Origin of the sequence: Paracraurococcus ruber (assembly GCF_004353985.1) — a bacterium.
GTDB lineage: Bacteria > Pseudomonadota > Alphaproteobacteria > Acetobacterales > Acetobacteraceae > Paracraurococcus > Paracraurococcus ruber.
In genome coordinates this window covers 1-55,192 of sequence record NZ_SMOA01000015.1, presented here as the reverse complement: position 1 = coordinate 55,192, position 55,192 = coordinate 1, and the positions used below count along the sequence as shown (strand labels likewise).

General features: G+C 72.6%; 47 protein-coding genes and 2 pseudogenes. 28 read left to right on the top strand and 21 right to left on the bottom strand.

The genetic code is table 11. The annotated features are described in order from the left end of the window. From E2C05_RS05565 to E2C05_RS05525, 10 genes and pseudogenes are all read left to right on the top strand, one after another. Positions 1-768: pseudogene (locus E2C05_RS05565) on the top strand (DNA mismatch repair endonuclease MutL); the annotation flags it as partial. Positions 769-833: 65 nt separating this feature from the next. Then, complete coding sequence (locus E2C05_RS35110; protein WP_274607246.1) at positions 834-965, top strand: hypothetical protein; 132 nt, start codon at positions 834-836, stop codon at positions 963-965. After that, positions 962-2,311 (top strand): transcriptional regulator PpsR, encoded by a 1,350-nt coding sequence (gene ppsR / locus E2C05_RS05560; RefSeq protein WP_200305303.1) that lies wholly within the window; start codon positions 962-964, stop codon positions 2,309-2,311. The genes E2C05_RS35110 and ppsR overlap by 4 nt, the downstream gene beginning before the upstream one ends. Then, a complete protein-coding gene (locus E2C05_RS05555) occupies positions 2,308-4,515 on the top strand; it encodes a GAF domain-containing protein (protein WP_133218612.1) in 2,208 nt (735 codons plus the stop codon). The genes ppsR and E2C05_RS05555 overlap by 4 nt, the downstream gene beginning before the upstream one ends. Continuing rightward, complete coding sequence (locus E2C05_RS05550; protein WP_133218611.1) at positions 4,512-5,102, top strand: biliverdin-producing heme oxygenase; 591 nt, start codon at positions 4,512-4,514, stop codon at positions 5,100-5,102. Before E2C05_RS05555 ends, E2C05_RS05550 begins: the two co-directional genes overlap by 4 nt. Positions 5,103-5,855: 753 nt before the next feature. Further along, on the top strand, positions 5,856-7,190 hold the full coding sequence (locus E2C05_RS05545; RefSeq protein ID WP_133218610.1) for a peptidylprolyl isomerase: 1,335 nt from the start codon (positions 5,856-5,858) through the stop codon (positions 7,188-7,190). After that, complete coding sequence (gene rsmA / locus E2C05_RS05540) at positions 7,187-8,017, top strand: 16S rRNA (adenine(1518)-N(6)/adenine(1519)-N(6))-dimethyltransferase RsmA (RefSeq protein ID WP_133218609.1); 831 nt, start codon at positions 7,187-7,189, stop codon at positions 8,015-8,017. The genes E2C05_RS05545 and rsmA overlap by 4 nt, the downstream gene beginning before the upstream one ends. Before the next feature lie 112 nt (positions 8,018-8,129). Continuing rightward, positions 8,130-10,361, top strand: a complete 2,232-nt coding sequence (locus E2C05_RS35105) for an FG-GAP-like repeat-containing protein (protein ID WP_158291965.1) — start codon at positions 8,130-8,132, stop codon at positions 10,359-10,361. Positions 10,362-10,735: 374 nt separating this feature from the next. After that, the gene (locus tag E2C05_RS05530) at positions 10,736-11,893 is read left to right on the top strand and encodes a DegT/DnrJ/EryC1/StrS family aminotransferase (protein ID WP_133218607.1); all 1,158 of its coding nucleotides are present in this window, start codon (positions 10,736-10,738) and stop codon (positions 11,891-11,893) included. Positions 11,894-12,339: 446 nt separating this feature from the next. Further along, positions 12,340-12,993: a DUF1194 domain-containing protein gene (locus E2C05_RS05525; RefSeq protein WP_240046594.1), complete on the top strand. Its 654-nt coding sequence runs from the start codon at positions 12,340-12,342 to the stop codon at positions 12,991-12,993. Positions 12,994-13,415: 422 nt separating this feature from the next. Here E2C05_RS05525 and E2C05_RS05520 read toward each other — a convergent pair whose 3' ends face one another. The 5 genes from E2C05_RS05520 to E2C05_RS05500 all read right to left on the bottom strand — a co-directional run bounded on the left by E2C05_RS05520 (position 13,416) and on the right by E2C05_RS05500 (position 19,601). Beyond that, positions 13,416-13,841 carry a DUF3775 domain-containing protein gene (locus E2C05_RS05520; protein WP_133218605.1) on the bottom strand — a complete coding sequence of 142 codons (426 nt, stop codon included), beginning with the start codon at positions 13,839-13,841 and terminating at the stop codon, positions 13,416-13,418. Between the two features lie 636 nt (positions 13,842-14,477). Beyond that, on the bottom strand, positions 14,478-15,512 hold the full coding sequence (locus tag E2C05_RS05515) for a WD40 repeat domain-containing protein (RefSeq protein ID WP_133218604.1): 1,035 nt from the start codon (positions 15,510-15,512) through the stop codon (positions 14,478-14,480). Positions 15,513-16,438: 926 nt separating this feature from the next. Next, positions 16,439-17,413 carry a CobW family GTP-binding protein gene (locus E2C05_RS05510; protein WP_133218603.1) on the bottom strand — a complete coding sequence of 325 codons (975 nt, stop codon included), beginning with the start codon at positions 17,411-17,413 and terminating at the stop codon, positions 16,439-16,441. 102 nt (positions 17,414-17,515) lie between these two features. After that, positions 17,516-18,259, bottom strand: coding sequence for a hypothetical protein (locus E2C05_RS05505; RefSeq protein ID WP_133218602.1), 744 nt, complete (start codon positions 18,257-18,259; stop codon positions 17,516-17,518). A 10-nt stretch (positions 18,260-18,269) separates the two neighbouring features. Further along, on the bottom strand, positions 18,270-19,601 hold the full coding sequence (locus E2C05_RS05500) for an aspartate aminotransferase family protein (protein ID WP_133218601.1): 1,332 nt from the start codon (positions 19,599-19,601) through the stop codon (positions 18,270-18,272). 265 nt (positions 19,602-19,866) lie between these two features. Between E2C05_RS05500 and E2C05_RS05495 the strand changes: the two genes are divergently transcribed. Next, positions 19,867-20,538, top strand: coding sequence for a glutathione S-transferase family protein (locus E2C05_RS05495; protein WP_133218600.1), 672 nt, complete (start codon positions 19,867-19,869; stop codon positions 20,536-20,538). A gap of 4 nt (positions 20,539-20,542) precedes the next feature. Continuing rightward, positions 20,543-21,298 (top strand): FkbM family methyltransferase, encoded by a 756-nt coding sequence (locus E2C05_RS05490; RefSeq protein WP_133218599.1) that lies wholly within the window; start codon positions 20,543-20,545, stop codon positions 21,296-21,298. On the opposite strand, the gene E2C05_RS05485 is transcribed toward E2C05_RS05490, so the two are convergent. The 5 genes from E2C05_RS05485 to E2C05_RS05465 form a co-directional block, all read right to left on the bottom strand. After that, the gene (locus E2C05_RS05485) at positions 21,288-22,385 is read right to left on the bottom strand and encodes a calcium:proton antiporter (protein ID WP_133218598.1); all 1,098 of its coding nucleotides are present in this window, start codon (positions 22,383-22,385) and stop codon (positions 21,288-21,290) included. The genes E2C05_RS05490 and E2C05_RS05485 overlap by 11 nt on opposite strands. A gap of 71 nt (positions 22,386-22,456) precedes the next feature. Next, positions 22,457-23,182, bottom strand: coding sequence for an aspartate/glutamate racemase family protein (locus E2C05_RS05480; RefSeq protein ID WP_133218597.1), 726 nt, complete (start codon positions 23,180-23,182; stop codon positions 22,457-22,459). A gap of 216 nt (positions 23,183-23,398) precedes the next feature. Next, positions 23,399-23,746 (bottom strand): hypothetical protein, encoded by a 348-nt coding sequence (locus E2C05_RS05475; RefSeq protein ID WP_133218596.1) that lies wholly within the window; start codon positions 23,744-23,746, stop codon positions 23,399-23,401. 201 nt (positions 23,747-23,947) lie between these two features. After that, a complete protein-coding gene (locus tag E2C05_RS05470; RefSeq protein WP_133218595.1) occupies positions 23,948-25,126 on the bottom strand; it encodes an enolase C-terminal domain-like protein in 1,179 nt (392 codons plus the stop codon). Next, positions 25,126-25,716, bottom strand: a complete 591-nt coding sequence (locus tag E2C05_RS05465) for a Uma2 family endonuclease (protein WP_133218594.1) — start codon at positions 25,714-25,716, stop codon at positions 25,126-25,128. The genes E2C05_RS05470 and E2C05_RS05465 overlap by 1 nt, the downstream gene beginning before the upstream one ends. Positions 25,717-25,808: 92 nt before the next feature. On the opposite strand from E2C05_RS05465, the gene E2C05_RS05460 reads away from it, so the two are divergent. Further along, on the top strand, positions 25,809-26,357 hold the full coding sequence (locus E2C05_RS05460) for a chlorite dismutase family protein (RefSeq protein WP_133218593.1): 549 nt from the start codon (positions 25,809-25,811) through the stop codon (positions 26,355-26,357). Positions 26,358-26,475: 118 nt separating this feature from the next. Here the strand turns inward: E2C05_RS05460 and E2C05_RS05455 are convergent, their stop codons facing one another. Then, a complete protein-coding gene (locus E2C05_RS05455) occupies positions 26,476-27,648 on the bottom strand; it encodes a CaiB/BaiF CoA transferase family protein (protein ID WP_133218592.1) in 1,173 nt (390 codons plus the stop codon). A 114-nt stretch (positions 27,649-27,762) separates the two neighbouring features. Between E2C05_RS05455 and E2C05_RS05450 the strand changes: the two genes are divergently transcribed. Further along, positions 27,763-28,539, top strand: a complete 777-nt coding sequence (locus E2C05_RS05450) for an enoyl-CoA hydratase (protein WP_133218591.1) — start codon at positions 27,763-27,765, stop codon at positions 28,537-28,539. Positions 28,540-28,797: 258 nt separating this feature from the next. After that, positions 28,798-29,691 (top strand): oxygenase MpaB family protein, encoded by an 894-nt coding sequence (locus E2C05_RS05445; RefSeq protein WP_133218590.1) that lies wholly within the window; start codon positions 28,798-28,800, stop codon positions 29,689-29,691. Positions 29,692-29,694: 3 nt separating this feature from the next. Here E2C05_RS05445 and E2C05_RS05440 read toward each other — a convergent pair whose 3' ends face one another. Next, the gene (locus E2C05_RS05440) at positions 29,695-30,501 is read right to left on the bottom strand and encodes a glucose 1-dehydrogenase (protein ID WP_133218589.1); all 807 of its coding nucleotides are present in this window, start codon (positions 30,499-30,501) and stop codon (positions 29,695-29,697) included. Positions 30,502-30,718: 217 nt separating this feature from the next. On the opposite strand from E2C05_RS05440, the gene E2C05_RS05435 reads away from it, so the two are divergent. Beyond that, entirely contained in the window at positions 30,719-31,759 is a 1,041-nt protein-coding gene (locus E2C05_RS05435; protein ID WP_133218588.1) for a HoxN/HupN/NixA family nickel/cobalt transporter, read from the top strand. A gap of 107 nt (positions 31,760-31,866) precedes the next feature. On the opposite strand, the gene E2C05_RS05430 is transcribed toward E2C05_RS05435, so the two are convergent. The 6 genes from E2C05_RS05430 to E2C05_RS05405 form a co-directional block, all read right to left on the bottom strand. Beyond that, entirely contained in the window at positions 31,867-32,769 is a 903-nt protein-coding gene (locus E2C05_RS05430) for a helix-turn-helix transcriptional regulator (RefSeq protein ID WP_133218587.1), read from the bottom strand. After that, positions 32,762-33,625, bottom strand: coding sequence for a helix-turn-helix domain-containing protein (locus E2C05_RS05425; protein ID WP_133218586.1), 864 nt, complete (start codon positions 33,623-33,625; stop codon positions 32,762-32,764). Before E2C05_RS05425 ends, E2C05_RS05430 begins: the two co-directional genes overlap by 8 nt. 116 nt (positions 33,626-33,741) lie before the next feature. Next, complete coding sequence (locus E2C05_RS05420) at positions 33,742-35,478, bottom strand: ABC transporter ATP-binding protein (protein WP_133218585.1); 1,737 nt, start codon at positions 35,476-35,478, stop codon at positions 33,742-33,744. Between the two features lie 79 nt (positions 35,479-35,557). After that, positions 35,558-38,008, bottom strand: a complete 2,451-nt coding sequence (gyrB, locus tag E2C05_RS05415; RefSeq protein ID WP_133218584.1) for a DNA topoisomerase (ATP-hydrolyzing) subunit B — start codon at positions 38,006-38,008, stop codon at positions 35,558-35,560. A 66-nt stretch (positions 38,009-38,074) separates the two neighbouring features. Further along, positions 38,075-39,250, bottom strand: a complete 1,176-nt coding sequence (gene recF / locus E2C05_RS05410; protein WP_133218583.1) for a DNA replication/repair protein RecF — start codon at positions 39,248-39,250, stop codon at positions 38,075-38,077. Between the two features lie 22 nt (positions 39,251-39,272). After that, on the bottom strand, positions 39,273-39,599 hold the full coding sequence (locus tag E2C05_RS05405; protein WP_133218582.1) for a TIGR02300 family protein: 327 nt from the start codon (positions 39,597-39,599) through the stop codon (positions 39,273-39,275). Between the two features lie 145 nt (positions 39,600-39,744). On the opposite strand from E2C05_RS05405, the gene aroA reads away from it, so the two are divergent. From aroA to E2C05_RS05365, 8 genes are all read left to right on the top strand, one after another. Then, complete coding sequence (aroA, locus tag E2C05_RS05400; RefSeq protein ID WP_133218581.1) at positions 39,745-41,094, top strand: 3-phosphoshikimate 1-carboxyvinyltransferase; 1,350 nt, start codon at positions 39,745-39,747, stop codon at positions 41,092-41,094. After that, a complete protein-coding gene (gene cmk, locus E2C05_RS05395) occupies positions 41,091-41,738 on the top strand; it encodes a (d)CMP kinase (protein ID WP_240046592.1) in 648 nt (215 codons plus the stop codon). The genes aroA and cmk overlap by 4 nt, the downstream gene beginning before the upstream one ends. Positions 41,739-42,139: 401 nt before the next feature. Next, entirely contained in the window at positions 42,140-43,858 is a 1,719-nt protein-coding gene (rpsA, locus tag E2C05_RS05390; protein ID WP_133218580.1) for a 30S ribosomal protein S1, read from the top strand. Between the two features lie 224 nt (positions 43,859-44,082). Then, positions 44,083-44,994: a signal peptide peptidase SppA gene (gene sppA / locus E2C05_RS05385; RefSeq protein ID WP_133218579.1), complete on the top strand. Its 912-nt coding sequence runs from the start codon at positions 44,083-44,085 to the stop codon at positions 44,992-44,994. A 308-nt stretch (positions 44,995-45,302) separates the two neighbouring features. Next, on the top strand, positions 45,303-45,629 hold the full coding sequence (gene ihfB, locus E2C05_RS05380; RefSeq protein ID WP_133218578.1) for an integration host factor subunit beta: 327 nt from the start codon (positions 45,303-45,305) through the stop codon (positions 45,627-45,629). 278 nt (positions 45,630-45,907) lie between these two features. After that, complete coding sequence (locus E2C05_RS05375) at positions 45,908-46,255, top strand: LapA family protein (protein ID WP_133218577.1); 348 nt, start codon at positions 45,908-45,910, stop codon at positions 46,253-46,255. Positions 46,256-46,259: 4 nt separating this feature from the next. After that, positions 46,260-46,973 carry an orotidine-5'-phosphate decarboxylase gene (pyrF, locus tag E2C05_RS05370; protein WP_192912419.1) on the top strand — a complete coding sequence of 238 codons (714 nt, stop codon included), beginning with the start codon at positions 46,260-46,262 and terminating at the stop codon, positions 46,971-46,973. After that, entirely contained in the window at positions 46,970-47,665 is a 696-nt protein-coding gene (locus tag E2C05_RS05365) for a phosphoribosylanthranilate isomerase (RefSeq protein ID WP_133218576.1), read from the top strand. The genes pyrF and E2C05_RS05365 overlap by 4 nt, the downstream gene beginning before the upstream one ends. A 673-nt stretch (positions 47,666-48,338) precedes the next feature. On the opposite strand, the gene ubiM is transcribed toward E2C05_RS05365, so the two are convergent. Beyond that, positions 48,339-49,532: a 5-demethoxyubiquinol-8 5-hydroxylase UbiM gene (gene ubiM, locus E2C05_RS05355; protein ID WP_133218574.1), complete on the bottom strand. Its 1,194-nt coding sequence runs from the start codon at positions 49,530-49,532 to the stop codon at positions 48,339-48,341. Between the two features lie 187 nt (positions 49,533-49,719). On the opposite strand from ubiM, the gene trpB reads away from it, so the two are divergent. The 4 genes from trpB (at position 49,720) to E2C05_RS05335 (ending at position 54,101) form a co-directional block, all read left to right on the top strand. Beyond that, positions 49,720-50,970, top strand: coding sequence for a tryptophan synthase subunit beta (trpB, locus tag E2C05_RS05350; RefSeq protein ID WP_207191706.1), 1,251 nt, complete (start codon positions 49,720-49,722; stop codon positions 50,968-50,970). Next, complete coding sequence (trpA, locus tag E2C05_RS05345; protein WP_133218573.1) at positions 50,967-51,785, top strand: tryptophan synthase subunit alpha; 819 nt, start codon at positions 50,967-50,969, stop codon at positions 51,783-51,785. The genes trpB and trpA overlap by 4 nt, the downstream gene beginning before the upstream one ends. A gap of 97 nt (positions 51,786-51,882) precedes the next feature. Continuing rightward, positions 51,883-52,815, top strand: a complete 933-nt coding sequence (gene accD / locus E2C05_RS05340; protein WP_133218572.1) for an acetyl-CoA carboxylase, carboxyltransferase subunit beta — start codon at positions 51,883-51,885, stop codon at positions 52,813-52,815. Continuing rightward, the gene (locus E2C05_RS05335) at positions 52,812-54,101 is read left to right on the top strand and encodes a bifunctional folylpolyglutamate synthase/dihydrofolate synthase (protein ID WP_133218571.1); all 1,290 of its coding nucleotides are present in this window, start codon (positions 52,812-52,814) and stop codon (positions 54,099-54,101) included. The genes accD and E2C05_RS05335 overlap by 4 nt, the downstream gene beginning before the upstream one ends. A 500-nt stretch (positions 54,102-54,601) precedes the next feature. Here E2C05_RS05335 and E2C05_RS34540 read toward each other — a convergent pair whose 3' ends face one another. Both E2C05_RS34540 and E2C05_RS35380 read right to left on the bottom strand, forming a co-directional pair. After that, positions 54,602-54,823: a hypothetical protein gene (locus E2C05_RS34540; protein ID WP_240046591.1), complete on the bottom strand. Its 222-nt coding sequence runs from the start codon at positions 54,821-54,823 to the stop codon at positions 54,602-54,604. Between the two features lie 90 nt (positions 54,824-54,913). Further along, positions 54,914-55,009, bottom strand: a pseudogene (locus E2C05_RS35380) (zinc-ribbon domain-containing protein); the annotation flags it as partial. Positions 55,010-55,192 lie beyond the last annotated feature (183 nt).

The following is a 55,192-nucleotide window of genomic DNA, read 5'->3' as shown; positions in this document are numbered from 1 at the left end:
GGCCTGGCCGAGGCGCAGCTTGCCCTCGCCCCGCCGCCGGCCGCGGCGCCGCCCCCGGCCACCCTGCCGCTCGGCTTCGCCCCGCCACGGCCGGCGCCCGACCTGTTCGGCGAGGCCGACGCCGATCCGCCGCTGGACCCGGCCGCGGTGGCCGGCCCGGCGCCGGAGGACGGGCGAGAGGAGGACTTTCCGCTCGGCCGGCCGCTTGCCCAGCTGCTCGACACCTATGTGCTGGCCGAGGCGCCGGATGGCGCGCTCATCCTGGTGGACCAGCACGCGGCGCATGAGCGCCTGACGCATGAGGCGCTGCGCGCCCAGCTGGTCGAGGGCGGGGTGCGCAGCCAGCCCCTGCTGCTGCCGGCGGTGGTGGACCTGCCGCCGGCCGATGCGGCGCGGCTGCTCGGCCTGGCGCCCGACCTGGCCCGGCTCGGGCTCGAGCTTGAGGGGTTCGGCCCCGGCGCGGTGCTGGTCCGCGCCATGCCGGCCCTGCTCGGCCCGGCCGATCCGGCGCCGCTGCTGCGCGACCTGGCGGAGGAGGCGGCCGCCTTCGACGAGACCCTGGCGCTCGACCGGCGGCTCGACGCCGCCATCGCCCGCCTGGCTTGCCATGGCTCGGTGCGCGCCGGGCGGCGTCTGACGGGGCCCGAGATGGCGGCGCTGTTGCGGCAGATGGAAGCGACGCCCCGCGCCGCGACCTGCAGCCATGGCCGGCCGACCGTGCTGCGGCTGGGGGTGGCGGAGCTGGAGCGGCTTTTCGGTCGGCGTTGACAGCCTGCGTCAGAGATTCTCACCATCTCGTTGGCTTGGTGTAAGCTTGGCTTGACCACCCCGGCGTGATCATCCAGATCGGTGGGGCGATGCCGGTGGCCGTCCTGCCATGCCGGTCCGATCAGAAGGTGTCGGGTCCCATGGATGCAGCCATGGTCGCCATCCGGATGAGCGCCGAGGGCGGAGGCTGCCTGTGACGCGGCTGACCATCGCCCAGCCCGACGTCACCCTGACGCTCGACATGAACGGCGTGATCCGCGGCGTGTCGCTCGCCGAGAGCATCGGCGGCGAATCCGTGCAGCAATGGCTGGGCCGCCATTGGGCTGAGACGGTGTGCAGCGTCGGCACGGGCCGGGTGCGCAGCATGGTGGAGGATGCGCGGGCGGCCGGCGTCTCGGCCTTCCAGCAATTCACCCAGCGTTTCCCCTCCGGCCTCGAGATGCCGATGGAGTACACGACCATCCGCCTGGGCGAGGATGCCGGGCTGGTCGCGGTGGGCAAGAACCTCCAGGCGGTGGCGGAGCTGCAATCGCGCCTGCTCGCGGCCCAGCAGGCGCGCGAGCAGGATTACTGGAAGCTGCGGGAGATCGAGACCCGCTCCCGCCTCATCTTCGATGCCTCCTCCGAGGCCGTGCTGCTGGTCCGCGCCGACACGCTGCGGGTGATCGAAGCCAATCCCGCCGCCATCCGCAGCCTGGGCATCGTCCCGGGATGGGAGGTGCTGCGCGAGGTCGCCGGCCGCGACCAGGATGGTTTCCAGGCCATGCTGGCGCGCACCCGTCGGCATGGCCGCGTGCCGGGCATGATCATCCGGCTCGGCGCCGACCAGGCGCCCTGGACGGTGAAGGCGACGCTCATGGCGTCCGACCCGGCCCCGGTCTTCCTGCTGCAGCTCTCGCCCACCGGGGCGGCGCCGGTGCCCGCCCCGGCCGATGCCCTGCAGTTGGAAGCCATGATCGAGCAGCTGCCGGACGCCTTCATCCTGATGGACCGGGACGGGGTGATCCGCCGCGCCAACCGCGCCTTCCTCGACCTGGTCGAGGTCGGCAGCGCGTCCCGCGTGGTGGGGGAGCGGCTGGACCGCTGGCTCTCCCGCCCCGGCGCGACGCTGGCCAACCTGCTGGCGCAGCTGGAGCGGCATGGCAAGGTCAGGCTGTTCGCCACGCATCTGACCGGGGAGCTGGGCGCGGAGGCGGATGTCGAGCTGACCGCCGTGCTCGGCAGCGGCCCGGCGGCCGAGAGCGTCGCGGTGGTGCTGCGCGACGTCAGCCGCCGCCTGCCGGAGAACGCCGCCGGCGATCCGCTGCGTCGCGGCCTGGCGGAGATCACCGGCCAGATCGGCCGGACGCCCCTGCCCACCCTGGTGCGCGACACCGCCGCGGTGATCGAGCGGCACTGCATCGAGGCGGCGCTGCAACTGGCGAATGGCCGTCGTACCGCGGCGGCGGAGCTGCTCGGGCTCTCGCGCCAGAGCCTCTACATGAAGCTGAACCGCTACGGCATGGATGCGGATGCCGACCCGGTGCAGGAGGGCACCGGATGACGGCCGCCCCGCCGATCGCCCGGCGGTCCCTGCCGGACCTGGGCCAGCCCGACCTGTCGAGCTGCGAGCGGGAGCCGATCCACCTCGTCGGCGCCATCCAGCCGCATGGCGTGCTGCTGCTGCTGCGCGAGACCGACCTGACGGTCGTGCAGGCCAGCGCCAATGCGCCGGCCCTGCTGGGGCAGGAGGTGCTGGGACGCGATCTCGCCGCCCTGGGCGGCGATGCGGCGGAGAGGATCGCGCCGCTGCTCGATCAGCCGCTGGATGCGCTGCCGGTGCCCCTGCGCTGCAGCCTCGGCCGCCGCGGGCCGGTCTTCGACGGGCTGCTGCACCGTCCGCCGGGCGGCGGCCTGGTGCTGGAGCTGGAGCGGCCGGGCGAGGCGCCCGACCTCACGGCGCTGGTGGAGCGCGCGCTTGCGGCCATCCTCGGCACCTACACCCTGCGCATGCTGTGCGAGGAGACGGCGCGGATCCTGCGCGACCTCCTCGGCTATGACCGCGTCATGGTCTACCGCTTCGACGAGGACGGCCATGGCGAGGTTGTGGCGGAGCAGCGCCGCGCCGACCTCGAACCCTATCTCGGCAACCGCTATCCGGCCGCCGACATCCCGCAGGTCGCCCGCCGGCTCTATCTCCGCAACCGGCTCCGCATGCTGGTGGACGTCCAGTATGCGCCGGTGCCGCTGGTGCCCCGCCTGTCGCCGCTGACCGGCGAGGATCTCGACCTCTCGCTCAGCGTGCTGCGCAGCGTCTCGCCGATGCATGTGCAGTACATGAAGAACATGGGCGTCACCGCGACGCTGGTGATCTCCCTGCTGGTCGGCGGCCGCCTCTGGGGCCTCATTGCCTGCCATCACGCCGCGCCGCGCACCGTGCCCTATCCGCTGCGCGCTGCCTGCGAGCTGCTGGCCGAGGCGGTCGGCACGCGGCTCGCCGCGCTCGAAAGCTTCACCCAGGCGCAGGCGGAATTGTCGGTGCGCCGGCTGGAGCAGCGCATGATCGAGGCGGTCGGGCGGGAGGGCGACTGGCGCGGCGCGCTGTTCGACCAGCCCCAGACCTTGCTGCAGCCGCTGAACGCCAACGGCGCCGCGCTGCTGTTCGAAGGCCGGGTGCTGAGCACGGGGGAGGTGCCAGGCACCGGCGCGCTGCGCGAGATCGGCGCCTGGCTGGACACGCAGCGCGGCGCGCCGGTGATCGCCCAGGCCGCGCTGGGGCTGGAGGAGCCGCGCTTCGCCGGCCTTGCCCCAGCCGCGGCCGGGCTGCTGGCGACGCCGGTCTCCGAAAGCCCGGGCGAATGGCTCGTCTGGTTCCGGCCGGAGCAGACCCAGACCGTGATCTGGGGCGGCGACCCGTTCAAGCCGGTGGTGATCGGCGACGATCCGACGCAGGTCTCGCCGCGGCGCAGCTTCGCTCAGTGGTGCCAGATCGTCGAAGGCCGCGCCGAGACCTGGACGCCCACGGACATGGCGACGGCGCGGCTGATCGGCGACACCGTCACCGATGTCGTGCTGCAATTCCGCGCCGTGCGCATGCTGATCGCCCTCGACCAGCTCGACCAGGTGCGGCGCCAGGTCGGCGCGGCCGGGCAGGCGGCGGTGGTCGCCGATGCCGAGGGGCGCATCCTGCTGGCGAATGCCGCCTTCACCCGCCTGCTGCCGGCGCTGGCGACCGGGCTGGAGGATGCGGCGACCGGGCCGCGATGGCTGGAGGAACTGCCGCCGCATTTCGCCGAGCGCGCCGATTTTGCCATGCGGCTGCGCGACGTTCTGCAGACCGGCCGCAGCTGGCGCGGCGAGGTGCATTTGCGCACGCCGCGGGGCGACCTGCCGCTGCTGGTGCGGGCGGATGCGGTCTTCTCCTCCCCCGACCGCGTGCTCGGCTACGTGTTCCTCTTCACCGATCTCGCTTGCCGCAAGGCGGCGGAAGCGGCGCGGCGGCGATTCCAGGATGGCATCCTCGACGGCCACCGGCTGCGCGCCGGGCCGCTCGAGAGCAAGTCGGACCTGGTCTACCGGGCGCTGCTGCAATCGGTGCTGGAGAATGCCCAGCTCGCCGCGCTCGAGATCACCGCAGGCGTCGAGGTCTCGCGCATCCCGGAGATGCTGGAGCATGTGCGGATTTCCGCCGCCCGCGCCGCCCAGGTGCTGGAGGGGATGATCCGCCATGCCGCGCAGGGCGGCCCGGCGCCCCGCCCATCGCGGTGAACGCCCTCCGCCCCGGCGTGCGGGACGCGCTGCGCGCGGCGACCGACCCGATCCATGCCAGGCTGCACCGGCTTCCGGTGCTCTCGGCCCTGGCGGAAGGCGCGCTGGACCGCGCCGGCTATGCCGCGCTGCTGCGTCGCCTGCTCGGCTTCCATGCGGCGGTCGAGGCGACGCTGGCGGCTGGCCCCTCTCTGCGACCTTGGGGCATCGACCTGGCGGCGCGGCGACGGGCGCCACTGATCGAGGCGGATCTGGCCACGCTCGGCATGCCGGTGGGGCCGGTGCCGCTGGTGCCGCTGCCGGTTCTGGACACGGCGCCGCGGGCTCTGGGCTGCCTCTACGTCACCGAGGGTTCGACCCTTGGCGGGCGACAACTCGCGCAGGCGCTGGATGGGTTGCTGCCAGCGGGCGAGGCGGGGCGGCGCTTCCTGCTGGGCCATGGCACCCGGCATGGCGTCCTGTGGCGGGAATGCTGCGCGGCGCTGGAGGCCTGCGGCGCCGACCCGCTGCGACGCGCGGAGATGCTGGCGGCCGCCGAGGCCAGCTTCCTCGCCTTCGAGGCCTGGTTTTCCCCGGACCGGACTTGATCGAGCCAGGGACCGGCGGACTCCTGGCCGCTGCGGGCACCGGGAAGCCGGGCGCTGCCCCGGCCAGGATGTCCGACGCCCGATGCAGTCCTGAGCACTTCCGCGGATGGCGGATGGCGGCGGCGCGCCGCGCGGCACCGGGCCGCGACGTCGTGCCGAGTGCGGGACGAAGGCGGTGGCCAGCACCCTGCGGTCGGGGAGACATGGGGCCAGGACCCCTCGGCGAGGCCGGCCGGCAGCGCAGCGGGCCCCGGGTGCGCGAAGCGCAGGCGCAGCAATACGGGCAGCCGCCGCCGACGTCCGATGGCGAGGCCGGCCATGGCCGCGAGGGCGCCGCCGCGAACCGTTCCGCGGGGGGCCTGGCGCAGGCAGGCCCGCCTGGGCTTCGGGGGAGTGGCGGCAGCCACGCAGGCAGCTGTGGCGGGACCACCGGACGTGTCCTCGGTGGCCTGCCGTCGGGGACCTGCCCGGCGGTTGCGATGGCGACCGGCCTGCCCGACCTGGACGAGTGCGACGCCGAGCGCGGTCGCGCTGTCCCAGCCTTTTCATGGCCGGTCCATTGCGGTTAAGGGACGCCGCATCCCCAACACCCCGCGCCCATGACCGAGCGCGTGCCGGTCGGTCCTGCACCCCTGATTGCCGCCACCCGTCCGCCACCCGTCCTCCGCAGGGCCGCCCGAGGCGTCCGGGTCCGGCGGCGAGGGTGTTCCGGGCCAGCTAGCCCTGCGGCGCCGCGCCTTGTAGAGAGCGAGCATGCCGCGTTCCGCTCCCCGCGCCCGTCTGCTGGCGCTTCCGCTTGCCGCCCTGCTGGCCGGGGAGGCCCTGGCACAGGGCGCCGCGGCGCAGCGCCCGCCGCAAGCCCAGGCCAATGCCGCCCAGGCGCCGCGGCCCGCGGGCAACCGCATCGTCGCCGTCGTGAACGGGGATGCGGTGAGCAGCGCCGACGTGTCGGGCCGGGCCCGGCTCTTCGCCCTCAATGCCGGGATCCCGGTGGCGCCCGATACTCTCGACCGGTTGACGCCGCAGGTGACCCGGCTGCTGGTGGATGAGCGGCTGCGGCTGCAGGAGGTGCAGCGCCGCCGCATCCCGGTCACCGATGCCGATGTGGCGGATGCGGTCGAGGAGCTGGAGAAGCGGAACAACCTGCCTGCCGGGGCGCTGCGCCAGCAGCTGACCCAGGTGGGCGTCGCGCCGCGCGTCCTGTACGACCAGATCCGCACGCAGATCGGCTGGGCGCGGCTGCTGCGCCAGCAGCTCGGCCCCAACGCCGAACCGTCGCAGGCCGAGGTGCAGGAGTCGGTGCGCAACCACCAGGCGCGCACCGGCCAGCCGGAATACCAGGTCTCCGAGATCTTCATCCCGGTGGACGACCCGGCGGCGGAGGCCGAGGTGCGCCGCTTCGTGGAGGATGTGATCGGCCAGCTTCGCCGCGGCACGCCCTTCCCGATCGCCGCCACCCAGTTCAGCCAGGCGCAGACCGCGCTGCAGGGCGGCGATCTCGGCTGGGTGCGGAAGGAGGAGGTGGACCAGGAGGTCGCCAACGTCCTGGAACGCATGCCGCCCGGGGCGATCAGCAACCCGATCCGGGTCCCTGGCGGCTACCAGATCGTCGCGCTGCGCCAGCGGCGGGAGACCGGGCGGGACCTGGCGACCCTGATCTCCATCCGTCAGGCTTTCTTCCCCTTCGCCGGGGCGCTCGACCCGAACGCGCCGACCCAGCAGCAGCGCGATCAGGTGGACAAGGCGCAGCGCCTGTCCGCCAGTGCCCGCAGCTGTGAGGCGGTGGAGGCCGGGGCGCGCAACGGCGGCGACCGCGCGACCGATCCGGGCACCATCCGGCTTGAGACGGTGACCCCGCCGCCGCTGCGCGCCATGCTGGCCGGGCTGACACCGGGCAAGGCGTCGCAGCCGATCATCACGCCCGACGGGGTGATGGTGATGATGGTCTGCAACCGCGAGCAGCGGAACCTGGCGGAGCTGACGCCCGACCAGGCGAAGCAGCAGCTGCTGCGCGACCGGATCGAGAACCTCTCCCGCCAGTTGCAGCGCGACCTCCGCCGGCGGGCGCAGATCGAGATGCGCAGCTGAGCGGCCCGGCCCTCCCGAGCCTTCGGGAGACCATTGCCCGGCATGGGCTGGATGCGCGGAAGGCACTCGGCCAGCATTTCCTGCTGGATGAGGCGCTGTGCCGCCGGATCGCGGCACTGGCGGGCGATCTGGCCGGCCGGCAGGTGCTGGAGGTGGGGCCCGGCCCGGGCGGGCTGACTCGTGCCCTTCTCGCCGCCCCTGCGGCAATGGTGACGGCGGTGGAGCTGGACCGCCGGGCGGTGGCGGCGCTGGCCGAGTTGGAAGCCGCGCATCCGGGGCGGCTTCGGGTGATCGAAGCCGATGCCTTGACCGTCGATCCGGCCGCCTTGCTGCCGGCGCCGCGGAAGATCGTCGCCAACCTGCCCTACAACGTGGCGACGCCGCTTCTGGTCGGCTGGCTGCGCGGCGCCGCTGCGATCGAGGGCATGACCCTGATGTTCCAGCAGGAGGTGGCGGAACGCATCTGCGCCGCGCCCGGCACCGGTGCCTATGGGCGGCTGGCCGTGCTGGCGCAGTGGCGCTGCCGCTGCGACCTGCTGCTCCGGCTGCCGCCCGGCGCCTTCAGCCCGGCGCCCAAGGTCTGGTCGGCCGTGGTCGGCTTCCGACCCCATCCGGAGGATCCGGGCGAGGCGTTGTTCCGTACGCTGGAGCGGTTGACGGCCGCGGCCTTCGGCCAGCGGCGCAAGATGCTGCGCGGCGCCCTGAAGCCGCTCGGCGAGGCGGAGGCGCTGCTGGACGCGGCGGGCATAGCCGGCGACCGGCGGGCCGAGACCCTGACAGTTAGCGAATTCGACCGTTTGGCAAGATTGTTGCAGTCTCGCGCATAGATTGTGTCCGCATTGTCCGCCGGCGCGGTGCAGGGCCTGCCTGCCAAGCCGTTGGATGGCTTCGCGGAATCGTGATAAGGCCCGCCGCGAAACCAATCCAGGTGGCCGCGCCATGCCGAATTTTGTCGGGACCGATGGTCCGGACACGATCACGCCGAATGCCGTCACGCCCGGCGTCGTTTCCTCGGTGGCGGGGCAGGCGCCGTCCTTTGCCGACGACTCCCTCCTCGGGGAAGGCGGCGATGACGTGCTCGATGGCGGCGGCGGCGGCGATACGCTGCGCGGCGGACCAGGGTTCGACGCCCTGCTGAGTGGCCAGGGCAATGACCTTGTCGACGGGGGAGAGGGGACGGACCTGTTCCTGGCCGCCGGTGATCCGGACCGGGTGCTGGTCAACCTGTCGGCCGTCCAGGCGATCCTGGCCGGCCTGGCGGTCGATGCGGGTACCGCCCGGGACGGCTACGGCGGGAACGACACCCTGATCGGGATCGAGGTTGTCTATGGCTCGGCCTTCGACGATGTCATGGCCGGCTCGGCCCAGGCCGACACCCTGATCGGCGCCGAGGGTGCCGACAGCCTCTACGGCAATGACGGCAACGACACGCTGCTTGGGCTGGGCGGCGCCGACCTGCTGCGGGGCGGTGGCGGCCAGGACAGCATCGATGGCGGGGCCGGCGCGAACGACATCGATGGCGGAGAGGGCGATGACACGATCCGCGCTGCCGGCCTCGGCGAGACGCTGAAGGGCGGCACCGGGATCGATACGCTGGTCATCGCCTCCGGCGCGGGTATCGCGCTGGACCTGCAACTCGGGCTGGCCACCCTGCCGGGTGGACGCGACACCGTCGAGGGCTTCGAGCGGGTCTATGGCTCCATCCTCAACGACACGCTGCGGGGCACCGATGCGGCGGAGACGCTGAGCGGCGAGCGCGGCAACGACTCGATCGACGGGCGGGGCGGCTTCGACGTCGTCGACTACGGCATCTCCTACGTCATCGCGCCGCAGGCCGGCGTCATCGTCAATCTGTCCGCCAGCGCGCTGTCCTTCGACGGCACATCCGTTGCGGCGGGCACCGCCAGGGATGCCTGGTTCGTCGGCGGTGTGCAGACCGGCACGGATACGCTGGCGAATGTCGAAGGGGTGTTCGGCACGCCCTTCGCCGACACGCTGGTCGGTGGCGAAGGGGACAACGCCCTGGCGGGCGGCGCGGGCAACGACCTGCTGCGGGGCGGCGGCGGTCGGGATACCCTCGATGGCGGCGATGGCGATGACGTCCTGGCCGGAGGGGCCGGCAATGACGTCGTCCGTGGCGGCCCGGGGCGGGACGTGGCGGCCTTCGACATCGCCTCGGGCGGCGTCACCTGGACCCGCGACCCGTCGACTGGCGCCTGGACGGTCACCGGGCCGGTGGGGAGCGACACCCTGTCCGGCGTCGAGACGCTCTCCTTCACCGACCGCGAGCAGGCCTTCGGCGTCACCATCCGGTCCGACATCGGCGGCGACGGCACCTCCGACATCCTGTTGCGCAATGCTGATGGCACCTTCGTCGTCGTGGCGATGAATGGCCTGGTTGGCAGCGGCTTCTTCGCCGGCAATCCCGGCGCCTCCTGGTCCGTGGCGGGAAGCGGCGACTTTGACGGCGATGGCCGCGCCGACGTGCTGTGGCGCAATGCCGACGGAACCCTGGTGCAGTGGTATGGCGCCAGCGGCGGCTTCGCGGATGTCCGGCTGGTCGGCGCCATCGACCCGGTCTGGCAGGTCGATGGGATCGGCGACCTGGATGGCGATGGGCGGGCCGACTTGCTCTGGCGGAGCGCCGATGGGCTGGTGGTCGGCTGGCTGATGAACGGCAATGCGGTGACGAGCGGGGCCGTCCTCACGACCCTGGGCGCTGGCTGGCGGCTGGCCGACCTGGCCGACCTGGATGGCGACGGGCGCAGCGAGGCGATCTGGCAGAACGCCAACGGGCTAGTCGTCGGATGGCGGATGGATGGCCTGGCCGTGCAGGCCGCCGCTTCCATCGGCCAGCCCGGTGCGGATTGGAAGGTCGTGGGCGCCGGCGACTTCAGCGACGACGGCAAGGCCGACCTGCTGTGGCGCAATGCGGATGGCACGCTGGTCGTCTGGACCATGGATGGCCTGGCCCCGACCGGCATCCAGGTGCTGGGCAATCCCGGCGCAAGCTGGGACGTGGCCAAGGTCGCGGATTACGACGGCAATGGCAGCGCCGACATTCTCTGGCGCAACCTGGACGGCACGATCGCCCTCTGGCTGATGCAGGGGGTCGTCGTGAGCGCCGCCACCCTGCTGCCCGATCCGGGGGCCGGCTGGGCCATCATCTGAGCCCATCCGGGCGCGCCTTTCCCTGCCACCCTGGCCAGGACCGGTGCCGCGGCCCAGTCGGGTCGCCCGGCGGTCAGGGCTGGGCGCTGCGTTGCTTCGGCCCCTGGGTGCGGGGAAAGGTCTGGCGCCGCGCGGCATTCCCGCCGCTCCGTGATCCGGCCCAGGCGTTCGGGGGCGGCCAAAGCCCGTCGCGGCGCCGCACCGGCGGCAGGGGCGGGCGAACCGGCGCGGCAGCCCGGCTTTGCAGCGAGGGGCAACTGCTCCGCCAGGCGCCGGCTCCAGGCATCGAGGCATGTTGCACCGCGACACGCCGCTTGATTTGGCCGTCCGCCCAGCCCGGCGTTAAGCCCGGTCTGCCGGACTCGAGGAGCCGCATGTCCACCACCCTTCGCCCGATCGCCTTCTTCGACATGAAAGCCCAGCAGGCGCTGATCCGGACCGAGATCGATGCCGGCATCGCCCGCGTCCTCGACCATGGGCGCTTCATCCAGGGGCCGGAGGTGGAGGCGATCGAGGCGGACCTGGCGAGGTTCAGCGGCGCGAAGCATGCGGTCGGGGTGTCCTCCGGCACCGATGCACTGCAGATCGCCATGATGGCCGAGGGGATCGGCCCCGGCGACGCGGTGTTCCTGCCCGCCTTCACCTATACCGCGACCGCCGAGGTGCCGCTGGTGCTGGGCGCCGTGCCGGTCTTCGTGGATGTGGACCCCGCCACCTTCAACCTCGACCTCGAGGATCTGGCGCGGCGGGTCGCGCTGGTGGAGCGGGAGGGCCGGCTCCGGCCGCGCGCCGTCATCGGCGTCGACCTCTACGGCCTGCCCGCGAATTGGCCGGCCATCGAGGGGCTGTGCGAGAAGCACGGCATGTTCGCGCTGGACGATGCCGCCCAGGGCTTCGGCGGGGCGCTGCACGGCAGGCGGCTCGGCACCTTCGGCCATGCCACGGCCTTGAGCTTCTACCCGACCAAGACCCTGGGTTGCTACGGCGATGGCGGCGCCATCCTGACCGATGATGCCGAGCGGGCGGAACTCTACCGGTCCCTCCGGACCCATGGCGAGGGAAAGTCGCGCTACGAGGTGCTGCGCACCGGCATGAACGGGCGGCTGGATTCGATCCAGGCCGCGGTGCTGCTGGCCAAGATGCCGCTGCTGGACGGGGAGCTGCGCGCCCGCCGCCAGGTGGCCGGCTGGTATGAGGCGGCGCTGGGTGGCCGCGTCGCGACGCCGCAGGTGCCCGCCGGGCATGACAGCGCCTGGGGCATCTACACCATCCTGCTGCCGGATGCGGCGGGACGCTCCCGGGTGCAGGCAGCCATGCAGGCGGCGGGCGTGCCTTCGGCGATCTACTACCCGAAGCCCTTGCACCATCAACCGGCCTATGCGCGGGCGCATGCGGAGGGCATCGCCGCTGGCGCGCCGCCGCTGCCGATCAGCGAGAGCCTCTGCGAGCGCTGCCTGTCCCTGCCGATGCACCCCTATCTGGGCGAGGGCGAGGTGGCGCGGGTGGCCGCGGCGGTCCTGTCAGCCCTCTGACCCCCAGCCCCGACGCAGGCGGGGCGCGACAACGGGCGGCGGCGCTCGGACTGGTTAGAGCAGATCCCGATCAGGTGGAATCACCTGATCGGGTGAAGATGCTCGTAGTCTCAGAAGACTAGAGCGGTTGTCGTAAGCCATGGCGAACGAAAACCGTTCTAGGGGAGGGATGCACGTCCGTGCCGGCCGGCGGTCACGCCGGCTGGGCCGGCCCAGGCCGGCGGATCCTGGAAGCGGATTGCTGCCGCGCGGTCGGCGGCGGCCGGATTTCGTGCGGAACCTGTTGAACCCCGGGGCATGCCTGGGCTTCCATGGCTGATCAGTGGCATCTGGAGTCTGCGGGCATGCACCGGCGCTCCCTTCTGGCGGCCGGGGCCGCCGTCCTCGGCACTGCTCCCCCGGCGCTTGCACCCCGGCGCTCTGCGGCGCAGCCGGCCGGCGAACCGGTGGATGTCCTGCTCGTCCTGGCAGTGGATGTTTCCCGCTCCATCGACGACGACGAGGCGAGGCTGCAACGGGAAGGCTACCGGTCCGCGGTGTCCGACCCGCAGGTGGTCGAGGCCATCCGCGGCGGCATGATCGGCGCCATCGGCCTCGCCTATGTCGAATGGGCCGGCGCCGAGTACCAGCGGCTTGTGCTGCCCTGGACACGGATCGGGAACGCCCCGGACGCGCATGCCTGGTCGGAAAAGCTGGCCGAGGCGCCGCGCGCCTCCCTGTCTTGGACCTCGATCTCCGGCGGGCTGGATTTCTCCCGCACTGTCCTGGCGCAGGCGCCTTTCGAGGCGACGCGACGCGTGGTCGATGTCTCCGGCGACGGGGTGAACAACAGCGGCGGCCCGGTGGAACTGGCACGCGACCGGCTGGTGGCGGAGGGCGTGACCATCAACGGCCTGCCGATCGTGAATGACCGGCCGACCTTCGGCCGGATGCCACCCATCCCGCTTGATGACTACTACCGGGACAGCGTGATCGGGGGGACCGGCGCCTTCGTCATCGTCGCGGAGGATTTCCAGAGCTTCGGCCAGGCTGTGAAGCGCAAGCTGATCCGCGAGATCGCCTCCATCCCGGCGACGGCCGAGGCGCAGGCCCAGGGCTGATCATCCAGCCGGGCCGGGTGGCGTGGGCAGGAAGCCCGTGCCAGGCGGCACGCAGGCGACATGGGTCACCCTACGGAATCTCGTCCCGTCGCCTTCGCTGATCGCGTGGCACGACATTGCGTCGCGACACCGCTTCGAACTGGACAGGGAGACCGCCGGCGCACCGGACGCCACCGCTCGCCGGGGCCGCACCGATCGTGACGCCGGACGATGGTGGAATGCTGCGGCGATGGGCCCGCGGCGCGACCGAGTCTGCCGTCAGCACGACTTCGTCTCGCACGCGGCCGCAGCGAAGGCCGGCATCGCCGGCCAGCGAAGCCAGGGTCGGGCCTGCGCCACCCGCCAGTCCGACGTGGCAGCGTCGGGCGGCGGGAACCGGGGAAGCGTGCAGGGCAGCGCAGGCAGGCCGGGCCAGTGGCGCCTCAGCGCTCCACCTCCTCGATCGACAAGCCGAAGGCGGCGACACCCTCGGCCAGCAGGTCGCCAACCATCTCCATGCCCAGAAGATAGCCACCCGTTTCGCCGGCCTCGTTGCGCTCGGTGGCGAGACGCACTGCCTCGTCCCATTCCTCCGGCCCGTAATCGCCTCGGCCGATCCAGGCGAGGGCGATGAGGGACGCCTGCTCGTCCTCGTTCAGGGCGTCGATAAATTCTCGCAACGAATCCTCGGTCAGGTCGTCCGGGTTCTCCTGCAGCAGGGCAGCCTCGGAGTCCGCGTCCTCGGAGAGCTGCGCCTCGTCGGTTTCCTCCGTGCCCTGGAGGGCGCGGACGTGGTCCACGACCGTCGCAACCGTCTCCAGGCTGATGCCGAGATCCACCTCGTCGTCGTCATCGGCCGGCTTTGCCATGTGCTCTCCATCCCCTCGGAATGCCCGGTAAGGCGGCGAAGGCCGCTCCGGTTGCATGGCGGTTCCCGGGCTGGCCGGGAATCTTCGCCGGGGAACATGATGCCGCGGCACTGCGTTGGCGACGCAGCCGAGACGCGCTCAGACGCGCGCTGAAGGAAAGCTGCTAGAGCATGGAAAAGCTTGGTGCAAGCCTGTCGCCCTGGCGACGGCCGGGGTGGCGCCTTGTCGCCCCTGGCCTCCTGGCCCTGTCCTTGGCGGAACCCGCCTCGGCCGCCGAACGGCCGCTGGTGCCAGTGGCCGGTTGCGGCATTGCCGGCAGGACCATCCTGTCGCCCGCCCACGGGGTTGCGGAGGAGGCACCGGCCACCGCCATGCGGGCCTTCTATACCTGCGCCGCGCGACGGCCTGCGGCGATGCGCGTGGCGCGCAACTGGATCGCGGTCGGGCCGCGGCGCCAGGGCTGATCTGGCAAGGGTGCCCCGCGCACCCCTTGGCTGCATCCACTGGGCCTGCGGTCACAGAACCTGCGTTCATGGGGCCCGCGAACCGTCCTGGGCGATCGATGCTTGCGGCGCGCCATACAGCGTCGCCCTCGTGCCGCGCCAGGATCTGGTCCCTGCGCCAGCATCCGGCCGGTCAGCGCTTGGAGAGGTCCACCAGTCCGGCGAAGCCCTGCTCGGTCCCGAAGGCCAGATGGGTGCCCCCGGCATTCCACCCCAGCGCTGTGATGCTGCCATGCCCCGGCGCGGCGACCGGCACGACCTTGCCGGACCCGATCTCGGCCAGCAGGACGAGGCCATCGGCAAAGCCCGCCGCCACCACTTCATGCTGCGGGTGGCAGGCGACGGCACTGCACAGCACGCCGTCGCCACCGGCGAGTTCGGTCGGCGCCTTGCCCATCGGGCCGCCGCCGAAAAAGGGCCAGACCACCACGGAATCGGCGCCGCTGGTCGCCAGCCAGCGGCCGCGCCCGGTGAAGGACAGGAAATGGGTTTTCGACGGGTAGCCCGACATCCGCATGTGCTGCCCATCCGCCAGGCGCCAGCCATGCAGGGCATTCTCCTGCATCGCCGTCACCACATGCGTCCCGTCCGGGCTGATGGCGATGGCGGCGTGGCTGCCCTTCCATTCCAGTAGGCGTGGCTTGTCCTCCTTCGATCCGACAAACCAGAGCGAAGCGCCGTTGTAATGGCTGGCTGCCACGCGCTTGCCCTTGGCGTCAAAGGCGATGCCGCCGACCGAGGAGGGATGCACCAGCGTCTTCAGCTTCGCGCCCTTGGCGTCGAACAGGTGAAGCTGCTTGCCGACCGAGGCGGCGCGCAGACCGCTGTCATGCGCCGCCACCTGCTCGACCCATTTCATGGTGCCGAGCTGGGCGAGCTCCGTCACCGCGCCGTCGGGCGCGGTGCGGACCAGGCGGCCATCATCGCCACCCGATAGGAACCCGTCCGCCGCATCGGCGCAGAAGGACAGCACCGCGCCGTCATGCGCCGCGGCGGTGATCCAGTCCCCCTGCGGGTCGCGCGGGTCGGCGATGCGGACCGTGCCGTCGCCAAGGCCAAGGCCGAGGCGGCCTTCGCGGGAGAAGGACAGGCCGACGACATAGGCGCCGAGATCGCGGCTAGTGCCGCGGGCGTCCAGCAGGAAATCGGCGGTATCGCTGTCGCTCATCGCTGGGGTTTCCCGTCGGGTTCGACGCCTCTCAGCACGTGCCCGCGGCCAGGGCAATGGGGCCACGCCTTCGCCCCGGGCGGATGCTGCCAGGGCATGCGCGAGGCCAGGCGGACCAAGTTGGCCGCGCCCGACGCCCGAACATGATGCCGCAGATCGGCCAGGGCGAACCGCATGCGATCCGGAGGATCGAGGCTGGGACGCGGACCGGGCCCGAACGCTGGGAGACGCCGGAGAGATTGAGGATGATGCCGGCGCGGCCCCGGCCATCGAGGCGGAAGCCGAGGTGGTCCGGTGACGTGCGCGCCCCACATCGTGTCAGCGAGGGATGGTGCCAGGCGGATTCCGGCATGGGTGTCGCCGCCCAGGGGGCCTGGTCGGGCAACATGGCCTTGAGGCCGATTTTTGGTTCGAAATCGGAATGCTCAACGCCATGGCGACTGGACGGGCCGCCATCCCGCTGGGTGCCGGAGCCCGAGGGGGTCGGCTGGCTGGGGTGTTCCGCTGCCGTTGCCGATCGGCAGCGCCACAGCGCCGGCGACCGGATAAGCCGGTCGGGGCAGCATTGCCGGGCGGCGCGCCGAACCCGGTGATCCCGGCGGTCATGCAGGGGCCGGCCGTCCGGCTGGAACAGCGAGGGCGCCGGCACCGCCGGGCCTCCCGCCCGATGGGGTCCAGCGCGGACAGCCATGCCGCGGGCGTTCATCGACAGCGAAGCAGCACCCCGCCCCGTGCCGTCCTTGGCCTGCCGCCAGCCGCCCCGGCGCGGTCCGCGACGCCCGCCGATCACGCCAATCGACCTGGATCAGTCATCCCGCGGTGGCGTGTGGCGCCGCGGCGAGCACGTCGGACCGCGATCCGCCTTCGGTCCTTCACCGGAAGGCGGATCGACGTTTCGCGACGCTCCCGCCGGGCCGGGCGCCGCTCTACCCCTCCGCCTGGCATCCCTCGAACCCGCGCCGCAGCTGCGGCCGGTTCAGGTCACGCCCGATGAAGACGATCTTCGACTTGTGCGGATCGCCGTCCCGCACCGGGCCGATGAAGTCGCCATCGGCGATCATGTGCACCGCCTGGAAGGCGAAGCGCCGGTCGTCGTTCGCGTAGTACAGGATGCCCTTGGTCCGCAGTAGGTCCTGTCCCTTGCTGGCGAGAAGCTGGGTCATCCAGGCGTTGAACTTCTCCGGGTCGACCGGCTTCGAGACCTCGAAGGACACGCTCATCACCTCCGAGTCATGCTCGTGGTCGTCCTCGCCCGAGAGGAATTCAGGCTCCCGCTCCAAGATGCGCTTCAGGTCGAAGGCCTCGCGCCCGATCACGGCGTCGATCGGCACGGCCGACTTGGTGCTGCGACGGATCTCGGCCCAGGGATTGATGGCACGGATCTTCCGCTCGACCTCGGCCGCCTCGTCCTCGGTGACCAGATCCATCTTGTTGAGCAGGATGATGTCGGCGAAGGCGATCTGCTCCTCGGCCTCCTTGCTGTCCTTCAGGCGGGCCGGCAGGTTCTTCGCATCCACCACGGTGACGATGGCGTCGAGCCGGGTGGCGCGCTTCACGTCCTCATCGGCGAAGAAGGTCTGCGCCACGGGGGCGGGGTCGGCCAGGCCGGTCGTCTCGACGATGATGCCGTCGAACTTGCCGCGCCGCTTCATCAGCCCGCCGATGATGCGGATCAGGTCGCCGCGCACGGTGCAGCAGATGCAGCCGTTGTTCATTTCGAACACTTCCTCGTCGGCATCCACGACGAGGTCGTTGTCGACGCCGAGCTCGCCGAACTCGTTGATCACCACGGCGAATTTCTTGCCGTGGTTCTCCGACAGGATGCGGTTCAGCAGCGTCGTCTTGCCGGCGCCGAGATAGCCGGTCAGCACGGTGACGGGGATTTGGGTGGTCTCGCTCATGCAAGGCTCCGCAGGGGGCGGGTTATCGTTGCCGGGGAATATGGGGCGGCCAGCCTGGCGGGGCAAAGGGCGGCCCAGGCCGGCCCAGCGGAGGGGACGCGGTCAGTCCGGGCGCAACCGCGCCAGCCGATCGGCCAGGCGGGCCAGCACCTGCCGCCGGTCGGCGTCCTCGGGCAGGCCGGCAAGGCTCGCCTCAGCCTGCGCCAGTGCCCGGCCGAGCCCCGGCGCATGGACCGCGGCGCGGCTGTCCGCCGCCGCGGCGTCGAGTGCGACCATGGCGTGATAGGTGACGAAGGGCGTCTCCACCGCCGGCCGCTCGGCCAGCCATTCCAGCAGGTCGTAATCGGGCTCGACCTGCAGGATGGCGATGGCGTGCAGCCGGCGGCCGGGCGAGGCCGACTGCACCAATTCGTTCCGCAATGGCCAAGCTGCCCGGCCGATGGTGCGCATCTTGGCGACGACCACCTCCATCGCCCGGGTCCGCGCAGCGCCGCCCGGCATCGATCCCCGGACGCGCTCGTATTCGGCGGCCAGCCGCTCGACCTCCTGCCGCAGGAAGCCGGCCGGAACGCTCCGGGCCAAGTCATCCACCCGCTGCGCGCGCGCCAGTTCGGCATGCGTCGGCTCGCGGATCGGTCTTGTCCTCGCCTCCTCGGCGGATTGCTCGATCTGCTGCCGGACCTCCGCCTCCGCCTCGATGCCCGGCAGCTTCACGCGGCTGACGCGGTCGATCAGCCGCCCGATCTGCGGACGAAAGAGGCAGAGGGCAAGGGCCGCGGTCGCCGGCCAGGCCAGCGCCGCGACGAGGGCGGCGATCGCCCTGAGCAGGTCGGCGATGGCCGCCAAGGCGGCGCCCTCAGGCCGCCTCCGCCCGGATCGCCTCCGCCAGCGTCCCGATCAGCCGGTCCACATGCGGCTTCTCGATGATCAGCGGCGGCGACAGGGCGACGATGTCGCCGGTGACGCGCACCAGCACGCCTTCGTCGAAGCAGCGGCGGAAGATGTCGAGGGCGCGCTGGGTCGGCTTGCCCGGGCGCGGCGCCAGCTCGATGCCGGCGATCAACCCGCAGTCGCGGATGTCGATGACGTTCGGCAGGGTGCGCAGGCTGTGCGCCGCCTCCTGCCAGTAGGGCTCGATGGCCCGCGCCCGGCCGGGCAGGTCCTCCGCCCGGTGCAGTTCCATGGTGGCGATGGCGGCAGCGGCGGCCAGCGGATGGCCGGAATAGGTGTAGCCGTGGAAGAGCTCGATCCCGGCGGGCGACCCTTCGACCACCGCGTCATAGACCGCATTCCGGACGGCGACGGCCCCCATCGGCACGGCGGCGTTGGTCAGGCCCTTGGCCATGGTCATGATGTCAGGGATCACGCCCAGCCGCTCGGCGCCGAAATTGGTGCCGAGGCGGCCGAAGCCGGTGATGACCTCGTCGAAGATCAGCAGGATGCCGTGCTTGGTGCAGATCTGCCGGAGGCGTTCCAGGTAGCCCTTGGGCGGGACCAGCACGCCGGTGGAGCCCGCCACCGGCTCTACCATCACCGCGGCGATGGTCTCGGCGCCGTGCAGCGCCACCAGGTTCTCCAGCGCATCGGCCAGGTGGGCACCGTGTTCCGGCAGGCCGCGCGCGAAGACGTTCTCGGCAATCCCGTGCGTGTGCGGCAGATGGTCGACATAGGGCAGCAACCCGGAAAACTGCTTGCGGTTGCCGCCGATGCCGCCCACCGACATGCCGCCGAAGCCGACGCCGTGATAGCCCCGCTCCCGCCCGATCAGCCGTACCCGGCTGCTCTCGCCCCGGGCCCGGTGATAGGCCAGGGCGATCTTGAGCGCGGTATCCGCGCTCTCCGACCCGCTATTGGTGAAGAAGACCTTGTCCATCCCGTCGGGCGTCATCTCGGCGATGCGCGCCGCCGCCTCGAAGGCGATGGGATGCCCGAGCTGGAAGGTGGGAGCGTAGTCGAGGATGGCGGCCTGCTGCTGGATCGCCTCCTTGATCTCCCGCCGCCCGTGGCCGGCATTGCAGCACCACAGGCCGGCCGTGCCGTCCAGGATCTCCCGCCCCTCCGGCGTGTAGTAATGCATGCCCTCGGCCCGGGCGATCATCCGCGGATTCGCCTTGAAGTAGCGATTGTCCGAATAGGGCATCCAATAGGCGTCCAGGTTGTTCGGACGCGGGACGGTGACCTCGTTCATGGGGCGGCTCCGGCGGGTTCGGCACCCAGGCATACCCCCTCGGGCCGGGGAGGCAAGCGGCCAGGCGGCATGCTAGGGGAGGGAATGAGGGAGCCCGCCGCCATGGATGGCACGCAGCACGACCGCAACGCCCATCACCCCCAGGTCGGGGATAGGGACCGGCTGGCCCCCGGGCATGGCTGGACGACCGGTCGCCCGCCCTGCGCCAGCCCCTTCCGCCCAGGCTCGCCGACGGGCGACGGCCGGCGCCGTCCGGGGACCAACCATGCCTGACGGCCGCCTGCTGATCGGCAACAAGCGCTACTCCTCTTGGTCCATGCGGGGCTGGCTGGCCGTGCATCTCGCCGGGCTCGATGTGGAGGAGGTGCTGATCCCCTTCGTCCGGTCGGAAGGCGTCGGCGCCACCCCGGCCATCCAGGCCGCCACGCCGGCCGGGCTGGTGCCCTATCTGGAGCACCGGGGTGCCCGGGTCTGGGAAAGCCTCGCCATCTGCGAATACTGCGCCGAGCAGGCACCCGGGCTCTGGCCCGGCGATCCGGCGGCGCGGGCCGTCGCGCGCTCGATCGCGGCGGAGATGGCGACCGGCTTCCGCGGCCTGCGCCAGGCCATGTGGTTCATCATCGGGCGGGACTTTTCCGGGTTGGGCCGCACCCCGGCGGCCCTGGCCGACATCGCCCGCATCGAGGCGATCTGGGCGGACTGCCTGGCCGCCCATGGCGGGCCCTTCCTGTTCGGCCCGCGCTTCGGCCTGGCGGATGCCATGTATGCCCCGGTGGTCGGCCGCTTCCTGGCCTGGCAGCCGGAGGTATCGGCCACCACCCGCGCCTACATGGACGCGGTGCGGGCGCATCCGCTGGTGGCGCGCTGGTATGCCGAGGCGCTGGCCGAGCCGGCATCCTGGCTGCTCGCCAGCTACGAAACCCCGCCGGCCGGGTGATCCCATGGGCTTGACCTCCGCCCGCGCCATCGGGCGATCCCTGCGGATCTACTATCCGCCGGGCCGTGCCGCAGGGCTGGATGCATTCCATCGCCGCTTCCTCGGCCCTGGCGACCTTGCCTTCGATGTCGGCGCGCATGTCGGCGACCGCACCGCGAGCTTCCGCCGGATCGGCGCCCGGGTGGTGGCGGTGGAGCCGCAGCCGCGCCTCGCCCGGCTGCTGCGGCTGCTGTTCGGCCGGGATGCCGGCGTGGTGCGCGTGGCGGCGCTGGTCGGCGCCGGGGCCGGGCAGGCGGTGCTGCGGCTGAACACCGCCAACCCCACCGTCGCCACCGCCAGTGCGGCCTTCATCGCCGCTGCCGACGGCGCGCCGGGCTGGGAAGGCCAGACCTGGGATGCCGAGATCACGCTGCCCGTCGCCACGCTCGATGCCCTGGCCGCCGCGCATGGACGCCCGGACTTCGTGAAGATCGACGTGGAGGGGTACGAGGCCGTGGCGCTCGCCGGCCTGTCCCGTCCGCCGCGGGCCCTGTCCTTCGAGTTCACCACCATCCAGCGGGACGTCGCCTACGCCGCGCTCGACCGGTTGTCGGCACTGGGCTATCGCGCCTTCAACGCCTGCCTGGGCGAGAGCATGCAGTTCGCCCAGGCCGCGCCGCTGGATGCACGCGGCATGGCCGCCTGGCTCGCCGCGCTGCCGCCGGAGGCGAACAGCGGCGACGTCTATGCCAGCCTCGAGCCGGCGCGGATCACGGGCTGAAGATCAGCACCAGGTACACCGCGAACAGGGTCAGGTGCACCGCCCCTTCCAGCATGGTGGTGCGCGGCCCGGAGAAGGTGAGGGCGGAGAGGATCAGGGTCGAGACCAGCAGCACGATCTCGGTCGCCGACAGGCCCAGCACCACCACCTGCCCGGTCAGCAGCCCGATCATCAGCACCGCCGGCACGGTGAGGCCGAGCGTCGAGGTGGCGGCGCCCAGGCAGAGATTCACCGCCCGCTGCAACTGGTTGCCAGCGACCGCCTTCAGCGCCGAAAGCCCTTCCGGCGTGAAGACCACCATGGCGATCAGCACGCCGCCCAGGGCCGGCGGGGCGCCCAGCCGGGCGATGCCGAAATCCAGCACCACCGCCAGGCTTTTCGCCAGGATGACGATCGGCAGGATGTTGGCCAGCAGCAGCGCCACATGCGGGAGCAGCGCGCCCGGCTTGCGCGGCGGCGCCTCATGCGGGCCGGCCCCCACCTCCGCCGGGTCGACGAAATAGCCGCTGTGCCGCCCGGTCTGCAGCCACAGGAAGATGCCGTAGAGCAGGATGGTGAACAGCGAGAAGAAGGCCGCCTGCACCGCCGTCAACGACCCGTCGGTGGTCGAGGTGGTGAAGACCGGCAGCACCAGGGCGATGACCGAGAGCGGGATCACCACGGCGAGGTAGGCGGCGGCGCCCTGAAGGTTGTAGGCCTGCTCATGGTGGCGCAGCCCACCGACCAGCAGGCCGATGCCGACCACGCCGTTCAGCACGATCATCAGCACGGCGAACATGGTGTCGCGGCCGAGCGTCGGCGCTTCCTTCGCGCCCAGCATCACGGCGGCGATCAGCGCCACCTCGATGATGACGATCGAGAGGGTGAGGATGAGCGTGCCATAGGGCTCGCCCAGCATTTCCGCCAGTTCCTCCGCCTCATGCACCACCCCGAAGGCGAGCCAGATGATGACCCCCATCAGCCAGGCGAAGAGCACGCCGGCGATGAGGGGATCCGTCAGGTCCGCCAGCCAGGGCGCCCCGATGGTGAGGAAGACGGCAACGCTGCCCCATCCGGCTGCGAGGCGCAGCCAAGCTCCTGTCGACATGCTGTAACAACTCCCGGTCCTTGGCGGTTCGCGTCCTGCCCGGAACGCGAGCGGTGCGCCAGGGTGCCCCGTCAGCCGCGGTAAAGCGAGGTCACCTCCGGCCCGTAGCCGGTCAGCACCCGCGGGGCCTGGGGCCGTGCTGGCCGAGGCAGCCCGGCCAGGGCCGCCGCCAGCCGTACCGCCGCCGCCGTGCCGTCCACCAGCGGCACCGGTACCTGGGGCTGCAGCAGGGGGGCCAACCCGGCCAGCGGCCCGCCGGCCAGGATCACCGCCTCCGCCCCGTCCTGCTCGATGCTGGCGCGCACCAGGGCCAGAAGCTGCGCCTGCTCCGGCGGGCCGAGTTCCGCCGGGTAGGACGCATCGGGCGGGCCCATGCGGAAGCCGGCGCAGCGCGAGCGCAGCCCGTGATGGTCCAGGCAGTCCTCGAACATCGGGCGCAGCGCCGCGGTGAAGGAGACGATGCCGAAGCGGCGGCCAAGCATGGCGGCGGCATGGAAGGCGGCTTCCGAGATGCCGACCACCGGGACATCCAGCAGCAGCTTCGCCGCGTCCAGGGCCGGGTCGCCGAACACGGCGATCACCGCCGCGTCATAGGCCCCGCGCCGCGCCGCCAGCGCCGCCAGGATCGGCGGCCCCGACAGCAGCCAGTCCGCCCGCGTGACGATCAGCGGCAGGCCGTAGGGCGCCGTCATACCCTCGATCTCGGCATCCGCCGGCGCCGCCGCGCGTGCCGCCGCCGCGATCCGATCGGTGATGGCCTGGGTGGTGTTGCCGTTGAGCACGAGGATGCGGGGCATGCGGCCGGGCTCCCATCCCGGGCGCATGCCGGCATTGCGGCCGGCTACCCGGGGCTGGAGCGGTGCGCGCGTCCCTCGGAACACGAGACCCGCTCCGGGTCATGGATCGCAGGGCGGGGGTCGTCACGCGAAGCGGCATCCATGCCGCTCCACGCGCCGCCCCGGCGGTTGCGGGGCACGGTCTTGCCCCGGGCGCAGCCTCGCCCATGCGATGCGTCAGGGAAAGGCCATCTGTGCCAGGACGCAGGTGTCCACCTGCCGGCGCTCCAGCGCCCGCCCATCGGCGAAGATGACGCGGATATCGTTCACGCAGCGGCCGGCCGGCAGGGTGATGCGGGCGAAGCGGCCGGGCGCCAGCACCTCCTGCCCCAGCCGGTCCGCGCCCCAGTCCCGCTGGCCGGTGGGCGAGACATAGACCTGGTGCATCGGCTGGCTGTGGCGGTTGACGAGCCGGAAGGACGGATCGGCTGCCCAGTTGGACACCCGGGTTGCCTCGGCCGGCGCCTGCGCGCCGAGCAGGACAGGCAGTGCAGCCAGGGCGGCGAAGCGGGGCAGGCTCGGCATGGTCCGGGGTCCTTCTCCGGCGGGGTGGGGAGCCCCCCGCCGGGCGTGGCCGGACCATGCCGCGCCGGCGGTCATCCCACGATGCGCTGGCGCACAGGCCGGTGCCTCCTTCGCATTGCCGGTGGCGGCCGCGCGTTGCCCCTGCCACCCCCCCCCGGGTCCAGCAGGCAGGGGCTGTTCCGGCGCGGTCGCGGCCTGAGGCTACAGGTCCCGCAGCACCGCCCAGAGCGCCGCCTTCGCCTCGAAGCCGATGCCGGGGATATCCGGCATGCGGATGCGGCTGTCCTGCACCGGGGTCGCATCGGCGAAGCCGCCGAAGGGGGCGAAGACCTCCGGGTAGCTCTCATTCCCGCCGAGGCCGAGCCCGACCGCGATGTTCAGCGCGAACTGGTGCCCGCCATGCGGCACGCAGCGCCGCGGCGACCAGCCATGCTCCTGCAGCATCGTCAGGGTGCGGAGATACTCGACCAGCCCGTAGGACAGGGCCGGGTCGAACTGCAGGATGTCCCGGTCCGGCCTAAGGCCGCCATGCCGGATCAGGTTGCGGCAGTCCTGCATGCTGAACAGGTTCTCGCCGGTCGCGATCGGCGCGCTGTAATGCTCGGCCAGCGTCGCATGCGTGGCGTAGTCCAGCGGGTCCAGCGGCTCCTCGTACCAGCGGAGGCGATAGGGGGCGAGCGCGGCGCCGTAGGCCAGCGCGGCATGCAGGCCGAAGCGGCCATTCACGTCGACGCAGAGACGCGAGCCGTCGCCGCCCAGCAGGCCCAGCACCGCCTCAATCCGCTGCAGGTCGAGCTTCAGCGCGTCCTTGATCGGCGTGCCGGGGGCGCCACCGATCTTCATCTTCACCACCGAATAGCCAAGGTCGAGATAGCGCTGCATCTCGGCCAGCAGCTCGGCAAGGCCCTTGCCGGGGTAGTAGTAGCCGCCGGCGGCGTAGATCCAGGCGCTGTCATCGGCCTCCCCCGCGCGGTAGCGGTCCGCCAGCAGCCGCCAGAGAGGCCTGCCGGCCAGCTTGGCCGCGGCATCCCACAGCGCCATGTCCAGCACGCCGACCGCGACGCTGCGGTCGCCATGGCCGCCCGGCTTCTCGTTCCGCATCATGCTGGCCCAGGCGCCGGCCGGTTCCAGCCCGCCATCGGCATGGACCAGCGCCGCCTCGGGCGTCTCCAGCAGGCGCGGGATGAAGCGTTCCCGCAGCAGGCCGGGCTGGGCGTAGCGGCCATTGCTGTTGAAGCCGTAGCCGGTGGCGCTGCGACCCTGGCCGTCCTCCACCGTCACCGCGACCACGCTCGCAGTCATCTTGGAGAAGTCGATATAGGCATTGGCGATGGCGGAGGCGATCGGGACGACGCCGTCGCGGACCGAGGCGATGCGCATCAGCCGAGCACCTCCGCCACCGCGATGGAGAGGCCGGGCAGCAGCAGGGGTTCCCGGGTGGCGCCGAGGGCGGCGGTGGCGGTGTCCGTATAGGTCTCGTCCTGCGGGGTGCGGTACACTTCGATAACGCCTTCTGCGATGTTGACGATCCAGACCTCCGGCACGGCGTGCCGGGCATAGAGCGGCAGCTTGACCCGGCGACCATAGGCGAGGCTGCTCCGCGGCACCTCGACCAGCAGAAGGACGTCGGCGGCGGTGGGATGGGCCGTGCGGTCGAAATCGGCGCGCGGGTGCAGCAGCAGGATATCGGGCTGCGGCTCGCTGGTGTCAGACAGGCGCAGCGCCCCCTGCACGGAGACCGGCGCCCGTTCTCCGACCAACCGGTTCAGCCGGTCGTTCAACGCGTTCACCGCACCGCCATGGCCGCTGCCGATGGGCGCCGTCTCGACAATCTCCCCGTCGATCAGCTCGACCCGGTCCTCCCGCGTCAGGATCCCGATCTCGGCCATGCGGTAGTCGTCGCGCATGTCCAGCCGGTGCCGCCGCACCCCGGGGGCCCGTTCCAGCAGGCTCGGCCGGTCGCCGTCCATCGCCGCCTCCTCTCGCCGCGCGGCAGCATAGCGACGCAAGCGGGGTGGCGCACGCCCTGGCCGGGCGGTGCCGCAACCGATAGCGTTGCGGCATGCCCGCCCCGCTTCCGATTGCCATGGTCGCCGGCGCCGAAGGCCCCTGGCGGATCACCCGCATCGCTGCCCCGATCGGCGCCCCGCTGCCCGCCGCCGGGCGGCTTGCGATGCTGGAAGGCGCGGCCCCCGTGCCCGCCGACGCCGCTTGGTGCCTGCGCGGCGTCACCAGCCACATCCGCTACACCGTCGAGGCGGAGCGCCGCAGGCTGGCCGGCATGCAGGCCGGGCTGGGGCGGGTCGAGGCGACGTGCGCCTGCCTAATCCCGATCCGCAAGACGCCGGCCTGGTGGGATCTGGCGCAGGATGCCCGCCGCGCGATCCTCGAGGAGCAGTCGCGCCACATCGCCATCGGGCTGGACTACCTGCCGGCCGTCGCCCGCCGCCTGATCCATGCCCGCGACCTCGGGGAGCCCTTCGACTTCCTCACCTGGTTCGAATACGCGCCGGAGCACGAGGCGGCGTTCGACCACCTGCTGGCCCGCCTGCGCGCAACCGAGGAATGGCGCTGGGTGCAGCACGAGGTGGAGGTGCGGCTGGCGCGCTAGCCGCCCGAAGCAATGTCCGCCGCCCATGGCGGCGCCCTTCGGTTCGGTCCACCAGTTCTTGTTGCCACTGGCCTTCTGCTCCGCCCCGCCAAGGACCGCGAACGGGGCGGACAGCACACTAGACCGCGCCCTTGGCCTGCAGCGCCGCCAGTTCCTCCGCCGTCACGCCGAACTCCGACAACACCTCGGCCGTGTGCTCGCCGCGTTCCGGCGTCGGGCGCCGGGGCGGGGCCACGCCGTCCAGATTCATGGGCGCCCGCACCAGGGTCACCGCGCCGAGCGCCGGGCTCTCCACCGCCCATTCCAAACCCAGGTGCTTCACCTGCGGGTCGGCGAAGACCTGGTCCATGGCATAGACCGGGCCGGCGGGCACGCCGGCGCGGTTCAGCTTCTCGATCCAGCTGGCACTGGTGTCGGTCTCCAGCACCGATTGCAGCAGGGCGTTGGTCCTCGCCCGATTCTGCGCGCGGGTCTTGTCCGTGGCGAAGGCGGGGTCCTGGGCCTGCTCCTCGATCCCCAGCGTCTCGACGATCCGCCGCCACATCTCCTGCCCGCCGCCGGCCAGGTTCATCAGCCCGTCCCTGGTGCGGAACAGGCCGGTCGGCACCGTTGTCGGGTGGTCGTTGCCCGCCTGCTGCGGCACCTCGCCCTTCATGGTCCAGCGCGTCGCCTGGAAATCCATCATCGCCACCATGGCTTCCAGCAGGCTGGTATGCACCCAGCGGCCCTTGCCGGTCTGCTCGCGTTCCAGCAGCGCCACCAGGATGCCGATGGCGGTGTAGAGCCCCGCCGTGAGGTCCGCGACCGGGATGCCGACCCGCACCGGGCCCTGGCCCGGCAGGCCTGTCACGCTCATCAGCCCGCCCATGCCCTGGGCGATCTGGTCGAAGCCCGGCCGCCTGGCATAGGGCCCGGTCTGGCCGAAGCCGCTGATGGAGCCAAGGACGATGCGCGGGTTGATCGCCGCCAGCGCGTCGTAGCCGATCCCCAGCCGGTCCTTCACGTCGGGGCGGTAATTCTCCACCACCACATCTGCCTTGGCCACCATGCGCCGGAACAGCGCGAGGCCGTCCGGGTGCTTCAGGTTCAGCGTGATGCCGCGCTTGTTGCGATGCACATGCTGGAAATCCGGCCCGTGCCGGTCGCCGCCCATGCCGCTGCCGGCATCGATCTCCTCCGGCGCCTCGATCTTGATGACATTGGCGCCCCAGTCCGCCAGCTGCCGCACGCAGGTGGGGCCGGAACGGACGCGGGTGAGGTCGAGCACGGTGAAGCGGGCCAGCGGCAGCATCTCTCGGTCTCCCTTGGCGCCCCGCCATCGGCCGGCCGCCCCTTGTCGGTCGCCGCCCTTGATAACCGCCGCCGCCCCCGGCACCAATGGGCGCCACCCTTGGGGAGGTCCGCCATGGACGAGCTGCTCTACGAGATCCGCGACGGCATCGGCTTCGTCACGCTGAACCGCCCGCAGGCGCGCAATGCGCTGACCTTCCCGATGTATGAGCGGCTGCGGCAGATCGCCCTCACCGCCGGCGAGGACGCCGCCCTGCGCGCCATCGTCATCACCGGCGCCGGGGAGAAGGCCTTCGCCGCTGGCACCGACATCTCCCAGTTCACCGAATTCCGCACGCCCGAGGACGCCCTGGCCTATGAGGAGCGCATAGACCGCGTCCTCGTCGCGCTCGAGGAATGTCCGAAGCCGACCATCGCCGCCATCGCCGGCGCCTGCACCGGCGGCGGCGCCGCCATCGCCGCGGTGTGCGACCTGCGCATCGCCGCGGCCAATCTCCGCCTCGGCTTCCCGATCGCCAAGACGCTGGGCAATTGCCTGTCCATGGCGAATTACGGGCGGCTCGCGGCGCTGATCGGGCCGGCCCGCGTGCTCGACCTCATCTACACCGCCCGGCTCGTGGAGGCGGAGGAGGCGCGCGCCATCGGCATGGTGTCGGAGGTGTTGCCCGACCATGCCGCGTTGCAGGCCCGCGCCGCCGAACTCGCGCGCACCGTTGCCGGCCATGCCCCGCTGACCCTGCGCGCGACCAAGGAGGCGATGCGCCGCCTGCGCCTGGCCGCCCGCCAGGTGCATGGCGACGACCTGGTGACCATGTGCTTCACCAGCAACGACTTCCGGGAGGGCGTGCAGGCCTTCCTCGCCAAGCGGCCGATGGCCTGGACCGGCACGTGACCGCATGCCCCGAAGGCTGCCCGGCCGGCGATGCGGGACTGGATCGCGGGCCGATCCCCGCGGATGGGCGCCACAGCCACGCTTGGCCCTGGCGCGGGTCCCGCCGCGGCCCGGCGCACCCGGCGGCAGCGGCATCCGTCCCGGGGATCATCGCGGTTGCGGCCAAGGCGGGGACCGGCCGCTGATGCAGCGCGGCCTGCGGCCGTATCGGCGCGAGATGCAACACTGAGCGGGTCGGCGGAGGTCTCGGCTTCGGCAATGGAAGCCGCGCTCGCCGCCTTGCGCGACGCGGCGCCCGACCCCGCCGCCGGGCTGTTCGGCCCGGCCTCGCTGCTCTGGCGGGTGGACCGGGAGGCGGCGGTCTTCCTGGGCGCCGGAAGGGCGCTGCTGCTGCAACTGGCGCATCCTTGGGTCGCGGCCGGCGTGGCGGAGCACTCGACGACGCTGGCCGACCCCGTCGGCCGCTTCCACCGCACCTTCGGCACCACCTATGCGCTGGTCTTCGGCGATGCGGCGCAGGCGCTGGCGGCGGCACGGGCGCTGCACCGCCGGCATGGCGCGGTGCGCGGGACGCTGCCGGGCGGTGCAGCCTATCGCGCGAACGACACGGCGGCGCTGCGCTGGGTCTGGGCGACGCTGACGGACACGGCGCTGCTGGCGCATGACCTGCTGCTGCCGGCGCTGCCGCCGGCCGGGCGCGACGCCTACTACGCCGACAGCCTGCGCTTCGCCGCGCTGTTCGGCCTGCCGCCCGCGCTGCTGCCGGCGGACTGGGGCGCGTTCCAGCGGGAGATGGTCGCGGTGCAGGCGACGCTTTCCGTCACGCCTGCCGGCCGCCACGTGGCGCACCGCGTCCTGTCCGGTGCCGGCCGCCCCTGGCTGCGGGCGCCGCGCTGGTACCGCGCGGTCACTGCGTCCCTGCTGCCGCCGCATCTGCGCGAAGGCTTTGGCCTGGACTGGGATCCGGCAGCGGAGCGTCGCGCCGCGCGCGTCCTGACCCGGCTGCGTCGCCTCTATCCCCTGCTGCCAGCGCGGCTGCGCCAGGTCGGCCCGGCCCAAGAGGCGATGGCGCGCCTTCGCGGCCGGCAGCCGGATGCGCTGACCCGCGCGCTCAACCGGGCCTGGATCGGCCGGCCTCGCCTGGGGGCGTGAGGCTCAGCCATTGTCCTGGAAGCCGGGATACAGCGTCATGCCGCCATCCACGGTCAGGGTGATGCCTGTGACATAGTCGGACTCGTCCGAGGCGAGCCAGACCGCCGCCTTGGCGATGTCCTCCGGCTCTCCCACCCGGCCATAGGGGATCAGCGTCAGCAGCTTCGCCTCGGCCTCCGCGGTTTCCCAGGCCGAGCGGTTGATCGGGGTGCGGATGGCGCCGGGGGCTATGGCGTTCACCCGGATGCGCTCGGCTGCCAGTTCCTGCGCCAGGCTGCGCATCATCATGGCGACGCCGCCCTTCGACGCCGCATAGTTCACATGCCCCGCCCAGGGGATCACCTCATGCACCGAACTCATGCAGAGGATCTTTCCGAGAGCGCGGGAGAGATCGGGCCGGGGACCGCGGCGGCGGAAAGCCCGCACCGCCTCCCGCGCGCAGAGCCATTGCCCCGTCAGGTTGGAGTCCAGCACGGTCCGCCACTGCGCCAGCGTCATCTCGCCGATGGCGGCGTCGCGCTGCAGCCCGGCATTGGCCACGACGATGTCGGGCGGGCCGAGCCGCGCTTCCGTGTGGCGGAACAGCGCCGCGACATCCTCTTCCCGGGACACGTCGGCGGGCAGTGCCGCCGCCCGGCCGCCCGCCGCGGCGATCCGGGCCACCAGCGCCTCGGCCGCATCGCGGTCGGAGCGGTAATTCACCGCCACCGCGGCACCCGCCGCGGCAAGCCCCAGGCAGACGGCGGCGCCGATGCCGGAACTGCCGCCTGTGACGATGGCGGTCTGGCCGCGGAGCAGGGCTTCGGGCATGGCGGTTCCTTCGCAACCGGGGCGGGACCGCGATGAAGCGCCAGGCGCGCGGCGCTGTTCCCCGCCGCCGTTACCTCACGGAGACGTGCAGCCGCCCGTCTTCGGCCTGGGCCATCGGCGCCGCCTCATTGCGCACCGCGCCCGCTGCCCTGAGAATGCCCCGGCCGGACGGGATGGGGGCTGCGGAAGCGTGGGTGTGATGCAGGATGGGCCGCGCATGCCCGCCACGGATGCGCCGCCCCGGCCCCGCACTGCAGTCCTCCTCGGCCTGCTCGTCCTCGGCAACCTGGCCGCCTGGGGTTGGGCGCTGGCGCTGTTCGCGGGCCAGCCGGCGCTGCTCGGCACCGCGCTGCTCGCCTGGATCTTCGGCCTGCGCCATGCCGTGGATGCCGACCACATCGCGGCCATCGACAATGTCGTCCGCAAGCTGGTGCAGGAAGGCCGGCCGGCGCAGCTGGTCGGGCTGTGGTTCTCCCTCGGCCATTCGACGGTGGTGGTGCTGGCCTCGCTCGCGGTGGTTGCCGCGACCAGTGCGGCGCAGGGCGGGCTGCCGATGGTGGCGGAGGTCGGCGGCGTGATCGGCCCGCTGGTCTCCGGCCTCTTCCTGCTGGGCATCGGGCTGTACAACCTGGTGCTGCTGCTGCGGCTGCTGCGCGGGATGCAGGACCGGCGAAGCGCGCCGGCGGCGACCGAGGCGCAGGGCGTGCCGGCGCATGGCCTGCTGGCGCGGGTCTTCCGCCCGCTGTTCGGCGGCATCCGGCGCGGCTGGCACATGTACCCGCTGGGCCTGCTCTTCGGCCTCGGCTTCGACACGGCAAGCGCGGTCGGGCTGCTCGGCATCTCCGCGGCCCAGGCGGCCCAGGGCCTGTCGCCCTGGCAGGCGCCGGCGCAGGTCATGGTCTTCCCGGTGTTGTTCACCGCCGGCATGGCGCTGGTTGACACGGCGGACAGCGTGCTGATGACGCGCGCCTATGCCTGGGCCTTCGTCGAGCCGGCGCGCAAGCTTCGCTACAACCTCGCCATCACCGCCATCTCGGTCTTCGTGGCGCTGGGGGTGGGCGGGGCGGAGGTGCTCGGCCTGATCGGCGAGCATCTGGATCTCCGCGGCCCGCTCTGGGAGGCGTTGGAGGCCCTGGACGCGCCGCTCGGCTATGCCGGCTTCGGCATCACCGGTCTGCTGGCCCTCTGCTTCGCCGTCTCGCTGCTGCTGCATCGCGGGCGGCGGGACGCGCGGCTGGGCGCGGCCGGCCAGGGCTAGCCCGGATCGCAACGCGGCGAAGCGGCGTCCCCGCGCCGCGAACGGGGGCGGACAGGACCTGCGACCCGCGCGACGTTGCCGCCCGCGTGGCGCCGCGCCCGGCCGCTTCAGCCCTGGGCCCGGCGCCAGCTGCCCGGCGGGATGCCGACGCTGCGGCGGAAGGCGTTGGTGAAGTGGCTCTGATGCGCGAAGCCGACCATCAGCGCGATGGTGGCGAGGTCGAGGCTGCGGTCGGCCAGCAGCGCCTTGCCGCGAGCGACGCGGCGCTGCAGGACATAGGCATGCGGCGGCACGCCCATGGCGGTGCGGAAGCCACGGGCGAAATGGAAGGCCGACAGGCCCGCCACCCCGGCCAGGGTCACCAGACCGACATCGCCGGCGAGGTTCGCCTCGATATGGTCCAGCACGCGCTGCAGCACCACGCGGGGCAAGCCGGCCGACCTCGCCGGGCGCCGCAGCGGGAAGCGCAGCAGGTTCAGCGCCGCCATGACCGACCAGTGCTCGACGAAGCCCGGCGTGGCCATGCCGTCCCGCCGGGCCTGGCGCATCATGTCGGCCAGGGCCGTCATCGCCGGCCAGGTTGCGCCCACCTGCGGCTCGGGCTCTGCCTCCGGCCGGGGGACATCGTGCCATTCCGCCAGCTGCCGCAGCCAGCCGGCCGGCATGTTCAGCAACAGCGTCAGCTCGTCGCCCGGCAGGTTTCGCCAGACGCTGTCGGAGCTGGCCGGCAGCAGGGAGAACTCGTTGGCGACGCCGCGCACCGGCACGGCGCGGCCGGCCAGTTCGACGACGAAGGGCCGCCCCTTCATCTCCAGCGCCAGCACCAGGGTATGCACATAGGTGGGCGGGCGGATCGCCGCGTAGTCGCCGGGCGCCTGTGGCGGCGTGTCCTGCAGGCGAAGGATCGGCCCGTCCGGCACGTGCAGCAGCGTCCGGTGGGACGGCGCCCGGGTCCATCCGGCCCCGGTCGGGGTCCGGTAGACGATGGGGCCCAGCGCCCTCTCACCCATCGGCGGATTTCCGGTAGTCGCTGGGGGTGCAGCCGATCTCGCGCAGGAAGCAGGCGCGCATCGCGGCGGGGCTGCTGAACCCGGCCTCGGCGGCGATGCGGTGCATCGGCCAAGCGGTGGTGGTCAGCAGGCGGCGTGCCGCGGCCAGCCGCTGCCGCATCAGCCAGGCCTGCGGCGGCAGCCCGGTTTCCTGCCGGAAGGCGCGCGAGAAGTGCGACGGCGAAAGCCGGGCCCGTGCCGCCAGCGCCGCGACATCGATGCCGGGTGCCGGGCGGCCCGCGAGCCCGGCGGTGACCGCCACCATGCGCCAGGGCGCGATGGCATGGCTGGGTGCCGGCAGCGGGGCGGGGGGCAGCCGCAGCAGGCGCAATGCCAGCAGCGTCGCCCAGTGCGCCGAGAACAGCGCCTCGATGCTCCCGGCGGCTGCGTAGGCATCGAAGCTCCGCAACAGGCAGGTGACGAAGGGATCGCCGCGGAGGATGCGGGCGGGCAGGGCGGCCGCTGCCGGCGGCAGGCCCTCGCTCGCCGCCAGGGCCGCCAGCCAGTCCGGGGCGATGCTGACGGCGATCGCCTCCTCCTGCCCCGGGCCGCCGAGCTGCCAGCCGCGTGGCTGCCCGGCGGGCAGCAGCAGGAGCAGGCCCGCATCCGCCCGGAAGCGCAGGATGTCGCGGCCGACCCGGACCGCATGGCCGGCCTGGCCAGCCTCCCGCAGCAGGCAGAGCAGATGCCAACCCGGCGCCGCGCCCTGCGCTGCCGTGCGACCCGCCAGGTCGCCAAGCCGCAGGTCCTGGACGCGCGGCGGCACGGGCATGGCCCGGTCGATCAGCGCGGCGGCGGGCGAGAGGCTCCTCTCCATGCCGGGAGGCTAGGGAGCGCCGTGGAATGGGTAAACAGGCCGGTGGCCGGGCCGCGCATCGTATGCAACCGGCAGGCGGGCTGCCCGCAAGATCCTGCAAGCCGCGCCGCCGCCCGTCAGGCGCTGAGCGGCCGCGGCTCCCGCGCGAATTGCGCATCGTGCAACGCCCGATACAGGCCGCCGCGGGCCAGCAGCTCGGCATGCGTGCCCTGTTCCGCCACGCCGCCATCCGCCACCACCAGGATGCGGTCGGCATTGCGGATCGTCGCCAGCCGGTGGGCGATCACCAGGGTGGTCCGGCCCCGCGCCAGCTCCGCCAGGGAGGCCTGGATCGCCCGCTCCGTCTCCGTGTCCAGCGCGCTGGTCGCCTCGTCCAGGATCAGCAGCGGCGGGTCCTTGATGAAGATGCGGGCGATGGCCAGCCGCTGCTTCTGCCCGCCCGACAGCCGCACCCCCCGCTCCCCGATCGCTGTGTCCAGGCCTTCGGGCAGTTCGGCGATCACCTCTTCCAGGCGGGCGCGGCGCGCCGCCTCCCGCAACTCCGCCTCGGTCGCGCCAAGGCGGCCATAGGCGATGTTCTCGCGCAGCGTGCCGGCGAAGAGGAAGACATCCTGCGGCACGATGCCGATCTGGCCGCGCAGGCTTTCCAGCGTCATCTCCCTGATGTCCATGCCGTCCACCGTTATCCGACCGGCCTGGACGTCATAGAAGCGCGGCAGCAGGGAGCAGATGGTGGTCTTGCCGGCGCCGGAGGGGCCGACCAGCGCGACCGTCGTCCCCGGCGCCACCTCCAGCGCCAGGTCCCGCAGCACCGGACGGTCGGCGGCATAGCCGAAGCGCACGCCCTCGTAGCGCACCGCGCCGCGCAGCCGGGGCGCCGGGCGGGCCCCCGGCCGGTCCGTCACCTCGGGCGCGATGGCCATGAGTGCGAGGTAGCTGCGGAAGCCGGCGATGCCCTTCGGATAAGTCTCGATCACCGCGCTGATCTTGTCGAGGGGGCGGTAGAACACGCCGACCAGCAGCAGGAAGGCGACGAAGTCACCAGTGGACAGCGACCCGCGCACGATCAGCAGCGCTCCGGCCAGCATCACCGCCACCTGCACCAGCCGCAGGCCCAGGTAGTTCAGCGTGTTGCCCGCCGCCATGGTGCGGTAGGCATCCAGCTTGGTGGTGCGGTAGCGGTCGTTGTCGGCGGCGAAGAGCCGGCGCTCATGCGCCTCGTTCGCGAAGGCCTGCACCACGCGGATGCCGCCCACCGCTTCCTCGATCCGCGCATTGAAGGCGCCGACACGGCCGAACTGCGCCTGCCAATTGGCGGTCATCCGCCCGCCGTAATGCGCCACCACCCAGGCGACCGCCGGCACCACCGCCAGGGTCAGCAAGGCGAGGGTGGGGCTGACCACCAGCATCAGCGCGAAGGCACCGAGGAAGGTCAGCACCGCGATCAGCAGGTCCTCCGGCCCGTGATGCGCGACCTCCCCGATATCCTCGAGATCCTTCGTCAGCCGCCCCACCAGATGGCCGGTCTTCTGCCCGTCATAGAAGCGGAAGGAGAGGGCGAGGAGATGATCGAAGGCGCGCCGGCGCAGCTCCGTCTCGATGGCGATGCCCAGCACATGGCCCCAATAGGTGACGATGGCCATCAGCCCGGCATTGGCGGCATAGACCGCCAGCAGCCCGAGCGCCGCGGCGGTGATGAGCACGAGGTCGCCCTGCGGCAGCAGCCGGTCCACGAAGGCCCGCACCGCCATGGGGAAGCCGAGCTCCAGCAGGCCCGAGAGGGCTGCGCAGCCGAAATCGAGCAGCAGCAGGCGCGTGTGGGGGCGGTAGAAGGCCAGGAACTGGCGAAGCATCCAAACACCCTCCGAGAGGGGCTTTGCCCCTCTCGGGCTCTCCCCACCAAAGGCCGAAAGGCCTTTGGAAACCGTGAGTCTAGACGTCCAGGTTGGCGACCTTGAGCGCGTTTTCGACGATGAACTCGCGGCGCGGATCCACGACGTCGCCCATCAGGGTGGAGAAGACATTCTCCGCATCCTCGGTGTCGCCCAGCTTCACCTGCAGCTGGGTGCGCACCGCCGGGTCCAGCGTGGTCTTCCAGAGCTGCTCCGGGTTCATCTCGCCCAGGCCCTTGAAGCGCTGGATCGTCAGCCCCTTGCGGCCCTGCGCCAGGATGCGGTCCAGCGCCATGGCCGGGCCCATGACCGGCGCCTCATGGCCATCGATGGTCAGGCGCGCCGATTCCCCGAAATCACGCGCCAGCGCCTCCCGCCGTTCGTCCAGCCAGCGCGCCTCGGCGCTTCGCAGCGCGGTCGGCGTCAGCGCATGCCGCTCCATCACGCCGCGCACCGTGCGCCAGAGCAGCAGCCCGGTCTCCCCGGGCGCCGCATTCCAGTGCCGCTCGGTGGGCAGGGCCAGCGCATTCAGCCGCGCCACCAGCGCCGCCGCGGCGCCGGTCGCCCGCTCCGGCTCCATGGTCAGGGCGCCGGCGACCGCCGCCTGCTCCACGATCTCGGCCGGGACATTTGCCGCCAGCCGGCGGATGCGGGATGCGACCTGCCGCAGCTGCTCCGCCTCCGCCCGCAGCGCGTCGCCCGACAGGGCGCGGCCGTCGCCGAGCATGAGGGTGGCGCCGGCCACCGCCTTCTCCAGCAGGTAGTCCTCCAGCGCCCTGTCGTCCTTCAGGTAGCGCTCGTCGTTGCCGCGCTTGGCGCGATACAGCGGCGGCTGGGCGATGTAGAGATGGCCGCGGGTTATCAGCTCCGGCATCTGCCGGAAGAAGAAGGTGAGCAGCAGCGTCCGGATATGGCTGCCGTCCACATCGGCGTCGGTCATGATGACGATGCGGTGGTAGCGCAGCTTGTTGGCGTCGAAACCGCCCTTGGCCGGCTCCCCCGGGCCGATGCCGGTACCGAGCGCGGTGATCAGCGTGCCGATCTCGGCGGAGGACAGCATCTTGTCCACCCGCGCCCGCTCGACATTCAGGATCTTGCCCTTCAGCGGCAGGATGGCCTGGAAGGCGCGGTTGCGGCCCTGCTTGGCGGACCCGCCGGCGCTATCACCCTCTACCAGGAAGATCTCGCACTTGGACGGGTCCTTCTCCTGGCAATCGGCCAGCTTGCCCGGCAGGGTCGAGATGTCGAGCGCGTTCTTCCGCCCGACCTTCTCCCGCGCCAGCTGGGCCGCTTTCCGCGCCGCGGCCGCCAGCACCACCTGCTCGAGGACGGTCTTGGCTTCCTTCGGATGCGTCTCGAACCAGTGGGACAGGGCGTCGGCGACCGCCATGTGCACCACCGGCTGCACCTCGGACGACACCAGCTTGTCCTTGGTCTGGGAGGAGAATTTCGGGTCCGGCACCTTCACCGAGAGGACGGCGGTCAGCCCCTCCCGCATGTCGTCGCCGATCAGCTCGACCTTCTCCTTCTTCGCCAGGTCCTCGGCATATTTCATCACGATGCGGGTCAGCGCCTGGCGGAAGCCGGCCTGGTGGGTGCCGCCGTCGCGCTGCGGGATGTTGTTGGTGAAGCACAGCGCCACCTCGCGCGGGCTGTTGTTCCACCACATCGCCAGCTCGACGCGGATGCCGACATCCGTGTCCTTGCTGACCAGGCTGATCGGCGGCCGGAACAGCGGTTCCTTGCCCTGGTCCAGCCACTCGACGAAGGCGGTCAGCCCGCCCTTGAACTGGAAGAAGACCTCCTGCGCCGGGACATGCCTGTCGTCCTTCAGCGCGATGGCGAGGCCGCTGTTGAGGAAGGCCAGCTCGCGCAGGCGGCGTTCCAGGATGGCGAACTCGTACTCGACCTTGGTGAAGGTGCCCGAGGACGGCTTGAAGGTCACCTCGGTGCCGCCGCGCTCCGCGGACGGGCCGACGACCTTCAGCGGGACGACGGTGTCGCCATGCTCGAAGCGGATGAAATGCTCCACCCCGCCGCGCCAGATCTTCACGTCCATCCATTCGGACAGGGCATTCACCACGGCGGCGCCGACGCCATGCAGGCCGCCCGAGACCTTGTAGGAGTTCTGGTTGAACTTGCCGCCGGCATGCAGGCGGGTCAGCACCACCTCGGCGGCGGAGATCCCCTCCTCCTCATGGATGTCGACGGGAATGCCGCGGCCATCGTCGCGGACGGTGACGGACCCGTCGCCGTTCAGCGTGACCTCGACACGGGTGGCATAGCCGGCCTGTGCCTCGTCGACCGCATTGTCGATGATCTCGAAGGCCATGTGGTGCAGGCCGGAGCCGTCATCGGTATCGCCGATATACATGCCCGGGCGCTTCCGCACGGCCTCCAGGCCACGGAGCACGGTGATCGATGCGCTATTGTAATCGGCCCCATTCTGCTCAGCAGGGGTCGGTTCGGCGCGCGCGGCGGGGTCGCTCATGCCGGCGGCAAACTCCTCAGGTCACGGGGGCTGGAAACACGCTCTATATATAGGGATTCGCTGACCTTACGGCACGGGAAAATCCGTATCGGCAACGAGCTGCCCCGGCGCGGCGCGAAATGCCTGGGCGACGCCGCGCAGGGGGGCGAAGACCGCCGCATCGGTGCCGGTCAGGAAGGCCTGGGCGGGCAGCCCCACCAGGGCCTCGAACAGCGCCTCGCGCCGCGGCGCGTCCAGATGCGCCGCCACCTCGTCCAGCAGCAGCAGCGGGGCGAAGCCGCGGGCGCCGGCGATCAGCGTGGCATGCGCCAGCACCACGGCCACCAGCAGTGCCTTCTGCTCGCCCGTGGAGCACAGCGCCGCCGGCAGGTCCTTGGGCGCGTGGGTGAAGAGCAGGTCGGCCCGGTGCGGGCCGCTGAGCGTCGCGCCGGCCGCAGCATCCCGCCCGCGGGCGGCCGCCCAATCCGCCCGTAGCCGGTCTTCCACCGCCAGGGCCGGCGACTCGGCCAGCGCGGCCGCGACCGGGCATTGCAGACCCAGCCGCGCCGCCGGGAAGGCGCCGGTCACGCCGCCCGACAGGGTCGCGTTCAGCCGCCCCACCAGGCCGCGGCGGGACGCGGCGGCGGCCACCCCGTGGCATGCCATGGCGTCCTCCAGCCCCGCCAGCCAGGCCGGGTCGGGACGCAGGCCCTCCCGCCGCTCCTGCGCCAGCAGGCGGTTGCGCTGCGCCATGGCGTTGTCATAGGCCGCGACCTCCCGCGCATGGTGCGGCTCCAGCGCCCAGACCAGGCGGTCCAAGAAGCGGCGGCGGTCGCCGGCGCCGTCCTGGAACAGCCGGTCCATCTGCGGGGTCAGCCAGACCGCGGCCACCCGCTCGGCCAGGTCGGCCTGGGTGCGGATGGGGCTGCCTTCCAGCCGGAAGATCCGCCGCTCCGGCGGCCCGCCATCCGGCGTGCCGGTGCCGATGTCGAACTCGGTGCCGGTGGTGTCGCAGAAGCGGCCGGCCGCCGCCCAGGGAAGGGGGGCGCCGCCCTGCTGCCGGCCAAGCTCGGCCGTCCGCGCCCCGCGCAGCCCGCGGCCGGGGCCGAGCAGGCTGATCGCCTCCAGCAGGTTGGTCTTGCCGGCGCCATTCGGGCCGGCGACCAGCACGATGCGCGCCTGGAACGGCACCTTCAGGTCCGGCCAGCTACGGAAGTCCCGCAGCATCAGGCGGGTGAGCGAGAGGGCGGGCGGGGGCGCCATGCAGCGCCCTCCGGCCCGCGGGTCAGGTCTCCTCGTCGCGGTCGCTCTCGACCTCCAACTCCTCGCCGATCTGGTCGGCGTCGTCCTCGAGCTCCTCGGCGTCCTCGACCGCCTCGTCGCCCTCGACGTCTTCCAGTTCCACCTCGTCGGCCTCCGCCTCCGGCACCACGACGCGCTTCTTCACGCGGTCATCGACGGGCAGGGCACCGGCGGCGCGGCGCAGGCGCGGCTGCTCGGCCGGCTGCTCCGTCCCGCATTTCGGGCAGGTAGCGGGCGTCCGCAGCAGGTCGTAGAACTTCGTGGAACAGGCGACGCAGACGCGCTTGAGGCCCAGTTCGGGCTTGGCCATTGGGGAAGCCTCGTCAAGGAAGGCCATCCGCGCGCGGCACGGGGCGGGCCCCGGCATGGGGCGCCCCGGGTGGTGGCTGCGGACGGACGGCCGAAATTCAGCCGGGGCGATTGCCACGGGGGGGCGCGCGTGTCAAACGCGCCGGATGGCCCACCCCGCTGCCCCGCAGCCGCTGCGCGCCGCGGCGCCCGGCGGCGGCCTTTCCGGCCGCCATGCCGTCCCCGGCGACAAATCCATCAGCCACCGTGCCCTGATGTTCGGCGCGCTCGCCGTCGGCACCACCGAGATCTCCGGCCTGCTGGAGGGCGAGGACGTGCTCCGCACCGCCGCCGCCATGCGGGCGCTGGGGGCGGAGGTCGAGCAGCTTGGCCCCGGCGCCTGGCGCGTCGCCGGCCGCGGCGTCGGCGGCCTGGTCGAACCCGCCGATGTGCTGGACATGGGCAATAGCGGCACCGCCGCCCGGCTGCTCTGCGGCCTGCTGGCCGGCCACCCGATCTTCGCGGTGATGACCGGCGACGCATCGCTGCGGAAGCGGCCGATGAAGCGTGTCACGGAACCGCTCTCGGCCACCGGCGCCAGCTTTTGGACGCGGGAGGGCGGGCGGCTGCCGCTGGCGGTGCGCGGCGCCGCCGAGGCGCTGCCGCTGGACTACACGCTGCCGGTCGCTTCGGCGCAGGTGAAGTCGGCCTGCCTGCTGGCCGGGCTCTGCGCCCGCGGGACCACGCGCGTGGTCGAGCCCGAGCGCACCCGCGACCACACCGAGAACATGTTGCGGCATTTCGGCGCGACCGTCCGGGTGGAGGATGTGGCGCAGGGCCGGCTGATCGAGCTGGAGGGGCAGCCGGAACTGATCGCGGCACCCATCCTGGTGCCTGGCGACCCGTCCTCGGCCGCCTTCCTGCTGGTGGCGGCGCTGCTCGTGCCCGGCTCCCGCGTGACGGTCGAGAATGTCGGGCTGAACCCGCTGCGCACCGGGTTGTTCACCACCCTGCGGGAGATGGGCGCGCGGCTGAGCGTGGCGAATGCCCGCGTGGCAGGCGGCGAGCCGGTCGGCGACGTCACGGCCGAGTACGGCCCGCTCCGCGCCGTCGAGGTGCCACCCGGCCGTGCCCCTTCGATGATCGACGAATATCCCGTGCTGGCCGTCGCCGCCGCTGCGGCCGAGGGCGAGACGCGCATGCGCGGCCTGTCCGAGCTGCGGGTGAAGGAGAGCGACCGGCTGGCCGCCACCGCCGCGCTGCTGGCGGTGAACGGCATCGCGGCGCGGATCGAGGGCGACGACCTGGTCGTGCAGGGGACCGGCGGCGGGATTCCGGGCGGCGGAACCGTCGCGACCCATATGGACCACCGCCTGGCGATGAGCGCGCTGGTCATGGGCCTCGCGGCCCGTGCCCCCGTGGCGGTGGACGATGCGGCCTTCATCGAGACCAGCTTTCCCGGCTTCGCCGCGCTGCTGAACCGCGCCGCCGGCGGCGCCCCGATCGGGCCGGCGTGACATTGCCCGCAGCCGAGGCGCTGGTCGTCGCGGTGGACGGGCCGGCGGCGGCCGGCAAGGGCACGCTGGCCCGCCGGCTGGCGGCCGAGCTCGGGCTACCGCATCTCGACACCGGTCTGCTCTACCGCGCCACCGGCCGCCGGGTGCTGGATGCCGGGGGCGACCCGCGCGACCCCGCGATCGCCGAGGCCGCCGCCCGCGCCCTGCTGCCCGCCGACCTGGCGCGCGGCGACCTGCGCGGGCCGGAGGCCGATGCGGCCTCCTCCGCCGTGGCCGCCATCCCCGCCGTGCGGGCGGCGCTGCTGGACTGGCAGCGCGAATTCGGGCGGCGCCACGGCGCGGTGCTGGACGGGCGGGACATCGGCACCGTGGTCTTCCCGGACGCGCCGGTGAAGCTGTTCGTCACCGCCAGCGCCGAGGAGCGGGCCCGACGGCGCTTCCGCGAATTGCAGGCGCGCGGCGTCGCCGCCGACCCGGCGCAGGTGCTGGCCGAGCTGCAGGCGCGGGACGCGCAGGACAGCCGGCGCGCCGTGGCGCCGCTGGTGCCGGCGGCGGATGCGGTGGTGCTCGATACCAGCGACCTCGATGCGGATGCCGCCTTCGCGGCGGCGCTGCGGGTCGTGCGGGCGCGGTTCGGCGGCTGAGCGCAAGGCTGAAGCCGGATCCGACCCGACTTGCCCGCATCGCCGCGACGGGTGCCCGATGCCGGCTGCCCGATGCCCGGGGCGGCACCCGATCCGGCTACATACGATTCCGCTTGACGCCCATTCCGCAAAGGCTTAGCGATCCTCACCCGCGCGCCTAGGGGGGCCGCGGCGTTCGTGTTTCCGGGGTCCGCTTGTCGGGCCCACGGCACGGGCCGGTAACGGGCGGGCCGATACGCCGCCCTCGCACCAGGGTCGCCAGGCGCCTCCGGTCCCCGTCCTGTGGGCGGTCCGGCGCCGGACCAAGCCGTGCTCGTTCGCCCCCGGCGCAAGGCCGGGTCCGCGGCGGGGGCGCAGGGCACTTGCCCGCATCCGCGGGCTTCCCAGGAACAGACCGCTACATGGCAACCGCCACCAGCCTCGCCCACGACGCGGGGTCCGAGGACTTCGCCGCACTGCTCGATGCCACGCTCGGGCCCGATACCGGCTTCGCCGGCTCGGTCGTCTCCGGCCGCGTGATCCGCATCGATGACGACTACGCTGTCGTGGATGTCGGGCTGAAGAGCGAGGGGCGCGTCCCCCTCAAGGAATTCGCGCCGCAGGGCGCCAAGCCCGAGGTGAAGGCCGGCGACGTCGTCGAGCTCTTCGTCGAGCGCTACGAGGACCGGGACGGCTCCATCGTCCTGTCGCGCGAGAAGGCGCGGCGCGAGGAGGCCTGGACCAACCTCGAGAAGGCCTATCAGGCGCAGCAGCGCGTGAACGGCACCATCTTCGGCCGCGTCAAGGGCGGCTTCACCGTCGACCTCGGCGGCGCCGTGGCCTTCCTGCCCGGCAGCCAGGTCGATATCCGCCCGGTGCGCGATGTCGGGCCGCTGATGGGCAGCCCGCAGCCCTTCCAGATCCTCAAGATGGACCGGGCCCGCGGCAACATCGTGGTGTCCCGCCGCGCGGTGCTGGAGGAGACGCGCGCCGAGCAGCGCAGCGAGCTGATCCAGGGCCTGAAGGAGGGCATGATCCTCGACGGCGTGGTGAAGAACATCACCGACTACGGCGCTTTCGTGGACCTGGGCGGCGTCGACGGCCTGCTGCACGTCACGGACATCGCCTGGCGCCGCATCAACCACCCGAGCGAGGCGCTGACCATCGGCCAGCCGGTGAAGGTGCAGGTCATCCGCTTCAACCCGGAGACCCAGCGCATCAGCCTCGGCATGAAGCAGCTGATGGCCGATCCCTGGGACGGCGTGGCGATCAAGTACCCGGTCAACGCCAAGTTCAGCGGCCGCGTGACCAACATCACCGACTACGGCGCCTTCGTGGAGCTGGAGCCGGGCGTCGAGGGCCTGGTCCATGTCTCCGAGATGAGCTGGACCAAGAAGAACGTCCATCCGGGCAAGATCGTCGCCACCTCGCAGGAGGTGGACGTGATGATCCTCGACGTGGACGAGCCGAAGCGGCGCATCTCGCTCGGCCTCAAGCAGGCCCAGGGCAACCCCTGGGAGCTGTTCCTCGAGGCGCATGCCCCGGGCTCCGAGGTCGAGGGCGAGATCCGCAACATCACCGAGTTCGGCCTCTTCATCGGCCTCGGCCCGGACCTGGACGGCATGGTGCACATGTCGGACATCTCCTGGGACGAGCCGGGCGAGCAGGCGATGGCGCGCTTCAACAAGGGCGACGTCGTCAAGGCCAAGGTGCTGGACGTGGATGTCGAGAAGGAGCGCATCTCGCTCGGCATCAAGCAGCTCCAGGCCGACCCGGCCGCCGAGGTGCTGGACAAGGTCCGCAAGGGCGACATCGTCACCTGCGTGGTCACCCAGGTGCAGGCCAACGGCATCGAGGTGAAGGTCGAGGAGGTCCTGACCGGCTTCATCCGCCGCGCCGAGCTGGCGCGGGACCGCGGCGACCAGCGCCCCGACAAGTTCGCCGTGGGCGAGAAGGTGGATGCCAAGGTCGTGGCGGTGGACCGCGCCGCGCGCCGCCTGTCCCTGACCATCAAGGGCAAGGAGATCGAGGAGGAGCGCGAGGCGATGAAGGAGTTCGGCTCGACCGACTCCGGCGCGTCGCTGGGCGACATCCTCGGCGCCGCCATCCGCCGCCGCCGCGAGATGGCCGGCGAGGAGTAGGCCGGCGCCGCATCGCGCGGCACGGGCCCGGTGCCCGGCTTGCCCCGACCGCCGCCACCGGCGGGGAAGGGGTGGGCCGGCAGGCCACCGGGAGCATCTTTGGGGGAGCGGGCCGCGAGGTCCGCTCCTTTTTTTGGCCGCGGGGCACGGCGCCGCGGCGCGGGGGCGGGACCCTGGTCGCGGCGGCGCCCCGCCCCAACATCCCCGGGGATCTGGAGCACCCCATGGCCCTCGAGACCGACCTGCTGATCGACCGCCGCCGCCTGAAGCGCCGCCTGGCGCTGTGGCGCGCCTTCGCGGTGCTGCTGCTGCTGGGCGGGGTGCTGGCCCTGGCCGGGCAGGGCCTGCCGGACCGGCTGGGCGGCGGGCATGTGGTGCGGCTGCCGGTAGAAGGATTCATCTCCGACGACCGCAAGCTGGCCGAGGCGATCGAGAAGCTGGGCAAGGAGGAGTCGGCGAAGGCCGTCATCGTCTCCATCGACAGCCCGGGCGGTAGCGTCGGCGGCGGAGAGATGCTGCACCAGGCGCTGCTGCGGTTGCGGGAGAAGAAGCCGGTGGTGGCGGTGCTGCGCGGCACCGCCGCCTCGGCCGGCTACATGACGGCGGTGGCCGCCGAGCGGATCTGGGCCCGCGATTCGACCGTGACCGGGTCGATCGGCGTGCTGCTGCAGACGCCGGATGCCTCGGACCTGCTGGCGCGGCTCGGGCTGCGGATGGAGACGATTCGCTCCGGCCCGCTGAAGGACCAGCCCAGCCCCTTCCGTCCGCTGACCGAGGAAGGCCGGGCCGAGCTGCAGCGGGTGATCGGCGACATGTATGAGCAGTTCCTCGGCATGGTGGTCGCCGGCCGCAGGCTGCCGGAGGAAACGGTGCGTCCGCTGGCCGATGGCCGGGTCTTCACCGGCCGGCAGGCGCTGACCGCCGGGCTGGTGGACGCCATCGGCGGGGAGCGGGAGGCACGGGCCTGGCTGGCGGCCGAGAAGGGCGTGCCGGAGGATTTGCCGATACGCGACCTGGAGCTTCGCGGCGCTGCCGAGAGGCTGGTCGGCGCGGCCTGGCAGGGGGTGGTGAAAACCCTTGTTTCAGAATGGCTTGGCGTTGACGGCTTCCGGCTGCTCTGGCAGCCTGCGCGCTAGGGCAGATCGTCGTCGGAGAGACTCGTCCGAAGGCGGGAGGATGCCCTGCAAACAATGGCCAGGGCAGGCTGCGCGAGCGAGGGCGAGGGCGGCATGCCTCAGGGCCTGCGGGGACGGGGTGGCGGGTCGGTCCTTCGGGGTGCCGGCGCGGCGGGATGGGGCAGGGGCCAGGCGGATGCGCGCAGCATCGGCGCAGGAATCCCCCCATGCGGCGCGCGGTGCCCCGCTGGCCGGCCGGCCTGTCGTCGCGGCAGGCGCTGATCCGGACCCACCCCCCGGGCCGGACCACACTGCGGGATCGTCGGTGCATGACCAAGAGCGAACTGATCGCCCAGTTGGCGGCGGAGAACCCCCATCTCCGCCAGCCGGATATCGAGCTGATCGTGGCGACCATCTTCGACGAGATCACCGCGGCACTCGCGCGCGGCGACCGGGTGGAGCTGCGCGGCTTCGGCGCCTTTTCCGCCAAGAAGCGCGATGCGCGGACCGGCCGTAACCCGCGCACCGGCGCGGCGGTGCCGGTGGCCGGGAAGGCGGTGCCTTACTTCAAGCCGGGCAAGGAATTGCGGGAACGGGTGAATGGCGGCGAGCCGCAGGCGGCCGCCCGCACGCCGCGGCCGCGGGTCGACGCCTGACGCGGCATCCGGCGCCACGCTCGATCCGGCCGATCCCGCCGGCGCAGCCCCCACCATCGCGTTCATGCCGGGCATGGATCGCTGGGCGCCAGGCACCGGCCCCAGACGGCGGTGGGACGGCGGCCCGGACCGCCCGGCCCCGGTCCCGGTCCCGGTCCCGGAGGCCGGGTGATCGACTCCGCCGCCCGTCGCAATCGCGTGCCGCCTTGCCTCGCGGGGCATTTCCAGTTCCACCGCGCCGCGGTACGCATGCCGCGCGCCCCACGGAGAGGACCCCGATGCGCTGGCTTGTCCTGCTGCCCCTGCTCGTGCTGCTCGTGCTGTTCGGCCTGTCCAACCAGCAGGAGGCCACGCTGACGCTCTGGCCCACCGAGCTGAGCTGGACCGGGCCGCTCTACATCGCCGTCCTGGCGATCGGCGCGGTGTTCTTCCTGTTGGGCGCGCTGGTCACCTGGTTCGCCAGCTTCCCGCATCGCAGCCGCGCCCGCCGCATGGAGGAATCCGCCCGCGTGCTGGAAGCCGAGCTGGCGGCGCAGCGCGCCGCAGCCGCCCGGCAGGTCGGGCCGGTGCCGCCGCGGGCTTCCGCCGGCACCGGGCTGGTGCCGGTACAGCGTTCGGCCGCCTGAGCGCGTGCTGGCGCGCCCGAGCACGGCCGCGGCGCGGCTGATCCCGGCCATCGACACGGCGGATCCGGCCAAGGCCGCGGCGCTGGCGGCGGCGCTTGCCGCCCGCTGCGGCGCGCTGAAGCTGGGGCTGGAGCTGTTCACGGCGGAGGGGCCGCGGGCGGTCCGGGCCATGGCGGCGCTGGCGCCGGTCTTCCTCGACCTGAAGTTGCACGACATCCCGAACACCGTCGCCGGCGCGGTGCGGTCGCTGCTGCCGCTGAAGCCGGCGATGCTGACGCTGCACGGCGCCGGCGGCCCGGCCATGATCGCCGCGGCGCGGGAGGCGGCGGAGAAGGCCGGCGCGGCGCGGCCGGTCCTGCTGGCGGTGACGGTGCTGACCAGCCTGGATGCCGCCACCCTGGCGGCCACCGGCATCGCCGGCGGGCCGGTGCAGCAGGTGCTGCGCCTGGCGCGGCTGGCGCTGGAGGCCGGGGCGGATGGCCTGGTCTGCTCGCCCCAGGAGGTGGCGCGCATCCGCGACGCCTTCGGCCAGGCGCCCATGCTGGTGGTGCCGGGCGTGCGCCCGGCCGGCCATGCCGCCGGCGACCAGGCCCGCACGGCGACGCCGGCCGAGGCGGTGGCGGCCGGCGCCGACTGGATCGTGGTCGGCCGGCCCATCACCGGCGCGGCCGACCCGGCGGCGGCGGCGGCGGCGATCGCCGAGAGCCTTCCGGCGTGACGCTCGTCAAGATCTGCGGGGTGAAGGACGCGGCCGGCTTCGATGCCACGGTGGCCGCCGGGGCGGATTTCGTCGGCTTCGTCTTCTACCCGCCCTCGCCCCGGGCGGTGACGCCGGACGCGGCGGCCGCGCTGTCGGCGCGGGCGGCGGGTGGGCCGAAGCGGGTCGGGCTGTTCGTCGACCCGACGGATGCGCTGCTGGCGGCGGTGCTGGCGGCGGTGCCGCTGGACCTCGTCCAACTCCACGGAGAGGAGACGCCGGCCCGTGCCGCCGAGGTTCGGGCGCGCTTCGGCCGGCCGGTGATGAAGGCGCTGGGCATCGCGGTGCCGGCGGACCTGGCGCTGCTCGAGGCCTATGCCCCGGTGGTCGATCGTTTCCTGCTGGATGCCAAGCCGCCGCCGGGCGCCAGCCTGCCGGGCGGCAATGCCGCCGCCTTCGACTGGCGGCTGGTGGCGGGGCGGGCGATCCCGCGCCCCTGGCTGCTGGCCGGCGGCCTGACGCCGGAGACGGTGCGGGATGCCGTGCGGCAGACCGGTGCGCCGGGGGTGGATGTCTCCTCCGGTGTCGAGCGCGCCCGCGGCGTGAAGGACCCTGACAGGATCGCGGCCTTCGTGTCGGCGGCGAAGGCGGAAGGGGGGGTCTCGAAGGGGGGCGTTGCCGCTTTCGCCAGGTCTGGGGCGGAGCCCCGGTAGGTTCAGGCGGCACGCCGAAGGTCGCTGGCGGCCGCGTGCAGTTGCTCATCCCTGGGTCCACAGCCCGCGCCCCTGCGCCCGGCCGAGGCCAGCGGGTGGGCGTCCACCTGACCGATGCCGCGCCCGGCCGGCCCCCGCTTCGGCGATGAGGCGCGGCACCGCCGGATCGGTGGCGAGCATGGCCCCGGTCAGGTCCGGCGGAGCGTCCAGGATCCCCGCCTGCTGCCGCAGCGGGTCGAGGGCGATCTCCCCCCGATGACGAAGGGGTGGGTGAGGATCCGGCCTCGATCCAAGAGGGTGCTGGGCGCCGGGTCGCCGGCCCGCGATGGTCCGTCCAGATCATGGGTGTCTACCGGGATCACTCGGCCGTGGCGGGGCCTCCGGCGCCGGGTCCGCCCCGCCGACGCGACATGCGCCCTCGCGCTCGATCAGCGCCTTCAGGGCGTCGCGCGCCAGGCGGGACGTACCCTGGATGCCGGTCGGGACCCGGGCCCTGGCCAGGAGGTTGCCATCGAAAGCGATGGTGGCGCGCATCGCACGGATGCAGCACCGGAAGATCGTGGCGGTGTCTAAAGCGGTTTCCGTTCGCCTTGGCTCTCGGCAACCGCTCCAGCCATTTGGCAGGACGAGCATCGTCACCCGCTCAGGTGAGTCCACCTGAGCGGGATCTGCCCTAAGCCGGCGCCAGCCCGCCGTCGCGGTCCATCAGCCCGGCCACGATCGCCCCCCGCACCAGCGGCAGCCGCGCGCCGAGGCCGAGCACCGCCTCCCGCGCCAGCCGCGCCGGCAGCCGGTCATCGGTGAAGAGCCCGGCCACGGCATTGGTCGCCGTGTAGAGCGGCCAGGTGGCGCGGCGATGCGTCGCCTGGTAGCGCGCGAGCAGGGCGGGCGCACCGATATCGCCACCGCGGGCGGCAGCCGCGCGGATCCCGGCCGACAGGCTCGCCGCCCCGCGCAGGCCGAGATTGTACCCATGCGCCGTGACCGGATGCATGCCGACCGCGGCATCGCCCAGCAGGGCGAAGCGCGGGCCGGCGAAGCGCGCGGCATAGGTGGCTACCAGCGGATAGACATGCCGCGTCCCGGCCGCCCGCATGGCGCCGAGCCGGCCGCCATAGCGCCGCGTGACCTCTGCCGCGAAGGCGGCGTCGTCGAGCGCCATGAGCCGGGCCGTCTCGCGCTCCGGCAGGGTCAGCACCGCCGAGGACAGGTTGCCGTTCAGCGGCAGCATGGCGATGGTCTGGCCATGGCCGAACCATTCGGTGGCGACATGGCGGTGCGGCAGGTCATGCCCGAGGCGGGCGACCAGCATGGCGCGGCCCATGTCATGCATCCTGGCCGGGATGCCCATGCGGCGCCGCAGGGTGGAGAAGCGCGTGTCGGCCGCAACCACCAGCCGGGCCGCCAGCGTGCCGCCCTGGGACAGCCGCAGCCGGGCCTCGCCGGGGGCGGTCTCGATATCCTCGGCCGCGGTGCCGGGCAGCAGGGTGATGTCGGGACGGCCGGCCAGGCCCTCGAACAGGGCGCGGCGGATGCGGTGGTTGGGCACCAGCCAGCCCAGCGGCCCGGCCTGCCGCCCGGCTGCGTCGAAGCGCAGCGCCTGGCGCGGCTGCGGGCCGTTCAGCACCACCGCCTCCCGCAGCGGCGACACCTCCGCGGCGGGCAGCCGCGCCCAGGCGCCGATGCGTTCCAGGACGGTCCGGGAATGGTGGGTCAGCGCGATCTCCCGCCCGTCGAAGGCAGGATCGGCCAGCGCCGCTTCCGGCTGGCGGTCGAGCAGGGCGATGCGCAGGCCCGTGCCGGCCAGGGCGAGGGCGAAGGCGAGCCCGGCCGGACCAGCCCCGGCGATGGCGATGTCGAACTGCATGCAACTCCTCTCCGCCTTCGGGCGGCCTGAACCCCGTGGGCGGGCGGCGGCCCGGCGCCCGTCACGCCCCATGGGCAACGTCCCCTGGGCGAGGTCCTCTGGGCAACGCAGCACGGCCGCATCCCGTTGACCCCGCCCTACCCGGGCGCGGCGCGGCAGGCTATGAGCAGCCGCAAATCCGCTGGGAATGCAGGACGTGACCAAGATCGTGCCGCCCAATTCCTTCCGCCAGGGGCCGGATGGCCGCGGCCGCTTCGGCCAGTTCGGCGGCCGCTTCGTGGCCGAGACGCTGATGCCGCTGATCCTGGAGGTCGAGAAGGCCTATGAGGCGGCGAAGCGCGACCCGCAATTCGACGCGGAGTGGCGGCGCCTGCTGACGCATTACGTGGGCCGGCCCAGCCCGCTCTGGCATGCCGAGCGGATGACAGAGCACCTGCGCAAGGGCGCGGCCCCCGGCAAGGGCGCCAAGGTCTACTTCAAGCGCGACGAGCTGAACCACACCGGCGCGCACAAGATCAACGCGGTGCTGGGCCAGATCCTGCTGGCGAGGCGCATGGGCAAGACCCGCATCATCGCCGAGACCGGCGCCGGCCAGCACGGCGTGGCGACGGCGACCGCCTGCGCGCTGTTCGACCTGCCCTGCACCGTGTTCATGGGCGCGACCGATGTGGAGCGGCAGCAGCCCAACGTCTTCCGCATGAAGCTGCTGGGCGCCGAGGTCCGGCCGGTGACCTCCGGCGCCGCGACCTTGAAGGACGCGATGAACGAGGCGCTGCGCTACTGGGTCGCCAATGTCGAGGACACCTATTACTGCATCGGCACGGTGGCCGGCCCGCACCCCTATCCGGCGATGGTCCGCGACTTCCAGAGCGTGATCGGCACCGAGGCGCGGGCGCAGATGCAGGAGGCCGAGGGGCGGCTGCCAGATGCGCTGGTCGCCGCCATCGGCGGCGGGTCGAACGCGATGGGGCTGTTCTACCCCTTCCTCGACGACCCGGAGGTGCAGATGATCGGCGTCGAGGCCGCCGGCCGCGGCCTGCACACGGAAGAGCATGCCGCGAGCCTGGAGAAGGGCCGCCCCGGCGTGCTGCACGGCAACCGCATGTACCTGCTGCAGGATGCCGACGGCCAGGTGCAGGAGGCGCATTCGATCAGCGCTGGCCTCGACTATCCGGGCGTCGGGCCGGAGCATTCCTGGCTGCACGAGCTGGGCCGGGTGGAGTATGTCGGCGCGACCGATGACGAGGCGCTGGCCGCCTTCCAGCTCTGCTCCAAGCTCGAAGGCATCATCCCGGCGCTGGAGCCGGCGCATGCGCTGGCCGAGGTGATCCGGCGCGCGCCGCAGATGGACCGCGAGCAGATCCTGCTGATGAATCTCTGCGGCCGCGGCGACAAGGACATCTTCACCGTCGCGCGCCACCTGGGAGTCGAGATGTGAGCCGCATCGCGCAACGCTTCGCCGACCTGAAGCGGGACGGGCGCGGCGCGCTCGTCACCTATCTGCAGGCCTATGACCCCGATCCGGCGACCTCGCTCGCCATCCTGCGCGGGCTGCCGGGCGCCGGCGCCGATGTCATCGAGATCGGCGTGCCCTTCACCGACCCCATGGCGGACGGGCCATCGATCCAGCGCGCGGCGCTGCGGGCGCTGAAGGCCGGCGCCACGCTGTCGCGCGTGCTGGCCATGGTGCGCGACTTCCGGCGGGAGGATGCGGCGACGCCGGTGGTGCTCATGGGCTACTACAACCCCATCCTGGCCTATGGGGTGCAGCGCTTCTGCACCGATGCGGCGGGGTCCGGCGTGGACGGGCTGATCATCGTGGACCTTCCGCCGGAGGAAGCGGACGAGGTCGAGCCGCATGCGAAGGCCGAAAGCCTCGACCTGATCCGGCTGGTGGCGCCCACCACGGACGAGGCGCGGTTGCCCCGCGTGCTCGGCGCCACCTCGGGCTTCGTCTACTACGTCTCCATCGCCGGGATCACCGGGACGAAAAGCGCGACGAGCGCGAGCCTGGAGCAGGCGATCCCGCGCATCCGCCGCCACACCCAGCTGCCGGTCTGCATCGGCTTCGGCATCCGCACGCCGCAACAGGCCGCGGAGGCGGCGCGGCTGGGCGACGGCGCGGTCGTAGGCACCGCGCTGGTGGATACGCTGGCGGCCAGCCTGGACGAGGACGGGCGGGCGAGGCCGGAGACGGTGCGCCAGGTGCTCGACCAGGTGCGGGGGCTGGCGGAGGCGATCCGGGCGGCCTGACGGCTGGCGGCGGCCGGGCGGCCGGGCCCGGGCGGCTGGCCCCCTTGCGCCGGCGGCCCCGCCGCGCCTACTTCGGCCGCGTGGGGGCGAGGACCCGATGAACTGGATCAGCGAATGGGCGCTGCCGAAGATCAAGACGCTCTTCGGCGCGCCACGCGAGGTGCCGGAGAACCTCTGGCACAAATGCCCCGGCTGCGAACAGATGGTCTTCCACCGGGACCTCGAGCGCAACCTGCATGTCTGCCCGCAATGCGGCCACCACATGCGCATCGGCGCCCGCCAGCGGCTGGACTACACGCTGGATGAGGGCTGGCAGCGGATCGAGCTGCCGAAGGCGCCGGCCGACCCGCTGCGCTTCCGCGACCAGCGCCGCTATGGCGACCGGCTGCGGGAAGCCCAGGCCAAGGCCGGGCAGGAGGATGCGGTGGTGGTCGCCCATGGCACCATCGAGGGCAACCGCGCCGTCGCCGCCGCCTTCGAGTTCAGCTTCATGGGCGGATCCATGGGCGCCGGGGTGGGGGAAGCGCTGGTCACCGCCGCCCGCCTGGCCGTGCTGCAGGATGCGCCGCTGGTGGTCTTCACCGCCTCGGGCGGGGCGCGCATGCAGGAAGGCGCGGTCTCGCTCATGCAGATGCCGCGCACCGTCATCGCCACCCGCATGGTCAAGGAAGCCGGCCTGCCCTTCATCGTGGTGCTGGCCGACCCCACCACCGGCGGCGTCACCGCCAGCTTCGCCATGCTGGGCGACATCCAGATCGCCGAGCCGGGCGCCCTCATCGGCTTCGCCGGCGCCCGGGTGATCGAGCAGACGGTGCGGGAGAAGCTGCCGGAAGGCTTCCAGCGCGCCGAATACCTGCTGGAGCACGGCATCCTCGACATGGTGGTCAAGCGCGGGGAGATGCGGCCGACCCTGGCGCGGCTGATCGGCCTGCTGCGCCAGGCGGAACGCCAGCCCGAGCCGGCGCGGACGCCGCCGCCCCTCGCCCTCGCTGCGCCGGCCGAGCCGGAGAGCGCCGGCCCCCTCGGGTGACGCCGGCCCCGACGGGACGCAGCGAGGCGATCATCGATCGCCTGCATGCGCTGCACCCGAAGCTGATCGATCTCAGCCTGGGCCGGCTGCTGGACCTGCTGGCGAAGCTCGGCCACCCGGAACGGGCGCTGCCGCCGGTCGTGCATGTGGCCGGCACGAACGGCAAGGGCAGCACCTGCGCCTTCCTGCGCGCCATCGCCGAGGCCGCCGGGCAGCGGGCGCATGTCTACACCTCCCCGCACCTGGTCCGCTTCCACGAGCGCATCCGGCTGGCCGGCGACCTGGTGTCGGAGGAAACGCTGGCCACGGCGCTGGAGGAGGTGGAGGCGGCGAATGCCGGCGCCCCCATCACCGTCTTCGAGATCACCACCGCCGTCGCCCTGCTGCTGTTCAGCCGGGTGCCGGCGGATGTGCTGATCCTGGAAGTCGGCCTCGGCGGCCGGTTCGACGCGACCAATGTGGTGGACCGGCCGGCCGCGACCGCGATCACCAGCATCTCCATGGACCACATGGAGTTCCTTGGCGATACGCTGGACAAGATCGCCTTCGAGAAGGCGGGCATCCTGAAGCCCGGCGTGCCCTGCGCCAGCGGGGCGCAGGCCGCGGCGGCGCTGGCGGTGATCCGCGACCGCGCCGCCGCGGTCGGGGCGCCCCTGCTGGTCCGCGATGGCGATTGGACGATCGCGCCGCGTGGCGACGGCCTGCGCTACGCGGATGCGCGCGGCGGGGTGGACCTGCCGCCGCCCGGGCTGCTCGGCCCGCACCAAGCGGACAATGCCGGCATCGCCATCGCCGCGCTGCGCGCCTGGAACCCGCCCTGGCTGACGGATCATGCCATCGCCACCGGCATCGGCGCGGCGCAGTGGCCCGGGCGGCTGCAACGCTTGCGCGGCGCCCTGGCCGACCTGCTGCCGCCCGATTGGGAGCTATGGCTGGATGGCGGCCACAATGCCGGCGGCGGCGCGGCGCTGGCGGCGCAATGCACCCTCTGGCAGGACCGGCCGCTGCACCTCGTCGTCGGGATGAAGGGCGGCAAGGCGGTGACGGAGTTCCTCCGGCCGCTGCTGCCGCTGGCCGGTACGCTCTGGGCGGTCACCGAGCCGGGGCAGCATCTGGCGACGCCGGTCGAGGTCATCATTGCGGCCAGCGGCGGCGCGGCGGCGCCGGGCCCGACGGTGGCGGCGGCGCTGGCGAAGCTGCCGCGCGGCGCCGGCCCGGCGCGGGTGCTGATCTGCGGCAGCCTCTACCTGGCGGGCGAGGTGCTGAAGCGGGACGCTGGCGCCTGAAGCAGATCCCGATCAGGTGGAATCACCCGATCGGGTGAAGATGCTCGTCGAGTCAAAAGATTAGAGCGGTTGCCGTGAGCCATGGCGAACGGAAGCCGCTCCGGTGTCCTGCCCGCTGCATTCGCAGCCACCGGCTGCGAATGCAGCGAATCAGCAGGCCAATGCAAACACAGGGGAGTGGTCCGAACCGAAGGGCGCTGCCAGTCGCGGCGAACTTCGGATTCGGGACACTGGGCAGCCGCATCACGCGATTCCCGGGGCGCCCCCGTCCCGCCATGGCGGCCGGCTCCGGGTGCGAAGGGCGCGAATGGCCGCAGGCGTCGGCTCGCGCGGCACGGATGGAGCGATGTCGCCGCGGCGAATCGCGGGTGGGCGCCTGGATGGTGGTGCCCGTCGCGGCGCGGATCGCGTCCTTCCGCGGCGACGCGAGCGGCCCCTGGCCGTCCATCGCAGGGTGGATTTGGCGCCGCGCGGGGTGGCCCACCGCGTCGCCATCCGCCTCAACCCTCGGCGATGCCCCCGACCAGGAGGTAGAGCCGTGCCGCCGGCGGCCAGGCTGCCACGATTTCCACCCGGAACAGCCAGAGCGCTGCCAGCATGCCGGCGAGGCTCAGCAGGGACGCCGCCCAGGCCGCGCGCAGGGCGAGACGGCCGCGATCCACCGAGGCCGCCGTCGGCAGCGGCGGGTCGATGGTCTGCGGTGCGCGCGGCGGCGGCCGCAAGGGGGGTGGCCGGTTCGCGGCGGCGGCTGGCGCGGGGGGCGGCGGCGGCGCTGGGGCCGGCGGCGGTTCGGCCGGCCCGACATGCCATTGATGGCTGCAGGCTTTGCACCGCAGGGTCCGGCCGACCCCGATCAGCCGGTCCGGGACCTCATAGGTGGCTTGGCAGGCCGGGCAGGTGATCCGCATCGCCGCCGCAATGTGCGGCCAAGGCGGCGTGGCCGCAAGCCACAGGGGCCTGATTCGTCAGTGGAAACCCGGCCGGACCATGGCCCGACGGCGATCGGCCGCGGCGGATGCCGCCGCAGCGCGATCGCCGCGGCCCTGCCACCGCCGGGCGTCGTCCCGGCGCCCCGCGCCGCGGCCTGCGGC

What these genes read in the sequence shown, in the direction of transcription:
- aroA (WP_133218581.1), top strand. Translation starts at nt 39,745, where the DNA reads ATGGCCCACCCCGCTGCCCCGCAGCCGCTGCGCGCCGCGGCGCCCGGC.
- E2C05_RS05430 (WP_133218587.1), bottom strand. Translation starts at nt 32,769, where the DNA reads ATGGGTGAGAGGGCGCTGGGCCCCATCGTCTACCGGACCCCGACCGGG.
- E2C05_RS05405 (WP_133218582.1), bottom strand. Translation starts at nt 39,599, where the DNA reads ATGGCCAAGCCCGAACTGGGCCTCAAGCGCGTCTGCGTCGCCTGTTCC.
- E2C05_RS05445 (WP_133218590.1), top strand. Translation starts at nt 28,798, where the DNA reads ATGGAAGCCGCGCTCGCCGCCTTGCGCGACGCGGCGCCCGACCCCGCC.
- E2C05_RS05450 (WP_133218591.1), top strand. Translation starts at nt 27,763, where the DNA reads ATGGACGAGCTGCTCTACGAGATCCGCGACGGCATCGGCTTCGTCACG.
- sppA (WP_133218579.1), top strand. Translation starts at nt 44,083, where the DNA reads ATGGCCCTCGAGACCGACCTGCTGATCGACCGCCGCCGCCTGAAGCGC.
- E2C05_RS05510 (WP_133218603.1), bottom strand. Translation starts at nt 17,413, where the DNA reads ATGAGCGAGACCACCCAAATCCCCGTCACCGTGCTGACCGGCTATCTC.
- E2C05_RS05420 (WP_133218585.1), bottom strand. Translation starts at nt 35,478, where the DNA reads ATGCTTCGCCAGTTCCTGGCCTTCTACCGCCCCCACACGCGCCTGCTG.
- E2C05_RS05470 (WP_133218595.1), bottom strand. Translation starts at nt 25,126, where the DNA reads ATGCGCATCGCCTCGGTCCGCGACGGCGTCGTCCCGATCGCCTCCGCC.
- E2C05_RS05435 (WP_133218588.1), top strand. Translation starts at nt 30,719, where the DNA reads ATGCCCGCCACGGATGCGCCGCCCCGGCCCCGCACTGCAGTCCTCCTC.
- E2C05_RS05520 (WP_133218605.1), bottom strand. Translation starts at nt 13,841, where the DNA reads ATGGCAAAGCCGGCCGATGACGACGACGAGGTGGATCTCGGCATCAGC.
- E2C05_RS05515 (WP_133218604.1), bottom strand. Translation starts at nt 15,512, where the DNA reads ATGAGCGACAGCGATACCGCCGATTTCCTGCTGGACGCCCGCGGCACT.
- E2C05_RS05480 (WP_133218597.1), bottom strand. Translation starts at nt 23,182, where the DNA reads ATGCCCCGCATCCTCGTGCTCAACGGCAACACCACCCAGGCCATCACC.
- E2C05_RS05465 (WP_133218594.1), bottom strand. Translation starts at nt 25,716, where the DNA reads ATGGACGGCGACCGGCCGAGCCTGCTGGAACGGGCCCCCGGGGTGCGG.
- E2C05_RS05460 (WP_133218593.1), top strand. Translation starts at nt 25,809, where the DNA reads ATGCCCGCCCCGCTTCCGATTGCCATGGTCGCCGGCGCCGAAGGCCCC.
- E2C05_RS05375 (WP_133218577.1), top strand. Translation starts at nt 45,908, where the DNA reads ATGCGCTGGCTTGTCCTGCTGCCCCTGCTCGTGCTGCTCGTGCTGTTC.
- E2C05_RS35105 (WP_158291965.1), top strand. Translation starts at nt 8,130, where the DNA reads ATGCCGAATTTTGTCGGGACCGATGGTCCGGACACGATCACGCCGAAT.
- E2C05_RS05490 (WP_133218599.1), top strand. Translation starts at nt 20,543, where the DNA reads ATGGGCTTGACCTCCGCCCGCGCCATCGGGCGATCCCTGCGGATCTAC.
- E2C05_RS05555 (WP_133218612.1), top strand. Translation starts at nt 2,308, where the DNA reads ATGACGGCCGCCCCGCCGATCGCCCGGCGGTCCCTGCCGGACCTGGGC.
- ubiM (WP_133218574.1), bottom strand. Translation starts at nt 49,532, where the DNA reads ATGCAGTTCGACATCGCCATCGCCGGGGCTGGTCCGGCCGGGCTCGCC.
- E2C05_RS05500 (WP_133218601.1), bottom strand. Translation starts at nt 19,601, where the DNA reads ATGAACGAGGTCACCGTCCCGCGTCCGAACAACCTGGACGCCTATTGG.
- trpB (WP_207191706.1), top strand. Translation starts at nt 49,720, where the DNA reads ATGCAGGACGTGACCAAGATCGTGCCGCCCAATTCCTTCCGCCAGGGG.
- E2C05_RS05455 (WP_133218592.1), bottom strand. Translation starts at nt 27,648, where the DNA reads ATGCTGCCGCTGGCCCGCTTCACCGTGCTCGACCTCACCCGCGTCCGT.
- E2C05_RS05530 (WP_133218607.1), top strand. Translation starts at nt 10,736, where the DNA reads ATGTCCACCACCCTTCGCCCGATCGCCTTCTTCGACATGAAAGCCCAG.
- E2C05_RS05440 (WP_133218589.1), bottom strand. Translation starts at nt 30,501, where the DNA reads ATGCCCGAAGCCCTGCTCCGCGGCCAGACCGCCATCGTCACAGGCGGC.
- E2C05_RS05485 (WP_133218598.1), bottom strand. Translation starts at nt 22,385, where the DNA reads ATGTCGACAGGAGCTTGGCTGCGCCTCGCAGCCGGATGGGGCAGCGTT.
- E2C05_RS05495 (WP_133218600.1), top strand. Translation starts at nt 19,867, where the DNA reads ATGCCTGACGGCCGCCTGCTGATCGGCAACAAGCGCTACTCCTCTTGG.
- accD (WP_133218572.1), top strand. Translation starts at nt 51,883, where the DNA reads ATGAACTGGATCAGCGAATGGGCGCTGCCGAAGATCAAGACGCTCTTC.
- ihfB (WP_133218578.1), top strand. Translation starts at nt 45,303, where the DNA reads ATGACCAAGAGCGAACTGATCGCCCAGTTGGCGGCGGAGAACCCCCAT.
- E2C05_RS05425 (WP_133218586.1), bottom strand. Translation starts at nt 33,625, where the DNA reads ATGGAGAGGAGCCTCTCGCCCGCCGCCGCGCTGATCGACCGGGCCATG.
- E2C05_RS05545 (WP_133218610.1), top strand. Translation starts at nt 5,856, where the DNA reads ATGCCGCGTTCCGCTCCCCGCGCCCGTCTGCTGGCGCTTCCGCTTGCC.
- recF (WP_133218583.1), bottom strand. Translation starts at nt 39,250, where the DNA reads ATGGCGCCCCCGCCCGCCCTCTCGCTCACCCGCCTGATGCTGCGGGAC.
- rpsA (WP_133218580.1), top strand. Translation starts at nt 42,140, where the DNA reads ATGGCAACCGCCACCAGCCTCGCCCACGACGCGGGGTCCGAGGACTTC.
- gyrB (WP_133218584.1), bottom strand. Translation starts at nt 38,008, where the DNA reads ATGAGCGACCCCGCCGCGCGCGCCGAACCGACCCCTGCTGAGCAGAAT.
- E2C05_RS05475 (WP_133218596.1), bottom strand. Translation starts at nt 23,746, where the DNA reads ATGCCGAGCCTGCCCCGCTTCGCCGCCCTGGCTGCACTGCCTGTCCTG.